Annotated in this window: 52 protein-coding genes and 1 other RNA gene (1 of these 53 only partly in view); 25 read left to right on the forward strand and 28 right to left on the reverse strand. The window is 62.6% G+C overall.

The annotated features are described in order from the left end of the window. Positions 1 to 53 precede the first annotated feature (53 nt). From LF599_RS01610 to LF599_RS01635, 6 genes are all read left to right on the forward strand, one after another. Positions 54 to 374, forward strand: a complete 321-nt coding sequence (locus LF599_RS01610; RefSeq protein ID WP_269940919.1) for a c-type cytochrome — start codon at positions 54 to 56, stop codon at positions 372 to 374. A 127-nt stretch (positions 375 to 501) separates the two neighbouring features. Then, positions 502 to 2697, forward strand: a complete 2196-nt coding sequence (locus tag LF599_RS01615) for a molybdopterin-containing oxidoreductase family protein (RefSeq protein WP_279522045.1) — start codon at positions 502 to 504, stop codon at positions 2695 to 2697. Continuing rightward, the gene (locus LF599_RS01620) at positions 2697 to 3437 is read left to right on the forward strand and encodes a 4Fe-4S dicluster domain-containing protein (RefSeq protein ID WP_279522046.1); all 741 of its coding nucleotides are present in this window, start codon (positions 2697 to 2699) and stop codon (positions 3435 to 3437) included. Before LF599_RS01615 ends, LF599_RS01620 begins: the two co-directional genes overlap by 1 nt. Beyond that, positions 3430 to 4161, forward strand: a complete 732-nt coding sequence (locus LF599_RS01625) for a formate dehydrogenase subunit gamma (RefSeq protein WP_279522047.1) — start codon at positions 3430 to 3432, stop codon at positions 4159 to 4161. The genes LF599_RS01620 and LF599_RS01625 overlap by 8 nt, the downstream gene beginning before the upstream one ends. A 65-nt stretch (positions 4162 to 4226) precedes the next feature. Beyond that, complete coding sequence (locus tag LF599_RS01630) at positions 4227 to 5315, forward strand: rhodanese-like domain-containing protein (RefSeq protein ID WP_279522048.1); 1089 nt, start codon at positions 4227 to 4229, stop codon at positions 5313 to 5315. Positions 5316 to 5380: 65 nt separating this feature from the next. Continuing rightward, a complete protein-coding gene (locus tag LF599_RS01635; RefSeq protein ID WP_279522049.1) occupies positions 5381 to 6385 on the forward strand; it encodes a rhodanese-like domain-containing protein in 1005 nt (334 codons plus the stop codon). Here the strand turns inward: LF599_RS01635 and LF599_RS01640 are convergent. Continuing rightward, positions 6382 to 6999 (reverse strand): TorD/DmsD family molecular chaperone, encoded by a 618-nt coding sequence (locus LF599_RS01640; protein WP_279522050.1) that lies wholly within the window; start codon positions 6997 to 6999, stop codon positions 6382 to 6384. The genes LF599_RS01635 and LF599_RS01640 overlap by 4 nt on opposite strands. A 101-nt stretch (positions 7000 to 7100) precedes the next feature. Here LF599_RS01640 and LF599_RS01645 point away from each other — a divergent pair, with 101 nt between their 5' ends. Next, positions 7101 to 7394 carry a metal-sensitive transcriptional regulator gene (locus LF599_RS01645; protein WP_269940924.1) on the forward strand — a complete coding sequence of 98 codons (294 nt, stop codon included), beginning with the start codon at positions 7101 to 7103 and terminating at the stop codon, positions 7392 to 7394. Positions 7395 to 7420: 26 nt separating this feature from the next. Then, positions 7421 to 7678 (forward strand): EF-hand domain-containing protein, encoded by a 258-nt coding sequence (locus tag LF599_RS01650; RefSeq protein WP_279522051.1) that lies wholly within the window; start codon positions 7421 to 7423, stop codon positions 7676 to 7678. A gap of 80 nt (positions 7679 to 7758) precedes the next feature. On the opposite strand, the gene era is transcribed toward LF599_RS01650, so the two are convergent. The 6 genes from era to LF599_RS01680 form a co-directional block, all read right to left on the reverse strand. Beyond that, a complete protein-coding gene (gene era, locus LF599_RS01655; protein ID WP_279522052.1) occupies positions 7759 to 8667 on the reverse strand; it encodes a GTPase Era in 909 nt (302 codons plus the stop codon). 9 nt (positions 8668 to 8676) lie between these two features. Next, positions 8677 to 9087, reverse strand: coding sequence for a DnaJ family domain-containing protein (locus LF599_RS01660; RefSeq protein WP_279522053.1), 411 nt, complete (start codon positions 9085 to 9087; stop codon positions 8677 to 8679). A 1175-nt stretch (positions 9088 to 10262) separates the two neighbouring features. Further along, the gene (locus LF599_RS01665; protein ID WP_279522054.1) at positions 10263 to 11645 is read right to left on the reverse strand and encodes a B12-binding domain-containing radical SAM protein; all 1383 of its coding nucleotides are present in this window, start codon (positions 11643 to 11645) and stop codon (positions 10263 to 10265) included. A 5-nt stretch (positions 11646 to 11650) separates the two neighbouring features. Then, a complete protein-coding gene (locus LF599_RS01670; RefSeq protein ID WP_279522055.1) occupies positions 11651 to 11827 on the reverse strand; it encodes a hypothetical protein in 177 nt (58 codons plus the stop codon). Between the two features lie 168 nt (positions 11828 to 11995). Next, the gene (locus LF599_RS01675; RefSeq protein ID WP_279522056.1) at positions 11996 to 12760 is read right to left on the reverse strand and encodes a polyphenol oxidase family protein; all 765 of its coding nucleotides are present in this window, start codon (positions 12758 to 12760) and stop codon (positions 11996 to 11998) included. Then, positions 12748 to 13329 carry a 5-formyltetrahydrofolate cyclo-ligase gene (locus LF599_RS01680; protein ID WP_279522057.1) on the reverse strand — a complete coding sequence of 194 codons (582 nt, stop codon included), beginning with the start codon at positions 13327 to 13329 and terminating at the stop codon, positions 12748 to 12750. The genes LF599_RS01675 and LF599_RS01680 overlap by 13 nt, the downstream gene beginning before the upstream one ends. A gap of 144 nt (positions 13330 to 13473) precedes the next feature. On the opposite strand from LF599_RS01680, the gene LF599_RS01685 reads away from it, so the two are divergent. Together LF599_RS01685 and LF599_RS01690 are read left to right on the forward strand one after the other, a co-directional pair. After that, on the forward strand, positions 13474 to 14853 hold the full coding sequence (locus tag LF599_RS01685) for a sigma-54-dependent transcriptional regulator (RefSeq protein ID WP_279522058.1): 1380 nt from the start codon (positions 13474 to 13476) through the stop codon (positions 14851 to 14853). Further along, positions 14854 to 16017 (forward strand): ATP-grasp domain-containing protein, encoded by a 1164-nt coding sequence (locus LF599_RS01690; RefSeq protein ID WP_279522059.1) that lies wholly within the window; start codon positions 14854 to 14856, stop codon positions 16015 to 16017. It abuts the gene before it with no gap. Between the two features lie 119 nt (positions 16018 to 16136). Here LF599_RS01690 and LF599_RS01695 read toward each other — a convergent pair whose 3' ends face one another. Then, on the reverse strand, positions 16137 to 16736 hold the full coding sequence (locus LF599_RS01695; protein ID WP_279522060.1) for an HD-GYP domain-containing protein: 600 nt from the start codon (positions 16734 to 16736) through the stop codon (positions 16137 to 16139). Positions 16737 to 16884: 148 nt separating this feature from the next. Between LF599_RS01695 and LF599_RS01700 the strand changes: the two genes are divergently transcribed. Then, on the forward strand, positions 16885 to 19737 hold the full coding sequence (locus LF599_RS01700; protein ID WP_450091455.1) for a DEAD/DEAH box helicase: 2853 nt from the start codon (positions 16885 to 16887) through the stop codon (positions 19735 to 19737). A gap of 114 nt (positions 19738 to 19851) precedes the next feature. Then, positions 19852 to 20622: a tetratricopeptide repeat protein gene (locus LF599_RS01705; protein ID WP_279522063.1), complete on the forward strand. Its 771-nt coding sequence runs from the start codon at positions 19852 to 19854 to the stop codon at positions 20620 to 20622. 295 nt (positions 20623 to 20917) lie between these two features. Here LF599_RS01705 and LF599_RS01710 read toward each other — a convergent pair whose 3' ends face one another. Further along, complete coding sequence (locus tag LF599_RS01710) at positions 20918 to 22705, reverse strand: N-acetylmuramoyl-L-alanine amidase (protein ID WP_279522064.1); 1788 nt, start codon at positions 22703 to 22705, stop codon at positions 20918 to 20920. 150 nt (positions 22706 to 22855) lie between these two features. Further along, positions 22856 to 23593, reverse strand: a complete 738-nt coding sequence (locus LF599_RS01715) for a metallophosphoesterase family protein (protein WP_279522065.1) — start codon at positions 23591 to 23593, stop codon at positions 22856 to 22858. Between the two features lie 82 nt (positions 23594 to 23675). Here LF599_RS01715 and LF599_RS01720 point away from each other — a divergent pair, with 82 nt between their 5' ends. Beyond that, entirely contained in the window at positions 23676 to 24155 is a 480-nt protein-coding gene (locus LF599_RS01720) for a chemotaxis protein CheD (RefSeq protein ID WP_279522066.1), read from the forward strand. Beyond that, positions 24152 to 25021, forward strand: a complete 870-nt coding sequence (locus LF599_RS01725; RefSeq protein ID WP_279522067.1) for an HDOD domain-containing protein — start codon at positions 24152 to 24154, stop codon at positions 25019 to 25021. Before LF599_RS01720 ends, LF599_RS01725 begins: the two co-directional genes overlap by 4 nt. 18 nt (positions 25022 to 25039) lie before the next feature. Here the strand turns inward: LF599_RS01725 and LF599_RS01730 are convergent, their stop codons facing one another. From LF599_RS01730 to LF599_RS01740, 3 genes are read right to left on the reverse strand one after another with little or no spacing between them, the layout of a single operon-like run. Next, complete coding sequence (locus LF599_RS01730) at positions 25040 to 25696, reverse strand: peptidylprolyl isomerase (RefSeq protein ID WP_279522068.1); 657 nt, start codon at positions 25694 to 25696, stop codon at positions 25040 to 25042. A 24-nt stretch (positions 25697 to 25720) separates the two neighbouring features. Beyond that, positions 25721 to 26530 carry a shikimate dehydrogenase gene (gene aroE, locus LF599_RS01735; RefSeq protein ID WP_279522069.1) on the reverse strand — a complete coding sequence of 270 codons (810 nt, stop codon included), beginning with the start codon at positions 26528 to 26530 and terminating at the stop codon, positions 25721 to 25723. A 4-nt stretch (positions 26531 to 26534) separates the two neighbouring features. Next, positions 26535 to 27461, reverse strand: a complete 927-nt coding sequence (locus LF599_RS01740; protein ID WP_279522070.1) for an ACP S-malonyltransferase — start codon at positions 27459 to 27461, stop codon at positions 26535 to 26537. Between the two features lie 490 nt (positions 27462 to 27951). On the opposite strand from LF599_RS01740, the gene LF599_RS01745 reads away from it, so the two are divergent. Together LF599_RS01745 and LF599_RS01750 are read left to right on the forward strand one after the other, a co-directional pair. Further along, on the forward strand, positions 27952 to 28377 hold the full coding sequence (locus tag LF599_RS01745) for an HIT family protein (protein ID WP_279522071.1): 426 nt from the start codon (positions 27952 to 27954) through the stop codon (positions 28375 to 28377). A 31-nt stretch (positions 28378 to 28408) separates the two neighbouring features. Next, positions 28409 to 28693 carry an integration host factor subunit alpha gene (locus LF599_RS01750; RefSeq protein WP_272699090.1) on the forward strand — a complete coding sequence of 95 codons (285 nt, stop codon included), beginning with the start codon at positions 28409 to 28411 and terminating at the stop codon, positions 28691 to 28693. Between the two features lie 63 nt (positions 28694 to 28756). Here LF599_RS01750 and LF599_RS01755 read toward each other — a convergent pair whose 3' ends face one another. Continuing rightward, positions 28757 to 29458, reverse strand: a complete 702-nt coding sequence (locus tag LF599_RS01755; RefSeq protein WP_279522072.1) for an SPOR domain-containing protein — start codon at positions 29456 to 29458, stop codon at positions 28757 to 28759. Positions 29459 to 29864: 406 nt separating this feature from the next. On the opposite strand from LF599_RS01755, the gene LF599_RS01760 reads away from it, so the two are divergent. From LF599_RS01760 to LF599_RS01770, 3 genes are all read left to right on the forward strand, one after another. Beyond that, a complete protein-coding gene (locus tag LF599_RS01760) occupies positions 29865 to 31238 on the forward strand; it encodes a protein kinase domain-containing protein (RefSeq protein ID WP_269940956.1) in 1374 nt (457 codons plus the stop codon). A gap of 429 nt (positions 31239 to 31667) precedes the next feature. After that, positions 31668 to 33653: an acetate--CoA ligase gene (gene acs, locus LF599_RS01765; RefSeq protein ID WP_279522073.1), complete on the forward strand. Its 1986-nt coding sequence runs from the start codon at positions 31668 to 31670 to the stop codon at positions 33651 to 33653. A gap of 248 nt (positions 33654 to 33901) precedes the next feature. Next, positions 33902 to 35413, forward strand: coding sequence for a catalase (locus LF599_RS01770; RefSeq protein ID WP_279522074.1), 1512 nt, complete (start codon positions 33902 to 33904; stop codon positions 35411 to 35413). A 337-nt stretch (positions 35414 to 35750) separates the two neighbouring features. On the opposite strand, the gene dapF is transcribed toward LF599_RS01770, so the two are convergent. Beyond that, a complete protein-coding gene (dapF, locus tag LF599_RS01775) occupies positions 35751 to 36602 on the reverse strand; it encodes a diaminopimelate epimerase (protein WP_279522075.1) in 852 nt (283 codons plus the stop codon). A gap of 156 nt (positions 36603 to 36758) precedes the next feature. Here dapF and LF599_RS01780 point away from each other — a divergent pair, with 156 nt between their 5' ends. From LF599_RS01780 to LF599_RS01805, 6 genes are all read left to right on the forward strand, one after another. After that, complete coding sequence (locus LF599_RS01780; protein ID WP_269940957.1) at positions 36759 to 37010, forward strand: hypothetical protein; 252 nt, start codon at positions 36759 to 36761, stop codon at positions 37008 to 37010. Positions 37011 to 37085: 75 nt separating this feature from the next. Then, a complete protein-coding gene (locus LF599_RS01785; protein ID WP_279522076.1) occupies positions 37086 to 37841 on the forward strand; it encodes an MBL fold metallo-hydrolase in 756 nt (251 codons plus the stop codon). A gap of 124 nt (positions 37842 to 37965) precedes the next feature. Beyond that, entirely contained in the window at positions 37966 to 39300 is a 1335-nt protein-coding gene (locus LF599_RS01790; protein WP_279522077.1) for a response regulator, read from the forward strand. A 151-nt stretch (positions 39301 to 39451) separates the two neighbouring features. Continuing rightward, complete coding sequence (locus LF599_RS01795) at positions 39452 to 40900, forward strand: tetratricopeptide repeat protein (RefSeq protein ID WP_279522078.1); 1449 nt, start codon at positions 39452 to 39454, stop codon at positions 40898 to 40900. Between the two features lie 172 nt (positions 40901 to 41072). After that, positions 41073 to 42716 (forward strand): arginine--tRNA ligase, encoded by a 1644-nt coding sequence (argS, locus tag LF599_RS01800; RefSeq protein ID WP_269940962.1) that lies wholly within the window; start codon positions 41073 to 41075, stop codon positions 42714 to 42716. A gap of 36 nt (positions 42717 to 42752) precedes the next feature. Next, positions 42753 to 43454, forward strand: a complete 702-nt coding sequence (locus tag LF599_RS01805) for an SPOR domain-containing protein (protein WP_279522079.1) — start codon at positions 42753 to 42755, stop codon at positions 43452 to 43454. Positions 43455 to 43553: 99 nt separating this feature from the next. On the opposite strand, the gene LF599_RS01810 is transcribed toward LF599_RS01805, so the two are convergent. From LF599_RS01810 to LF599_RS01870, 13 genes are all read right to left on the reverse strand, one after another. Next, positions 43554 to 44243: a queuosine precursor transporter gene (locus tag LF599_RS01810; protein ID WP_269940965.1), complete on the reverse strand. Its 690-nt coding sequence runs from the start codon at positions 44241 to 44243 to the stop codon at positions 43554 to 43556. Between the two features lie 267 nt (positions 44244 to 44510). Next, a complete protein-coding gene (gene tyrS / locus LF599_RS01815) occupies positions 44511 to 45791 on the reverse strand; it encodes a tyrosine--tRNA ligase (protein WP_269940966.1) in 1281 nt (426 codons plus the stop codon). Between the two features lie 39 nt (positions 45792 to 45830). Then, a complete protein-coding gene (locus LF599_RS01820) occupies positions 45831 to 46610 on the reverse strand; it encodes a TIGR00282 family metallophosphoesterase (RefSeq protein WP_279522080.1) in 780 nt (259 codons plus the stop codon). A 61-nt stretch (positions 46611 to 46671) separates the two neighbouring features. Continuing rightward, positions 46672 to 47562 (reverse strand): CheR family methyltransferase, encoded by an 891-nt coding sequence (locus LF599_RS01825; protein ID WP_269940967.1) that lies wholly within the window; start codon positions 47560 to 47562, stop codon positions 46672 to 46674. 148 nt (positions 47563 to 47710) lie between these two features. Continuing rightward, positions 47711 to 49267 (reverse strand): ribonuclease Y, encoded by a 1557-nt coding sequence (rny, locus tag LF599_RS01830; RefSeq protein WP_279522081.1) that lies wholly within the window; start codon positions 49265 to 49267, stop codon positions 47711 to 47713. Positions 49268 to 49458: 191 nt separating this feature from the next. Continuing rightward, a non-coding RNA gene (ssrS, locus tag LF599_RS01835) (6S RNA) lies at positions 49459 to 49642 on the reverse strand. A gap of 29 nt (positions 49643 to 49671) precedes the next feature. Beyond that, on the reverse strand, positions 49672 to 49941 hold the full coding sequence (gene zapA / locus LF599_RS01840; protein ID WP_269940968.1) for a cell division protein ZapA: 270 nt from the start codon (positions 49939 to 49941) through the stop codon (positions 49672 to 49674). A gap of 12 nt (positions 49942 to 49953) precedes the next feature. Next, entirely contained in the window at positions 49954 to 50130 is a 177-nt protein-coding gene (locus LF599_RS01845; protein WP_269940969.1) for a hypothetical protein, read from the reverse strand. 77 nt (positions 50131 to 50207) lie between these two features. After that, on the reverse strand, positions 50208 to 51584 hold the full coding sequence (glmU, locus tag LF599_RS01850) for a bifunctional UDP-N-acetylglucosamine diphosphorylase/glucosamine-1-phosphate N-acetyltransferase GlmU (RefSeq protein WP_279522082.1): 1377 nt from the start codon (positions 51582 to 51584) through the stop codon (positions 50208 to 50210). Positions 51585 to 51744: 160 nt separating this feature from the next. Then, positions 51745 to 53700: an OPT family oligopeptide transporter gene (locus LF599_RS01855; protein WP_279522083.1), complete on the reverse strand. Its 1956-nt coding sequence runs from the start codon at positions 53698 to 53700 to the stop codon at positions 51745 to 51747. 24 nt (positions 53701 to 53724) lie between these two features. Next, a complete protein-coding gene (locus tag LF599_RS01860; RefSeq protein WP_279522084.1) occupies positions 53725 to 54507 on the reverse strand; it encodes a substrate-binding periplasmic protein in 783 nt (260 codons plus the stop codon). 12 nt (positions 54508 to 54519) lie between these two features. After that, positions 54520 to 56532 (reverse strand): DUF6785 family protein, encoded by a 2013-nt coding sequence (locus LF599_RS01865; protein ID WP_279522085.1) that lies wholly within the window; start codon positions 56530 to 56532, stop codon positions 54520 to 54522. After that, a protein-coding gene (locus LF599_RS01870; protein WP_279522086.1) for an FtsX-like permease family protein crosses the window boundary here: on the reverse strand, positions 56529 to 57204 show its 3' end. 4199 nt of this gene lie beyond the right edge of the window; 676 of the gene's 4875 nt are visible here — the last part of the coding sequence; its start codon lies off the right edge, out of view; its stop codon occupies positions 56529 to 56531. Before LF599_RS01870 ends, LF599_RS01865 begins: the two co-directional genes overlap by 4 nt.

Here is a 57204-nt window from a genome sequence, read left to right on the forward strand (position 1 = left end):
AAGAGTGTGAAAACCGTTTGCCTGACGTGCAACAAGTCAACGTTGGAGGGAGTATGAAAAGCAAGTTCGTCCTGGCCGTGGCAACGGCCCTGATTACCGTATTCGCCGTGTCCATGGCCTTTGCAATGGGCGAAGGAAACGCCCGCAAGGGCAAGTTCCTGTACCGGAAAAACTGCCGTTCCTGTCACGGCTCGACCGCCAGCGACATCAGCCCGGCGGACAAGACCCAGGCGGAATGGAAGGCCCTGTTCTCCGATACGTCCAAGATCAAGTGCAGCCCGGACTGGACCGTTAACGAGAGCGACCTGAACGACATCTTCACCTACCTGCACGACTACGCCAAGGACTCCCCGTCCCCGGCCAAGTGCAGCTAGCGCAGAGCGGCGAGGGCCGCGCCGGAAGGTTTCGGCGCGGCCCTATTCAACCGTTTCCCTTCCGTCCTCGCTTCCTGGCCCGGGCGGATTTCTGTCCGACAACAGAGCGGACCTTTGGAGGTACTCAGTGTCCAATGCAAAGCAGACGATGTCCCGTCGCGATTTTTTCAGGGCTTCCGGCCTGGTCGCGGCAGGGGCTGTGGGCGGCCCGGCCCTGCTCGGCGGGCTGAAGAAGGCCCGCGCGGCATCGCCGGCCAAGCCCGCCTGGGATTCCAGGTTTTCGGTTTGTGACATATGCTTCAACAAGTGCGGCCTCATTGCCCGCGTTGAAGACGGGGTGGTCAAAAAACTCGACCCCAATCCAAAATTTCTCAAGTCCAGAGGAATGCTCTGTGCGCGCGGCAACGCGGGCATAGCCCAGGTCTACGACCCGGATCGTCTCAAGCACCCCCTGCTCAGGAAAGGAGCGCGGGGCGAAGGCAAGTGGCAGCGCATCCCCTGGGACGAGGCTCTGGACATGGCCGCCCAGAAGATGTCCGAAGTCCGTGAAAAATATACCCCATGCGGGCATCTCTTCACGGCCGGGACCGACCTGCACACCCAGTTCGTGAGCCGGTTCGCCGAGGTTTACGGCTCGTTCAACGTGACCTCGCACGAATCCCTGTGCCTGGTCTCTGGCAGCCGCGCCTTTCTCGACACCTTCGGCGAGGTCCCGTTCGCGGACGTGCTCAATTCCAAATACATAATGATGGTCGGGGCCAACCGTTTCGAGGCGCTGGTCACTCCGGACTCCATCGACCTGATGACCGCCATTCACGAGAACGGCTGCAAGCTGGTCACGCTCGATCCGCGCTACACCAAGACCGCGGCCCTGTCCCACGAGTGGTATCCGGTCAGGCCCGGAACCGACATGGCCTTCATGCTTGCCTTGGCCCACGTCATCATCAACGAGAATCTCTATGATCCGAAGTGGGTCGAGGAGAAGACCTTCGGCATCGAGCAGCTCACGGCACACGTTCAGCCGTATACCCCCGGCTTCGCCGCCGAGCAGTGCGGCATTCCCGCCGAGGACATCGCCCGCATGGCCCGCGAGCTGGCCGCGGCCGCTCCGGCTTCCATGGTCTATCCCGGCCGCCGTACCTCGGACTATGAGGATTCCACCCAGATTCGCCGCAGCTTCGCCATCGTCAACGGCCTGCTCGGCAATTGGGACAAGCCCGGCGGGCTTTTGGCCGCGCGCCAGGTGGGTCTGAAGGGCGTGCCCTATGACGCCCCGTGGTACGACGAGAACCAGGAGGACCGCATCGACGCGGGCAAGGTGCCCATGATGTTCGAGCACGAAGGTTCCTTCCTCGTCACCCGCGACTCGGTCCTGGCCGACGATCCGTATCCGATCCGGGGATGGTTCGTTTACAAGACCAACCCCATGGGCACGGCTCCCAACCGCAAGAAGACCATCGAGATGATGAACAAGATGCACTTCGTCACCGTGGTGGACATCGCCATGTCCGACACCGCCTGGATGGCCGACCTGGTCCTGCCCTCCCAGTCCTATCTGGAGCGCACGGACCCGTGTTCCGGCCTTCAGGGTTCCGTGGCCTGCGCCTGCGTGGTCAAGCGCGACCCGGTCATCGAGCCGCTGTACGAGTCCCGCCCCCTGTTCGACATCATGAAGGGCATCGCGGGCCGTATGGACCTGGGCGAGTTCTTCGACTTCACCATCGAGGAATACCGCGAGATGCAGACCCGCGAAATCCCCGAAGCGCTGGGCGTCATGGATCGCGACGGCGTGTATTACAACCCGTCCAAGGTGTACGGCATCTATGACGGGCGCATCTACAAGACGCTGTCCAAGAAGGTCGAGCTGTACAACCAGCGTTACGAGCAGATGGGGCTTGACCCGCTGCCCAACTACACCCCTCCGGCCGGGCCGCCCAAGAACCAGTTCCGCATGGTCATCGGCCGCAACGCCATGATTACCCAGACCTCCACGGCCAACAACGCGCTTCTGCACGAGTTCGTGCCCGGCAATACCCTGTGGCTCAATACCGAGTCGGCGGCCAACCTGGGCATCGCGGACGGCGATCTTGTCGAGGTCGCGAGCCCGGTGGGCAGGCAGGAACTGAAGGCCGAGGTCACGGACAAGATTCGCCCGGACACCGTGTTCATGCTCTCGGGCTACAACACCCTGTCCACCATGCAGAGCCTGTCCCACGGCAACGGCGCTTCCATCAACGAGCTGCTGGACGACGACTACGACGCCATCACCGGCAACGCGTCCATGCACACCACGTTTGTCACCGTAACAAGGAAGGTGGCGTAATGGCACAGCAATTCGCCATGGTTATCGATGCGGCCAAGTGCATCGACTGCAAGGGGTGCGTGGCCGCCTGCAAGGTGGCCAACGAGGTGCCCGAGGGCCAGTTCCGCAACTGGATCAAGCCCACCGACGTTCCGGTCCGCCCGGGGCCGTCGAACGGCACTGCCAAATTCCAGCCCGGGGCCTGTATGCACTGCGAGAACCCGACCTGCGTGGCCGCCTGTCCCACGGGCGCGACCTACAGGGACGAGGAGACCGGCATCGTCGTCATCGACGAGGCCCTGTGCATCGGCTGCGGCAACTGCATCCCGGCCTGTCCCTACGACGCCCGGTACCGCAACGCGGTCACCCGCAAGGCGGACAAATGCAATTATTGCCCCGAGCGGCGCGCCGCCGGGCTGCCGCCCGCGTGCGTGGATACCTGCCCGACCAAGGCGCGGGTGTTCGGCGACATCAATGATCCGCAGAGCGCGGCGGGCATCCTGTTCCGCAAGAACAAGGAGAGGCTGGCCAGGGTGGCGGCCAAGACCGACACCAAGCCCAACATGTATTACATCGGCGATCCCGGACCGGGCGCGTGGGGCCGCGAGGCCGTGGTGCCCGCCTCCATGGTGGCCATGAAGGAGTCGGCCCCGTTCATCAAGGGCATCGTGGCCCTGTCCGGCCTCGGCGTCCTGGCCATGCTCGGTCGCCAGCTCTTCGCGGGTTCCGGTTCCGATCACAAGGAGGACACCGATGCCTGATAAGACCTACAAGCGGCACGACCGCTCCGATATCTTCATTCATTGGTTCAACGCGGCCTGCTGGTTGCTGCTCCTGCTCACCGGAGTGGGGCTCATCCAGAATCCGGCCATCGATCCCTTCGGGTCCGGCTATCCCGCCTGGCTGCGTTCCGTGGTGGGCGGCGGGGCGAACCTGCTGACCATCCATGAGGGCATCGGCCTCGTCTGGGTGGCGGGCTTCGTTCTCTATCTGCTGGTCAACTTCCGGGGAGCGAAGTTCTTCCTGGCCGAGATATTCGCGGTCAGCCCGGCCCGCGACATGGCCTGGATGTTCAAGAAAATGATTCTCATGACCCTGGGGCCCAAGGCCTTGAAGATGGTCGGCGCGAACCCCGACCTGCCGGACCAGGGGTACTACAACATGGGCCAGAAGGCGTTCGCCCAGGCGTCCGTGGTGGGCGGCGTTGTCATCGCCGCGACCGGGATAATCATGTATCTGTCCGACCGGACCTTCGGGGCCGAGTCCACGGGCATGATCGGCTGGGCCGTGACCCTGCACTTCATCGCGGTGGGGCTGGTCTTTGCCGGGTTGTTGGTCCACGTCTACATGGCGGCGATCTCGCCCGACGAGCGGCCCGGGTTCAAGTCCATGTTCACCGGCGTGGTCCCCGGCGATTACGCCAAGCACCATCACCGGCTGTGGTGGGAAAAGGTCAGGACCGAGTCCGGCAAGGGCTCGGAGTAAAGAGATAGAGGACCCGTCCTGCATCGGGCGGGGAGGAAAACAATCCTTTAGGAAGGGAGTGTCTCATGTACAGGAAATTGATTGCCGCCGCCGTCCTGCTGGCGTTTGTCGCGGTGGCCGCCATGCCCGCCATGGCCCAGGAAAAGGCCAAGTTCAAGGAGTTCCACTCCATTGTGGATTACAAGTTCGTGGCCGAGTATGCCAAAATGCCCAAGCCCAAGGGGGTCATGATAATCGACTCCAGGCCGTACAAGCCCAAGTACGTCGAGGGCTACATCCCCACGGCCGTGTCCATTCCGGCCAGCCAGTTTGAAAAGATGACCGACAAGCTGCCCGAGGACAAGAGCACGCTCCTGATCTTCTATTGCGGCGGCTTCAGTTGCCCGCTGTCCCACAAGTCCGCCTTTGCGGCCGAGGCCATGGGCTACACCAACGTCAAGGTCTATGCGGCCGGATTCCCGGATTGGAAGAAGCACGCGCCGTATTATTCCATCGGCCTGGAGAATCTGAACGAACGCATCAGCGCGGGTGAAAATTACATGCTCGTGGATTCCCGTCCCTACAAGAAGTTCCTGGAAGGGGCCATCCCGTCCGCCATCGGCATTCCCGAAAGGAACTTCGCGGACAAGCGCGGCCTGCTGCCCACGGACAAGGAAAACTCCACGCTGATCTTCTACTGCGGCGGGTACGCCTGCGCCCTGTCCCACAAGTCCGCCGTCATGGCGCGCTACCTGGGCTACAAGCACGTGCTTGTGGCCGAAGCCGGTTATCCCGGCTGGAAGGAACTCTACGGCGGCGCGGACACCGCTGTGGTCGCGGGCGAGGCCGAAGGGGCCGTGGACACCGAATGGTTCCTCACGACCCTCAAGGAAAACCCGGATTCCATCCTGCTCATCGATGTGCGTGATCCCGAGGAGTATGCCGCTGGTCACTTCCCGAACGCCATCAATATGACGGTGGACATGGTCGAGAAAAAGGCCATGGAGATTCCCACGGACAAGCCCATCGTCTTTTCCTGCGCCACGGGCGCGCGTGCGGGCGAGGCATACTATCTGTTCAAGGATATCCGTCCCGACGTGGAGAAGGTCTTCTATCTTGAGGCCACCAGCGAGTTCGGTGACGGCAACAGTTATGAGGTCCATCCCAACAAGTAGGGGATGAGCCCTCGACGGCCGGGAGAATTCCCGGCGCGCCTTCAAACGAAAGGCGGGGAGCGCATATGCACGGAATAAGGAACTGTTTCGCATGGCTGCTCCTCGCCTTGTGCGTTTCGGCCCCGCCCGCACTGGCCGACGAGAACGAGGTCTGGTGGGCGTCGGCCGTGACCGAGGCGGATCGGGACGGCTACACCCTCATCGACGACGACGGACTCAGGAAGCTGATCGATGCGGGCGGCGACATGGTGCTGCTCGACGCCCGGGCGGACTACGAGTTCGAGGCCGGGCACATTCCCGGCGCGGTAAATCTGGAATTCGACCTGGGCGACGACCTTGAACTCTCACCTGAGAAGCGGCAGGCCCTGGCCGCCCTCATGGGGCAGGACAAGGATCGGATGCTGGTCATCTACTGCCGGTCGTTCAGGTGACTGCGCAGCTCCATTGCGGCGCGCTGGGCAGCGCGTCTCGGCTACTCCCGGATATACAGGTATCCGGCGGGATTTCACGGCTGGCGGGACAGGCATCCCGACATGGTGGTGGGCAAGCCCGAAAAGGTGCACGTCCTGGCCGTGGGCGAGGACTTCCCCACCTGCCGGGTGGCCGTCCTTAACGGCGACGATGACCGGGAATATCTCGGCCTGCCCGAAGGAGCCAGGTTCCTGCAACTTTCGGAACTCAAGGCGAGCTTCGTCCTCATCCAGCTTTACAACACCATGTGCAATGACTGCGTGGCGGAAACCAAGATGCTGACGCGGTTCTTCAAGAGGGTGGAGGCGGACCCGGAGCTGGCTGGACAGCTCAAGATCATCGGGCTGGGGGTCTACGACTCCAATCTGTCCGTGGTCCGGTTCCGCAGGCATTACGACGTGGCCTATCCTCTGTTCTCGGACAAGAGCGGCCAGATATTCGAGTGCCTGGGCCAGGCCGAGCTGCCATTGGCCTACCTGGTCCGGTCCAGAGGCGACGGAACCTGGCGCATCGAGTTGATAAAGCGGGGCTATTTCGAGCCGGACGAGCAGTTCATGGATGTGCTCCGGTCGGCGGTGAAGCGGCCGCCGAGGGATTAGGTCCGGGCCACGGCTTCGAGCAGGGCCACGACGATGTCGGCCGAGGCGAGAAAGGCCGGATCGGGATTGGCGTCGGCAAGGGCCTTGCGGAAGCGGCGCACCCACGGGAGCATGACCTCGCCGACGAACCGTGCCGCCTGTTCTTCCGAGGCGGTTTCGCCGGACCATTCTTCGGCGCAGAGGTGGAAGAGATATTCCAGCTCCAGGGTGAGATGGTCGGGCGGCTCGTTGGAGTCGAGGGAGATTTCGAGTCCGGCCCGGGCCAGGCGGTCGCGCATCGCCAGGGCGCTTTGGCCCATGGTGCGGGATTCGGTGTCCTGATGGCAGGACTCATATAGCGGGGCTGGAATGCCGCCCGGCCCGGCGATGAACAGGCGGACGTATTCCGTCTCAAGCTGCGGGAAGTCGCCGGAGCGGGCGCGGGAAGCCAGTGTCTCGGCCAGGGCTTCGACCGGCTCGGCAGGGAATTCGGGAATTTTCTGGACACGACCGAGGAGTTCGGGCAATGCATGGGTGGCCAGTTCGGCCCACACCTGTTCATCCGGCCCCCGAAACACGGTGACGCCAAGCTCCATCAGATTGAGCAGAAACAGCTTAGACATGGGTAGAGACATGGCGGCAATCCTCCGGAGATGCTGTGGATAATACCCTACGACAGTACGGTAAAGTTCATGCTGGGGCAATGGGAACATGGGTTGAGAAAAAGGAGAACGAGATGGGCGAACACATGACGGCCGAAGAGTTGGCCATCAAGAAAAACGTGCTGTCGCGCATGAAACGCATCGAAGGGCAGGTGCGCGGCATTCAGGGCATGATCGAGTCCGGCAAGGAGTGCCAGGATATCCTGGTCCAGGTTAGGGCCGTGCGTTCCGCCCTGCAATCGGCCAACAAGCTGATTCTCAAGCGCTATCTGCTCAAGTGCTATGCCGAGTCCGTGGAGAGCGGCCAGGATGCCAAGGAGGCCCTGGACAAGTTCATCTCCGTGGTCACCGGCTTCATTGAAGGCTGAAAAGCCGAACTACATGGAGTGACCTGATGAAGAAATTGTTTTTGGCTCTGGCCTTCGCTCTGCTGTTTTGCCAGCCCGTGGCGGCGAAGACCAACTACAACGTCTGCTTCCAGTCCCTGGACGTGGATGTGGACGGCCGCATGTCCAAAGGCGAATTCCTGGTGGCCTTTTCCGATGGCGACACCTCGGTTTTCGACCAGGCCGACAGCGACAAGAACGGCTCGGTGTCCCACGAGGAGTGGGAGGCCTACAAGGAAGGCCAGGGGTTCGAGAGCCACGAGTAGTCCGTTCCTTCCAAAACGGCGAAGGGGTGCTGTCCATGACGGACGGCACCCCTTCGTCGTTTTGAAACGGTCGCTCCGGGTTACTCGCCGAGGCCCATGGAGCGGAGAAAGCCCGGGTCCTCGGTCCATCCTTCGCGGACCTTGACCCACATCTCCAGGTGGACCTTGGAGCCGATAAGCTCGGCGATTTCCTGGCGGGCCTTGGTGCCGATATCTTTGAGATTCGCGCCCTGCTTGCCGATAATCATACCCTTGTGGCCCTTGCGCGAGGTGTAGATGACCGCGTTGATGAGGACCATGTCCTCACGCGAATCCTCGTCCCACAGCTCGATCTCCACGGCCGTGGAGTAGGGTAGTTCCTGCCTGAGTGAATAGAACAGCTTTTCCCGGATGATCTCCGAGGCCATGAACCGCAGGGGCACGGTGGAGATTTGATCCTCCGGGAACATCTGCGGCCCCTCGGGGGTGTGCGCCAGGATGCGCTCCAGCAGTTCGTCCGTTCCCTTGCCTCGCAGCGCGGAGACCGGCACGAACTCGGCTTCGGGCCACAGCTCGGAAAGCCGGGCCATGAACGGCAGCAACTGGTCCTTTTCCTTGATACGGTCGATCTTGTTCACCGCCACCAGCACAGGCCGTCCCGCCTCGCTTACCGGCTTGACCAGCGGAGCGATTTCCTTGTCGAGGAGTTGCGGCTTGGTGCAGTACAGGGCCGCGTCGAGGAGGACCACCACGGCGTCGGACGAGGCCAGGGCGTTCCAGGCCGATTCGAGCAGGAACCGGTTCATCTTGCCGCGCAGCCGGTGGATGCCCGGCGTGTCCAGGAAGATGAGCTGTGCCTCATCCGTGGTCAGGATGCCGCTGATGCGGTTGCGCGTTGTCTGCGGCTTGGGCGAGACAATGGCCACCTTCTGTCCCAGGTAGGAGTTCATCAGGGTGGACTTACCCGCGTTGGGCGGACCGATCAGGGCGATCATGCCGAATTTGTGCATATAGTACCTTTAGTTGTGTTTCTTTTCAGGCTTGCCGAACCGTTCCTCGGCGATGCGCACCTTTTCGACGATGCGGCGGTAGTAGTCGCTGGACGCGTCCAGAGTCACCGGACGGCGGCGACGTTCGTTCATTTGCATTATCATGATGTTCAGCTTTTGCACCTGCCGGTATCGTTCCTGCTCGTCCTCCATGTGTTCCAGCAGGTCGATGGCGCAGGTGATCTCCTTCTCTTCGAGAATCTCGGCGGGCAGGTGCCCGGAACTCTTGAGGATTCGATAGGCCATGCGCAGCTCGGGCGGCAGGTTCGCGGCCTCGTCCGGCTTGAGGGGGCGCCCCATGCCGTCCAGGTCGTCGAATTTGCCCTCGTTTTGGGCTTTGCGGATGTGCTCTTCGGCGATGATTGCCGTCACATTGAACATGGGGGGATATTTTCACACTCCGTGTGGCTAGTCAAAGGGGGGATTGCCTTTGGGGGCGATGGCCCCTTCCCTTTTTTTGGGGGGCTTTTTGCGGGACGGTGTGCCAACTCGGTAAGTTGTGCGCGCCCTTGGCGCGAGAGCCAGTGTGGAGGCTTTGCCTCCTCAGCTTCCGTGCCCTTCGCGGGCGGCGGATCTTTTTTGCTTGCCCAAAAAAGAACCAAAAAAGGGCCTTGCGCCAGCTTGGCCGCCCGCAGGATCTTCGGCAAGAATCCGATCCGCTCGGGTCGGCTCCACCCGATCAAAAGTATAGGGCCTTCTCTGGTGTACAGCTCCCCACTCCCGATAGCACTTTCTGGCTCGTAACAGGAGCCGCCGTCCCTTCGCGGTCGGCTTCTAGGCCGCTGATCCAGGGCTAGCGTTCGTAGTACTTTTGAAGGTGTGCGGTCGCCTTTGGGCGTTCGTTGGAGACCGAAGAGCCTGAAATAGGGCTTTCCGCGTTGGAAGACAGGACCTCGCTTGCGCGGAAGACATTCGAAAGCCGGGGCCTAGAGCCTGTCTGAAGCGGCGAAGCGTGGGCCGACTGCGTCTGCCGGAGGCAGACATCCTGTCGGGCAGCGAAAGCCGCTACAGGCTCTTGGCCACTGCTTTCGGGAGTGCGCAGGGCCAAAAAGCGCAGTTTTTGCTTCCTTTTTTCTGCGCCAGCAAAAAAGGAAGTCGCCGTAAAGGCGAAATAAAACGTAAGGATGACGTGCGCCGTCGAACGCGAAGCGCGGCACTATCTCCCGCGCTACATCATACTTGCCTTTGCGAGGTTTTTTGTTTCGTTTATGGAAGCTCCTTCGAGAACGAAGAACCTAAATGAGCCATCCCGCCTTGGAAGACAGAACCTCGCTTGCGCGGGAGACCATCCGAAAGCCGCTACAGGCTCTTGGCCACTGCTTTCGGGAGCACGCAGGGCCAAAAAAGCGCAGTTTTTGCTTCCTTTTTTCTGCGCCAGCAAAAAAGGAAGTCGCCGTAAAGGCGAAACAAAAAGTAAGGATAACCAACACCGTCGAACGCGAAGCGCGGCACCCCCAACCGAGCTACTTCCTCAAAAAAAGGGGAGAACGCCCCACCCCGCGTACCAAAAAGAACAGCCGAAACAATCCTGCGCCGGTTGGCGCAAAATCAAAAAGCTATTCTCCGTGCATCAACATTTTCCAACGTCGGGCGTCTTCCCAGTTGAAGCCGCCCGGCACGCAGGGCCAGATGGAATTGTTCTGAAAGAGCGGCTCGTCGGCCAGCGGATACGGACTGGCCTCGCAGGCCGCCTGAAACATGGGCGAGCCGGGGATGGGGGTGTAGTGCGCCAGATGCGGACGGAAACCGAAGGAACGGACGTGGCGCACGGCCTGTTCCACGTTGCCGAGATCCTGGCCGGGGAGGCCAAAGAGAATGTAGACCCCGATGTCGTCGAGATCGAAGCCCGCGTCCAGAAGGTTGCGCGCGCCCGCCTCCCATTGTTCTCGCGTCAGCTTGACGTCGTGGCGATGGTCGAAGTCCGTGGTTTCCAGGCCCAGGCGGACCGTGGTCAGCCCGGCCGCCTTGAGCCGCCCGCAGACCTCCGGCGTGAGATGGCGCACGTGCATGGCGTTGGGCGTGTGCAGTCGGATATCCAGGCCCGCACCGGCTATCTCGTCGAGAACCGGCCAGAGCCAGCGGTCGGGATTGACGAGCAGGGCGTCGTCGTAAAAGGCGAAGTCGCGCACGCCCCGGCCATGCTCGGAGCGCACGGTCTCCATGACCGCTTCGGGCGTGCCCTGGCGAAAACGGGGATACAGGGCGCGGCTGGCGCAATACTCGCAGGCGAAGGGACAGCCGCGCGAGCCGAGAATGATCGAAAAAGCAGGGTCGGCATACAAGTCCAGAGACAATGAAAGCCCTGCATTGCCGGATGGTTGGTTAATATCAAAATTAATCAGTTCGCAGAACTTTGCCCAATTTGCGGGGTCTTCCAGCGGACCTTGCTGGAGGTGTGCGTCGGCGTGCCGGGCGGCGTGCTCCCCACACAGGGTGGCGTAGGTGCCGCCGAGGAAGCGGGGGGTGTCGGGCCACAGCTCGGCGCAGATGTCGAGGATGTCCAGCGCGCCGGGATACCAGTAGGTCATGACGGTCGTGACCATGACGGCGTCGGGAGCGGGATCAAGCGCGGCCAACGCTTCGACGATCCGTTCGCGGGGCAGGCCGTAGCGGGAATAGCGGCGGTCCATGAAGGCCAGCGGCGCGGGCGGCGCGATCTCTTCCTTGTGATAGTGTCCGGTGCCGTACTTGCCGGATTTCGGCCATTTGAGGCCGAGTTCGGGAGCGGGTTCCCAGGTCGGGTCGAGACAGTCCAACAGGGCGACCGAGGCCCCGGCGTTGCGGAGCATGTCCAGGCAGGCGAGCAGGCCGGCGGGGCGCGACCAGACGTTGAAGGCCGCGAAATCGGTGATCCACGGGTTGATGCCGAGGACGCGCGGGCCGTCTGCCCGGTCCGGCAGGGCGGACCACGGGATGTTGGGGAAAATCGGGCGTGCCATGGCGGCTAGCGGTTCAGGAAGTTGGACAGGATGGACAGTCCGAGCATGACGATGACGATGATGAGCAGGATGTTGGTCAGCCGGTCGCGCCGGGCCGCCCGTTGCTGCTTGGACCTGGTGAACTGGCTGAGGATCAGGAAGATCAGGCCGAGGATGATTATCAGTTTGAGGAGCAGGCTCATGGGGAGGGTGTAGCGGATTTCCCGGGAAAAGTCTTGCCTGCATCGGACCTGTCGGACCGCCGACCGCAGTTGCCGCTCGGCAGGTTTTTTTCGGCGGGGAAGCCTGTTGCGCGAAGGTTTGGACTTATCCTTCGAATGCGGTCCGCCGTTGGAAGGTCTGCCCGTCGGCTATTTTTTGATCCAGATGATTCCGCACTGCCTGCCTGTCTCCCTGATCGGAGCCGCGCACGCCTTGCGGTAGGAAAAGAAGGTGTCGTCCATGGTCATGGTGCAGAGGTCGAGGCCGAATATCTGCTTTTCGGGAACGCCTGCGTCCATGAGTTGGTCGCGGGTGAGCCGCCAGAGGTCCATGGTTTTTGTTTTCGGGTTGAACCAGGGGCTGAACTTGTCGCCGAAGTCCGTGTCGAAATTGATGAATTCGGCTGCGTCCGGTCCAAGGGACGGACCGCGCACGGCAAAGACGTCCTTTGGCTTGAGGTCGTAGCGGTCGCAGAACCGGCGCACGCCCGAACCGGGAAAATCGAGCTTGTTGCCCCGCCAGCCCGCGTGCAGTCCGGCAACGAACCTGCCGGAGCGGTGGGCCAGGAGAATGGGTTGGCAGTCGGCGGTCTTGATGACCAGGCCGTGGCCGGGCTCGGTCGTGGCCATGCCGTCGCCGTCCAGGACCGGGCGTTCTTCCGGGGCGCGGGGAGCGGGGTCGAAATGGATGACGTCACCGTGCACCTGGTTGAGTTCGCACCAGCCGGTCAGTCCCATGCGTTCGTATACCGCCCGCCGGTTTTCGGTCACGGCCTCGGGATCGTCGTTCACGTCGAAGGAGATGTTGGCCGAGTCGTGGGGCGGCTCGGACACGCCGCCACGGCGGGAGGTGAAGGCGCAGGCCACCTGCGGAATATCCACGAATTGGAAGGGGAAAAAGGCTACGGCCGCCATAGCTTGCCCTCGGTGCAGACCACGTCCACCGGCTTGTCCCATGGCTCGGTCGGAATGCTATCGATGAGCTGGAATTCGTGCGCAACGCCGACCACCAGGGTGTCCCGCATGGCCTCCGTGGCCAGCAGCCGGTCGTAGTATCCGCCGCCGAAGCCGAGTCTGTTGCCTTGCCGGTCGAAGCTCACGCCCGGAATGAGCGCAATGTTCGGACGGCAGGTGTCCACAGCCGGGCACCGCAGAGCGTCGGGCTCCAGGATGGAGAAGGCACCCGGAACCAGCTCGTCTTCGCAGGCGGCGCAGGCCAGGTCCATTTCGCCGGGGGAATCCGGGCGGCAGCGGGGAAACAACACGCGGCAGCCGCGCTGCCACAGCTCGGCGGCCAGGGGCCGCAGGTCGATCTCGCCCCGGACCGGCCAGTAGAGCAGGGCCTCGGTGGCGTTTTTCCATTCGAAGAGCGTGCGGATGAGCGCGACGGCTCCTTCGCTCGCACGGGCGACCTCGTCGGCGGTCAGGGCGGCACGGCGTTTGATGAGCCGTTCGCGCAGTTCGGTTTTTTCCTTTTCCGGCATGGCGGGAAGCTACCATGGCCGCAAACGACAATCCAGCGGCAAAGGGTGAAATTCCGGCGACACGGCGATGCCCCTTGGTTTTCGGCCCGTCTTGGTCTATCTTCCCAATGCTTGATTATGTAATGACATCATCCCGGAGACCGAATGGCAGCAAATATACTCATACTCGACGACGAAAAGAACTATCTGCTCATCCTGGAGTCCATCCTGGAGGACGAGGGGTACGGCGTGACCACCCTGTCCGACCCGGAGATGGGGTTGGCCTACCTTGAGGACTCCGAAGTCGACGTGATTTTGACCGACATGAAGATGCCCGGCATGTCCGGGCGGGATGTGCTCGAACACTGCAAGAAGAACTACCCGCACATTCCGGTGCTGATAATGACCGCCTTCGGCTCCATCGAGGCCGCGGTCGAGGCCATGCGCATAGGGGCCTTCGACTACATCACCAAGCCGTTCGCCAACGAGGAGCTGCTCCTGTCCATCTCCAAGGCCGTACAGTATGCCTCCACCCAGCAGGAGAACATCCGCCTGAAAAAGGAGATCCGCGACAGGTATTCCAAGGATAACATCATCGCGCGCGGCAAGGGAATGCAGCAGGTGCTGGACATGGTCGACCGGGCCGCGCCTTCCAAATCCACGGTGCTCATCCTCGGCGAGTCCGGCACGGGCAAGGAGCTTGTCGCACGGGCGATCCACACCTCTTCGCCCCGGCGCGAGGCCCCGTTCGTCACGGTCAACTGCATGGCTCTCAATCCCGGGGTGCTCGAATCCGAGCTTTTCGGCCACGAGAAAGGGTCCTTCACCGGGGCCACGGCCATGCGCAAGGGCCGTTTCGAGCAGGCCAACAAGGGCACGCTCTTCCTCGACGAGATTGGGGAGCTGACCCCGGAGCTTCAGGTCAAGCTCCTGCGCGTCCTGCAGGAACACCAGATCGAGCGCGTGGGCGGCACCGAGACCCTGGACGTGGACATCCGCATCGTGGCCGCCACCAACAAGAATCTTCAGGAGTCGGTGGCCAAGGGCGAGTTCCGCGAGGACCTATTCTACCGCCTGAACGTGGTCTCCCTCTTCATGCCGCCCCTGCGCGAGCGGCGTGAGGACATCCCGCTCCTGGCCGCGCATTTCCTTGAGAAATACAGCAAGGAAAATCAGATGGATATTTCAGGGTTCACCTCGGCGGCCATGGACTACCTGACCGCCTACGAGTGGCCCGGCAACGTGCGCCAGCTTGAGAACGTGGTCGAGCGGTGCACGGTCCTGGCCCGCACCGATGTCATCGATGCCGACGACCTGCCGCCCGAGATCAAGGACGAGGAGGCCCAGTTCAAGTCCGCCGTGGACCTGCTGCCCACCAAGCTCAACCTGGCCGATACCATGGACAAGATCGAGGGAGCCCTGGTCAAGCGCGCCCTGGTTCGGACCGATTTCGTTCAGGTGAAGGCCGCCGAGATGCTCGGCCTTTCCAAGTCCAACCTTCAGTACAAATTGAAAAAATACGGCCTGACAGGCAAAGCGAAATAGATGTTCGTCATCGACTACCCCTACGTTTCCGATTATCTTCTCGACTCCCTTCGCGAACTCGATCTGCCCGTGCTGGATACGCCCCAGGCCCGGAGCCTGGCCAAGGACGCGCCTCTGGCCTACGTCGACGAGATCGAATTTTCCGCCCGCATGGCCCTGGGCGGCAAGGTCTGCACCAACTCGGAGAACGGGCTGGGGCACGTCCTGCGCTGCCGGTGCAATGAGGACCTGGCCCGGCAGATCGACATCTGCAAGGACAAGGCGCTTTTTCGCGAGACCGTGGCCGCGCTGCATCCGGACTACGTATTCCACCGTATTCCCTTCGACGGGCTGGCCGATTTCGACGCTTCCTCCATGCCCTGCCCCTTTGTCGTCAAACCCACGCGCGGGTTCTTTAGCCTGGGCGTGCACGTGGTCGATTCGCCCGAGGACTGGCCCGCGGCCGTCAAGGCCATCGAGGGCGAGCGTGCGGCCCTGAACGCCGAGTACCCCGAGGCGGTGGTCAGCGGAGGCGAGTTCATCGCGGAAGCGTCCATCGACGGCGAGGAGTACGCCATCGACGTCTACTTTGATGCCGAAGGCAATCCCGTGATTACCAACATCATGCACCACGCCTTTCTGTACGCCGACGACATTTCCGACCGCCTCTACTACACCTCGGCCCGGATCATCGAGACATGGCTGCTGCCCTTCACCGACTACCTTCGCGACGTGGGCCGGGAATGCGGCTTCCGCAACTTCGCCACCCATGTGGAAGTGCGCCTTACCGCCACCGGCGATATCCTGCCCATCGAAGCCAATCCCCTGCGTTTCGCGGGCTGGTGCGTGGCTGACATGACCGCCATGGCCTGGGGCTTCAATCCCTATGAAGCCTATTTCAAGGGGCTGCGCCCGGACTGGGACGCCATCCTCACGGCGGACCAGGGCCATGTCACCGTCATGGTCATCGGCGATCTGCCGTCCGGCATGGACCGCACCGCCATCCGGTCCATCGACTACGACGGATTTCGGTCGTTGTTTTCCAATATGCTGGAATTGCGGAAAATTGATTACATGCAGTATCCGGTCTTCGCCTTTGCCTACGCCTCCATGCCTGAAGGCGAGCTGGACGATCTCAAGACCGTTCTCGCTCAGGACTTCTCCCGCTTCGTCGAGATGAAGTAGGGCGCGTTTCAGATATTCGCTCCCGGATTCCCGAAAGTGAAGGAGCCGACACGAAATACCGTGTCGGTTCTTTTTTTATGCTTTGGGGGGGGGCGGAAGCCGTCGTCGGGTCCGGATTGCTAGAAAAGGTCGATACGTCCGTCGGTCTTGTCATACCAGGTCAGGAATCCGTCCACGCATTCAGGGCACAGGAGCCGGTTTCGCTCCTCCTCGATGATCTCCGCGGCCACCGGACGCGGCAGGGAATCGCGGTGGGGCCGTTCGGAAATCATGGCGCAGTACATGTCGGCCACGGCGATGAGCCGCGCCGGGACGGGGATGGCTTCACCCGCCAGGCCGTCGGGATAGCCCGAGCCGTCCCAACGCTCGTGGTGGGAGCGGCAGACCTCGGCAACGTCGGCCAATTGCGGGATGGCGGCGAGCAGGGTCGCGCCGAGGCGGGTGTGTTCCCGGATGTGCTCGAATTCCCGGGGCGTGAGTTTCGCGGTCTTGAGCAGGACCGAGTCCCTGGTGGCCACCAGACCGATGTTGTGCAGTCTGCCCATGAGCAGTAGCCGTTCCATGGTTTTCTTGGGTTTGCCCAGCGCCTTGGCCACGCCGTGGGCCACGCGGGCGACTTTTTCAGAGTGAAAAGCTGTGGATTTCGTCCGTGCCTCTGCGGCGCGGGCTATTTCGACGAGGCAGGCCAGGGTGCCGGGCGGGCATTGTTCGGGCGACATGGTTGCTCCGGGAAGCTGAACGGGTTTATGCGACCCGAGTATGCGGCCGTGCCGTTGCCGGGGCAATTATATTTCGCGGCTTGCCTCCCCCTCGCACCCGAAGTAGGATTCGGGTGTGGAAAGCCCAGTCTTCGAATACGTCTCGGCCATGCTTGATTCCGAGCGCATGGCCCACCAGATAGCCCATCATCGGATCGTCGAGGGGGCGGACGCCCGGTTCGGCGAGCCGCGCCGTCCGTGGCCAGCCGCCCTGCGAAACGCGCTCTCGCTGCTTGGCCTCGACAGGCTCTACGATCACCAGGCCGAGGCCGTGGACTATGTCCGGGCGGGCCGTCACGTGGTTGTCGCCACGCCCACGGCCAGCGGCAAGACCCTGACGTACAATCTTCCGGTGATGGAGCAATGCCTGGCCGACCCCGAGTCCAAGGCGCTGTATCTTTTCCCGCTCAAGGCGTTGGCCCAGGATCAGCTCAAGGGATTCAACGAGCTGGCCGCGCTGTTGCCCGAGGAGCGCAGGCCCACGGCGGCCATCTACGACGGCGATACCACGCCCCATTTCCGCAAGAAGATCAGGAACTCCCCGCCCAACGTCATCCTCTCCAACCCGGAGATGGTCCACCTGTCCATGCTTCCGCATCACGCGGGCTGGGCCGAGTTCCTGTCCGGGCTGACGCATATCGTGGTGGACGAGGTGCACACTTACCGAGGGGTCATGGGCGGCCACATGGCCATGGTTTTCCGCAGGCTCATGCGGTTGTGCCGCTATTACGGAGCCAGCCCGACGTTCGTGTTCTGCTCGGCGACCATCGGCAATCCGGCAGAGCTGTGCCGGATGCTCACCGGCCTCGACGTGCATCCCATACTCGAATCCGGGGCCGCGCGGGGCGGGCGGCACATGGTCTTCATCAACCCGGACGCCAGCCCGTCCAAGGCGGCCATCCAGCTCCTGCGGGCGGCTCTGGCGCGCGGCCTCAGAACCATCGTCTACTGCCAGTCGCGCAAGATGACCGAGCTGATTTCCATATGGGCCTCGGAGCACAGCGGGGAGTTCAGGGACCGCATTTCCGCCTACCGGGCCGGGTTCCTGCCCGAGGAACGGCGCGAGATCGAGTCGCGCATGGCCGACGGCGACCTGCTGGCCGTGATTTCCACCTCGGCACTGGAGCTGGGTATCGACATAGGCGGGCTGGATGTCTGCATCATGGTCGGTTACCCCGGCTCCATCATGGCCACTCTGCAACGGGGCGGGCGCGTGGGCCGTAGCCAACAGGACTCCGCCGTGGCGCTCATTGCCCAGGAGGACGCCCTGGACCAGTATTTCATGCGCAACCCGGAGGACTTCTTCGCCCGCCCGCCCGAGTCGGCCATGCTCAACCCGTTCAATCCGGTCATCATGGACCGCCACCTGGTCTGCGCCGCTGCCGAGCTGACCTTGCGCCGGGGCGAGGAGTTCCTGGCCGAGGAGCCCGTGGCCCGCAGGGTGGAGCAGATGGTGGACGCCGGAGAACTTTTCGAGGTCGAGCCGGATTTGCCCGGCCATCCCATGGAGATCGTCACCCCTCGCAAGCGGCCGCATCGGGATGTGGACCTGCGCGGTGCGGGCAGCCAACTGCATATCGAGGACAACTCCCTTCACCGGGAGAAGGCCCCGGTCATCGGGACCATCGACCAGCACCGCGCGTTCAGGGAGACCCATCCGGGTGCGGTCTACCTGCATCGTGGGCGGACTTTCGTGGTCGAGGATCTGGATCTCGGAACCTGCGCGGTGCACGCCGTGGCCCGGCGCGTGGGCTACTATACCAAGCCGCGCGGGTCCAAGGAGACCGAGATTCTGGAGGTCCTGGGCCAGAAGGCGAGCTTCGGCACGCGCGTCTATTTCGGCCGGGTCAAGGTCACCGAGATGATTACCGGGTACGAGAAACGGTCCGTGCGCGGCGGCAAGCTGCTCGGCATCGTGCCCCTGGACCTGCCGCCCCAGGTCTTCGAGACCGAGGCCATCTGGTTCGAAATCGGCCATGACATCCGGCGGCGGTGCGAAGAGGAATTTCTGCATTTCATGGGCGGCATCCACGCCTTCGAGCACGCGGCCATCGGGATGCTGCCGCTGTTGGTCATGACCGACCGCAACGATCTGGGCGGCATCTCCACGCCCATGCACCCCCAGGTGGACGGCCCGGCAGTGTTCATCTACGACGGGATGCCCGGCGGCGCGGGGTTGACCCGACAGGCGTTCGAACGGGCCGACGAGCTCATCGAAACCACCCTCAAGACCATCAGGGACTGCCCGTGCGAGCTGGGCTGCCCCTCCTGTGTGCATTCGCCCAAGTGCGGCTCGGGCAACCGGCCCATCGACAAACGGGCCGCCCTGTTCGTGCTGGAGGCCATCCGCTCGGGCGACCCCAAATCCATCACCCCGAAGGACATCGACGTGAACACGCTCCCCGGCATCGACACGAAGCGGCCCGCGCCGAAACGATTCGGCGTCATCGACATCGAGACCCGTTACTCCGCCGACGATGTGGGCGGCTGGAACCGCGCCGACCGCATGGGCGTTTCCATCGCCTGCGTATGGGATTCCGGCGAGGAGGCCATGTTCGACTACGAGCAGGACGACATGGACGGTCTGGTGGCCCACCTGCAACGGTTCGATCTGGTCATAGGCTTCAACCACGTCAAGTTCGACTATGCCGTGCTCGGCGGCCTGCATCCCTTCCGGTTCCGCTCGCTGCCCAGCCTCGATTTGCTGATCGAGGTCAAAAACCGCCTCGGCTACCGGGTCAAGCTGGACAACATCGCTTCGGCCACCCTGGGCGCGGGCAAGTCCGCCGACGGCCTCCAGGCGCTCAAGTGGTGGAAGGAGGGCAGGCTCGATCTGATTACCGAATATTGTCGCCAGGACGTGGCCGTTACCCGGGACGTATATCTTTTCGGCCGCGAGCGCGGCCACGTGTTCTTCACCAACAAGGCCGGGCAAAAGGTCAAGCTGCCCGTGCAGTGGTAACCCCTTCGTCCGGATACTTCCCGGCATCTCCTGCGTTGTTGCTTTGACATTGCGCGCCGAGGCGTATTAGATCGTTATAGGCGGTATCGTATCCTGTAAATGAGGTGTCGGCGCATGATATTACGGTCGCTTTCCTTTCTGTTGATCCTTTTCCTGCTCCTGGGTGGCATCTATTGCTCGGCCCTGCCCGAGGTGGGCCGCGACATCAAGGCCGCCGCGCGGTCGGGCGACACTTCGGCCCAGGTGGCCCTGGCGCGGATGTATTTCGAAGGGACTTTCGGCGGGCACGACCCGGTCATGTCCGCGCGCTGGCTGCTGGCCGCGGTGGACCAGGGCGACCCCGACGCCATGAACATCCTCGGCCGGTTCTACCTGTCCGGCGTGGGCGTGGAGCGCGACGAGGCCCGTGGGCTGGCCCTGCTCCGGGAAGCCGCCGACATGAACCAGCCCCAGGCTCAGGCGTATATGGCCTATGCCTACGGGGAAGGCCTGGGCGTGGAGCGCGACTCCGTTGAATTTTTGCGCTGGACCCGGCGGGCCGCCGAGAACGGCGACGCCCGAAGCCGGTACAACCTGGCCGTCCTGTACCTGACCGGCAGCCTGGTGTCTCAGGACGTTCCGGCCGGGCGCGCCCTGCTCGAACTTTCGGCGGACCAGGGGTTCACCGAGGCTCAGGTGGCCTTGGGCGAGCTGATGATTCGGAACGTGGACCAGCCGTCGGATTTGGTGGAGGCCTGCAAGTGGTTCGCCATCGCGCGGACAAAGGGCCATCCGCGAGCCGAGAAACGGCTTCACCAGATCGTCGGATTCATGACCCAGGCCGAGATGGACGAGGCCGGCCGTCGCGCCAATGCCTGGCTCCAGGCCAACGAGGCCGGGCGATAGCCTGACCGCCTCCTTTTTGCTTCCGCCGCGCCTGTCGGCGTTGGCCGATAACTCCATGCCTTTCACGTAAGGCGGCGTCCCGCTTGCGTTGCGTGGCTCAATTGGTCCGTTATCGAAAAGCGGCGATGCCCCGTCTGCGGTATTTCCCGTTCGCAGGAATTTCCAACAACGAGTCATGCACTGATGCCGCGCCGGGTGAGGCGCGGATTTTGTGTTGCGGATTGGAAAGCGCGTTGCAGCCGGGAACGTCGAGTCGCCAAGTATTCTTCGAACGCGGGAACGCGTCGGGGAACGCCTAGTTCATGGCGTAGCGTTCGATCTGGCTCTTGTAGGCGAGGATGCCGTCGACGATGCCGTTGGCGAGGTGCCCGAGGTATTTGTTCGAGCGCAGACGGTTGGCCTCGGTCTTGTTGGTGATGTAGCCGATCTCCACGAGGATCGAGGGCATCTTCGCGCCCATGAGCACGTAGAACGGCGCTTCGCGTGTGCCCTTGTTGTTGAGGGAATATGCCTTGCGCACGCGCTTGATGGTTTTGGTCTGCACGTCTTGGGCCAGATCTCGCGATTCCTTGATCTTGGAATTGACCATCAGGTCGGTGAGGATGAACTGCAAATCCGAAATGGCGCGCGGGTCAACGGCGTTTTCGCGGGCCGCGATGCGCACGGCCGCGTCGGATTTGGCCAGGTTCAGGCTGTAGGTTTCAAGTCCGTTGACCTTGCGGCTGCGGTTGGCGTTGCAATGGATGGACAGGAACAGGTCGGCCTTCTGGGCGTTGGCCATGGCTGTGCGTTTCTCCAGCGGAATGAAGACGTCCTTTGTCCTGGTATAGACGACGTTGAAGCCCTTGGCCTGGAGCTTGCCGCCGAGCAGCTTGGCGAACTTCAGGTTGATGTCCTTTTCGCGCAGCCCGTTGGCGGTGGCGCCAGGGTCTTTCCCGCCGTGTCCCGGGTCGATCATGATGGTCCGGACCGTCAGCCCGAGCTGTTCGAGGAGGCTGCCCGCCATCTTTTTGCTGCCCTTGGGCGGGCGGTATTGCGAATTCGCCGTGGTCTTGTGTCCCGTGGCGGCCTTGGCCGTGGCGACGGCGGGCGTCCGCCCATCGGGGGCGTACACGTCGATGACGATGCGGTAGGGGTTCTGCAGGGGGAAGACCTTGTACTCCTGCATATTCAGGAAATCGAGAACCACGCGGGTGGTGTCCTTGGAATACTGGCCCGTGCGGATGGAGCGCAGGATGCCGTCGGACACGGTGGTGTCGGCGGTCACGTCGCGTCCCAGGCGGGAGTCCTCAAGGTCGATGTACAGCCGGTGGGGGCGGTTCACCGCCGGGTTGGGGCCGAGTACCTGGTAGCGGTACTTGACCTGGGCGTCCAGCTCCAGGACGACGCGGGTGTATTCATCGCTGGAAGTGTAGCGGACCACGTCCAGGTGCGCCGTGCCGGAAGAGGACTTGGCGGCGGCAGGACTGTGCCGTCTGGCAGGGGCGGCCTTGGCCGTGGAGGTATGCTTTTTCGAGGCGGATTTGCCCGAAACCTGGGCTATGGCCCAGTCGTATTTGCCCAAATCCCTGAGGGCGGCCTTGGCTTTCGACCTCATGTCGCCCTTTGGGTAGTCGACGATGATGGTCGCCAGATCAAGCCGGGCCTGGGTTTTCATGTTGAGCCGTTTGGCGTGGATTTCGGCCCGCCGGAAAAGGCAGTCATCGGCCCAGTTGTGGCTGGGATAGCGGGCCAGGACGCGGTCGTAGTAGTCCACGGATTTGCGGAAGTCGGATTTCAGTCCGCTGTGTTTGCCCAGCTCTTCCCTGGTCCTGCCGAGATAGTACAGGGCCTTGGGCGCATAGGAGCCGTTGGGCGAAGCCTTGAGGCAATTGGAGAATATCTTCTCCACCTTTTGCCAGTAGGAGCGGTACTTGGCTTTGCGCGAGTTCTTGACGAGGGCATGGAATTCGGAATGTCCGGCGACGAAGTAGGATTTGGCCGATGCCGCCGTGGCGGGACGAGCGCACAGAAGGAGAGTCGCAAAGGCGCAGAGCGTCAATGCGGTCAGCAGGCGTATGTTCGCTGCGTGAATTTGCTTCATGCGTATCGGACCGTGGCTTGGGTCTGGCCCGCCCGGCATCGCCTTCCCGCAGGCGCATGTCCGGCAGGTTCATCAAATAGGCATTTTCCAGAAAAATCTAAAAAAAGTCCAGAGGAAAAGGGCGATGGCCCCGGAAGCGTCGTCACGAGGTCACGCCAGCCCGGTTGAAAGCCATTCGGCCCAGTCCTCGCGGCCGTTGTCGCGGGCCGTTTCAGCGGCGGATTGCCAATCATAATCAACGGTTGAAAATTCGGCTTCCCAGCCGTGCCCCGTACGCCGGACCACGGCGTAGCGGGCTTTGGGCGATCCGGCCACCATGGCGTGGGGCGGGTCGTCGTCGCGGTAGGCGGGAAGTCCGACGCTGCCCGGATTGACCACGGTGATCCCTTCGGCCATGGCCCGTCCTGGGTGATGGCTGTGTCCGGCCAGGACCAGAGTGCATCCGTCTGCCTCGGGCAGGAGGTCGGCCAGGATGCTGTCCGGGTCGCGCGGGGCGGGCAGGCCGGAGGACACGTCTTCGAGCAGGTAGGCCGCGTCGTTTCTCGGAGTGCCGTGGCAAAGCAGGATGTCCGGTTCGAGGCGCAGTGTCTTGGGCAGGGCGGCGAGCCATGCCAGCCCGTCCGGGCCGATCTGGTCGCGCACACCGGCCGCTGCGGGCTGGGGCGCGTTGTCGAGCAGGATGCGGTCCTGGTTGCCGAGTACGGCGGGCATGTCGAGCCGACGCAGGATCGCCCAGGTCCCGGCGGGGTCAAGCGGCCCGTAGAAAGTGTCGCCAAGGTTGACAAATCGCGTCAGCCCGCGTTGCCCGGCGTGGTTCAGGACGGCCGCGAGCGCGGCGGCGTTGCCGTGGATGTCGGCCAGGACGGCCAGGGGAGTGGAATCGCGCATTGTCGGACTATCGGGGAAAAACCGCCCGAAGGCAAGACCTTGGCCTTTACTCCCGCAGACGCCCAATATAAGAGGCGTGACAATGAGCAACCCTCTGGTCGTCGGCATATCCGACATGAAGCTTTCCACCCGCCCGGAAGACGTCATCGCCACCTATTCGCTGGGCTCCTGTCTCGGGGTGACCGTCTATGATCCCCGGGCGCGTATCGGCGGCATGGTCCACTGCCTGCTGCCCAGCGCGGCCTCGGCCCGGGAGAGGGCCAGGCGCAATCCGTTCATGTTCGTGAACACGGGCGTGGCCATGACGGTCCGCAGGCTCGTGGATCTCGGAGCGGACAAGCGGCGGCTGGTCTTCAAGGCGGCGGGCGGGGCGAACATGCGCGACGACCGCCTGTTCGAAACGGGCGTGCGGAATTTTCAGGCGCTCATGCGGCTGCTGGAGCGCAACGGCAGGCGGCTGGCGGCCAGGGATGTCGGCGGAACCATTCCCCGGACGCTCTTCCTGTACCTGGACACGGGACGTGTGATAGTACGTTCATTGGGAAAGGAGAGCGAGCTGTGAACAGACGGGACGCGATCTTGGCGGCCTGCGGGAGCGTCGTAGCCATGCCGACCTGCGTGCGCGGGGCCGGGGTCTTGATGAACGCGCCGGATGCGGACTTCGCCGGGCTGGCCCGGATCATCGAGCACGATCCCGGTCTCACCGCCAACCTGCTCAAGGTGGTCAACGCTTCCGTTCCGCCCTCGGGAGTCCCCGTGCTGACCGCGCGGGCCGCTTTTGAAACACTCGATTCGGTTGAGAGTTTGCGTTTTTTCGTTTCCACGGGCGTGGCTCCCCATTACGTGCGCGCCATCGAGGGGTATGACCAGGCCCCGGAGATGTTCCTTCAGCACTCGGTCACCGTCGGCGTGGCCTCCCGGGAATTGGCTCGGGCGCTCGGGATCGACGCGCCGGACCACGTCTATACCGCCGGGCTGCTGTCCGGTGTGGGCAAGTTGCTGCTTGGGGCTTATGTGCAGGTGGACCTGCGCGAAATCCTGCGCCTGGTTTTTGACGGCGGAATGGCCTTTGACGCGGCGGAACAGGCCGTGCTCGGCATCTCCCACGCGGAACTGGGCAGTATCGTGCTGGATCGCTGGGGGGTGCCCGGTCCAGTGACCCGGGTGGTCCGCCATCATCTCCGACCGGATGGGTATGCCGGTCGGGATGTGGTCCTGGACCTGGTCCATGTGGGCAACGTGCTGGCCAAGATGATCGGCGTCGGGCTCGGCGCGGACGGACTCAATTACGAGGTCTCGACCGGCGCGGTCGGGCGGCTGGGCGTTACGTCGGCGGTCCTGGACAGGGTCGCGGCGGACGTGGTGGTCGCGCTGGACGGTCTGCGGGACCTGTTCCTAGCCTGTGCGGACGGCGGTTGCCGGGAGTGATCCGGCAACCGCTGTTTTCTATCTGGCCACGTATGCTTTCTTGATGAACACCGGAGAGACCGGGACGTCTTCCATGCGGCCCGACCTGGCGGTCTTGACCGCGTTGATCTTCTCGACCACGTCCATGCCCCGGATGACCTTGCCGAAGGCGCAGTATCCCGCGCTGACCGACTGCGAATAGCTGTTCGCGCCGGTTTTGGAGGCGGACTGGCGGAAGTCGAAGGCCGGGTTGTCCTGCACGTTGAAGAAGAACTCGCTGGTGGCGGAGTCCGGCGCGGCGGTGCGGGCCATGGCGATGGTTCCCCTCACGTTGGTGAGGCCGGTCGACGCCTCGTTGGGGATGGGGGGCAGGAGCGGGGCCTTGTGCCGGATGGGGAAGGTGAAGCCGCCGCCCTGGACGATGTTCATGGCCTTGTCGTTCTCGCCGCCGGATTTGCGCTGGCGGATGACACGGTGGAAGATGGTTTCGTTGTAGAACCCGGCGTCCACGTATTTGAGGAAGTTGGCCACGGTCTTGGGTGCGTCCTTGGGATACAGCATGACCATGATCCGGCCCATGGAGGTCTCCATGACGACCACGGGGTTGGGACCGGCCTGGGCGGGATGGGCCAGGGCGGCCAGGATCAGGGAACAGGCCAGGAGCAGCGGAGCCAGCAGGCGAAGTGTGCTTTTCATGCGTGTTGTCCTCTTTGCGGAATTTTATTGTCTGAGGGCCGAGAGGAGCAGTTGCCGCGCCTCGGCCTCGTCCATTTCCCGTCCGGTCCACAGCCGGAATTGGGCCAGTCCCTGGTGCAGGAACATCTCCAGCCCGGAAATGGTCCTGCGCCCGGCGGCCCTGGCTTCGGCCAGGAAGCGGGTTTCAAGCGGGTTGTATACGATATCGAAGGCCACGGCGTTTTCGGTCAGGCGGGCGGCGTCGAATGGGGTCTGTCCCTCAAGGGACCCGGCCATGCCCAGCGGCGTGGCGTTGCAGACAAGATCCCACGGGGAGTCCATGCGCGCGGACCATTCCACGCATTCCACGCCGAAATCGGCAGCCAGCGCATCTGCTTTGGAGCGGGTCCGGTTGGACACGGCCACGCGCGGGATGCCGAGTTCGAGGAATCCGGCCACGGCCGCCCTGGCCGCGCCGCCCGCGCCGAGCACGACGGCCGAGCGCGGCAGCGGATCGAGGGTGCGCAGGGAGGCGACGACGCCGATCACGTCGGTGTTTTCGCCGCACAGCCTGTCCTTGTCCCAATACACGGTGTTGACCGCGCCGACGGCTTCAGCCCGGTCCGATATTTCGTCGAGGAAGGCCATGACAGCGCGTTTGTGCGGGATGGTCACGGACAGTCCGTGGATGGGAACGGTACGCACGCGTTGCATGAACGCGGGCAGGTCCTTGGGCTCCAGCGGCCAGGCTTCGTAGTACGCGTCAATGCCGAGCCGCTCGAAGCCGTGGTTGTGCAGGGCCGGGGACATGGTGTGGCCCAGGGGCCAGCCTATGATGCCGTAGGAGCGGGGCACGGTTCTAGAGTTCTCCGGCCTGGGCGAGGCTGCCGACGTTCAGCCCGGACCACTTCTCCTCTTCGGAGCCGAGGTTGGCCTTGAGCATCTTGAAGAGCACGCCTTTGGGGCCTACCTCGATGAATTCGCGCACGCCGTGGGCCCACATGGCCTGCATGGTCTGAATCCAGAGGACCGAGGAGGTCATCTGGCTCTGCATGGTGGTCTTGATCCCCGCCGGCTCGGGCTGGGGCAGCGCCGTGGCGTTGTGGAACACCGGGAAGGCGGGGGCCTTCCAGGTCAGCGTCTCCAGGAATGCGGCGAACTCGTCGGCGGCCTCCTGAATGAGCGGCGAGTGGAACGCGCCGGAAACGGCCAGGCGGATGGCCCGGCCCTTGGCAGCCTTGACCAGCGCCTCGGCTGCGTCGAGGGCTTCGGCCTCGCCGGACACGACGAACTGCGCCGGGGTGTTGTAGTTGGCGATGCGCAGTTCCTTGCCGGACTGTTCTGCGGCCGCGGCGACAATCTCCTCGACCTTGTCCTGGGGAAGCTTGACCACGGCGGCCATGCCGTGGCCCGCGCCGCCGGATTCGGCCATGAGGCGTCCGCGCAGGGTGACGGCCCGGACGCAGTCCTCCACGTCGAGGGCTCCGGCCGCGCCGAGGGAAGCGAATTCGCCGAGGGAATGTCCGGCGGTGGCCGCCGGGGAAAGCTTGTCCTTCGCGGCCAGCCACAGGGTCAGGTTGACCACGGTCAGGGCGGGCTGGAGGGCGCGGGTGTCGGCCATGTCGGCCGGTTCGCCGTCCCAGTAGATTTCACGCAGGGCCAGGCCCGACTCGCGCTCGGCCAGCTTCCAGAGGTCCAGGGCGGCGGAATCCGCCTCGGCCACGTCGCGGCCCATGCCTTTTTCCTGGGATCCCTGTCCGGGAAAGAGAATGCCGGTCTTGGTCATGTATGTCTCCTTGAAATGCGCGTGCCGCAGGCCGCGGTTCGCGCGGTGGTGTCGATTTTCCGTGCAACCGGATACCGTGCGGCGGAAGTCCGCGTCAAGCGTGTGCAATGGACGGCCGGGCGCGTCGGATGGCCCGGTCCGCCCGGCGCGGCGGAAGGCCGGATTCCATTTGACGGTGCCAAGCATTTTCCGGCGGTCCCGTTGCCCGTTCTCAACTGGCCGTCCAATGGCTTGAAATCATTTCATAATTGAATAATTCAGTAATTTCAATTTCCCGCGATTCGTCAACTGTCCGATTTTTCAGACAATATCTAGACTTCCCGTCAACCCTTGCCGGACGGGGTTTTTCGGGAATTCAAACGAACTGACTTGATTTAACTGAACATCTCTTGTATGAATGCCAGTAACGGTCAAAAACTATCATCGAATGACCGCGAATCCCATGCGGCTGAAACCTTTGGGATTCAACTCCGATGGAGGAAGAAAACGAATGGCGATTGCGGATTCCGAGTGTGTTTTTTGCAAGATCGTGGCCGGGGAGATTCCCTGCGCCAAGGTCTTTGAATCGGACACGGTCCTGGCATTCCTGGATATCGCGCCCGTGCATCCCGGCCACGCCCTGGTGCTGCCCAAGGACCATTACCCGACGCTCATGGACATCCCGCCCGAGCTGGGCAACGACCTGTTCAAGGCCTTGTCGGCCGTGGGCGGCGCCGTGATGAAGGCGACCGGCGCGGACGGACTCAACCTCATGCAGAACAATTTCGAGGCGGCCGGGCAACTGGTCGACCATGCGCATTTTCATCTCATTCCCCGGTTTGGCGACGACGGCCTCAGATTGTGGGCCCAGTCGTCCTACGACACTCCGGATGACATGCAGAAACTCGCGGGCACCATCGCGGGATTGCTGAAGTAAGTTATTGATAACCCCTTTTTGGAGGCAATCGATGAGCACTCTCACCAAAGCCGGAATCGTGGATTACATCTACGAACGCACCGACAAGAACCGCGCCGAGATCAAGGACCTGGTGGAAACCATTCTTGAAATCATGAAGACGGCCATCAAGAAGGACCATGCCCTTCTGGTTTCCGGTTTCGGCAAGTTCGAAGCCTACGACAAACGTGCGCGCAAGGGCCGCAACCCGCAGACGACCCAGACCATTACCCTGCCGCCGCGCAAGGTGGTCGTCTTCCGGCTCTCCCGCAAGTTCCGCGCCGAACTGAATCCCTAGGCCGTAGCGACAAAAAAAGGGCCGAGCGGGGACGCCCGGCCCTGAAGTCCGGCTCAAACCGGACTACGGCTTCTTCAGCACGAACCCCTTGGGATAGTCCGCCTTCAGGATTTCCAGGGCGCTCCCGGCCGATGCTTCGTCCGGGAACGAACCCGCCTGCACGCGGTATAGTCCCTCGTTGGTTTTGACTATTACAGAGCCCTTGTAGCCGTCTTCTATGAGACGCGCCAGGGCTCTGTTTGCGTTTTCGACGTCCGAGAACGCTCCCACCTGCACGAAATACGGGCCGGTCGCGGTTTGGGCAGCCTCGGCGTCTGGTGCGACCGGCTGGCTGCCGATGCCGACGACTTCGTCTTCAGGGTCGGCCCAGGGATTGGTTCGGTCAGGTTCCGGAGCGGGGGAGGCGGCGCGTTCGGTCGCGGGCGCGGCCTGCTTGCTCGCGGCGGCCTCGGCCTCGCGCTTGAGTTGGTCCGCGTCGGGAAGTGCTTCCTCGGCCAGGTCGGCCTCGCCCACGGAGGGTGTTTTGGCTCCCGCCTGTTTGGCGGCGTCCACCTCGTAGACTTCCTCCATCGGGCCGTCCATGGGCTTTTCTTCGCCCACCATGTGAGTCTCTTCGATAACGGGCTGCGCAGGCGCGGGCGTCGTTACGGTCCGTTGGGCGGGCTGCCGCGCCGACGGCGCGGATTCGATGTGCTTGCGGAAGCAACCGCCCAGCACGAGTGCGGCGGCAGTCAGCGCCGCAAGGGCCAGTATGGTTTTTTTCATGGGTCGCTCTCCCTGTTCGATCTATTTAGGCTGTATCTCTAGAGTATGTCTAAAGTATACGTCAAGGGACGCGTTGACAAGTCGGTCCGGAATTGAGCGGGCCAGAGGGGTTTCGCGCTCCCCCGTCAAGATGTTTTTTTATGCTTATCGTTTGATTTTTCCCGACATTCCTTTCCAAAAACCGTTTTTCCTGAAAACAGGGTGTAGGGTTGCCGGGAAGCCCGGGGATCGGCCTCGGGCGCCATCCCGGTTCAGGGGCGGGGGCTGCGGCTCCCGCCCCGTCTCGTTTCGGCCACGGAAGCGTCCCCGCGATCCTTAGGCGATATTCTCCGATTACGAGCGGTTGTCAAATCAAGCCCGAACGGCGGGATGGACGCGGGCCGCGCCCATGGGCTAACGTGCCCCCATGCGAATAGGACGATACGAAATACGCGGCCTGCTCGGCCGGGGCGGCATGGGTGCGGTGTACAAGGCGGCCATGCCCGTGACCGGGCGGATAGTGGCCCTCAAGGTCCTCAAGCCCGCCGAGATCATGGAGGATCTCGTGGGAGAGGACGCCCTGCGGGAGATGTTCTACAAGGAGGCCTCGGCCATGGCTTCCATCAGCCATCCCAACGTGGCCGCCATTCTCGACGTGTGTGGCGGGAGCGGGAGCGCGGACAGCGTCTCCGTGCTTCCGCATTTCACCATGGAATATTATTGCGGCAACCTCGGCGCGCTCATGGGCGAGACCTACGAGGTGGAGCGGGAGTCCCGGCGGCTCGGCGTGGAGACCTCGCTGGCCATCGCGCGCGGCATGATAGGCGGTCTGGATCGGCTGCATTATGAGGGCATCATCCACCGCGACGTCAAACCGTTTAACGTCATGCTCGCCGAGGACCAGGGCGGACCCGGCACGGTCAAGCTCATCGACTTCGGCCTGTCCAAGCTGCGCGGCGAACGGACTGTGCGTCACAAGGGCATGGTCGTGGGCTCGCCATACTACGCCGCCCCGGAACAGGAAGCGGACCCGGAATCGGCCGACGAGCGGTCGGACCTCTACTCCGTGGGCGTGACCCTGTACCGGATGCTTACCGGACGATTGCCGGAATCCAGGGAGGCACGGCCCATCTGCGACGTGCACGCGGACCTGGATTGCCGGTGGGATGATTTCTTCGCCACGGTCCTGGCACGCGCTCCCGAGGCGCGTTTCCCGGACGGCCTGTCCATGCTCGAAGCCCTGGACGAGCTTGAAGCCCGTTGGCGCGAGCAGCGGGATGCCGTTTGCGCGGCCCCGGACCTCCTTGACGATCCAGAGGACTGCGGGGCGGTCCCGCGCCCCCGGTCCGAGCCGGTCAAGGTCGGCCTCAAGGAAGGGCGCAACGCCTTTGGTCTGGATGAATTATGGCGGCCCGAACAGTACGCCCACGGGGAATTCTCCGATCAGGGCGACGGCACCGTGATCGAGCGGTCCTCCGGGTTGACCTGGGAGCTTGACGGTTCCCGTTATCCCCTCACCTGGGAGCGCGCGGCGGCCCATGTGGCCCGCTTGAACCGCAACGCGTTCGCAGGCCGCGCCGACTGGCGGCTGCCGACCGTGGCTGAGCTTGCCACGCTTTTCACCGGCCGCACCGAACCCGGCGAGTTCTGTCTCCAGCCCGCCTTCGACCCGCGCAAGGCCCGCCTTTGGTCTGCCGACCGCAAGGCCTTCACCGCCGCCTGGTATGTGGACGCCGAACTCGGTTTCGTCTGGTGGCAGGACCTGACCTGCCGCTTCTTTGCCCGCGCCGTGGCCGGGTAGATATTGCCTCCCGCAGCCGGGAAGGGAACCTTTCGAGAAAGTTTCCCTTTCTGGCTCCCCTTCAAAAATTTTATGCGTCTTCTTTAGGCGCGTGTCGTTCGAAAGCGTTTCCTTTTCCCGGGAGCGGGTTGGGTTGCGGCATGTTGGCTGGAGGGATTTCTTCGCAGCGTAGCCTTTTACGGCGAAAGCTTCTCTGGGAAAAAGCGCGGGCGCGCTGCCGTCAACCGCCGTTTTCCGCGCCTCGCCGTTCCGTTTGCCGTTCACCGGGCGGTTTCTGACCGTTCACCTAAAAATGGGAGCGGTTGTCATTCCCTTCATATAGATGATAACGTGTCAACGGCGGACTAGCGCCATGATACGACATTTCAGTGGGTTGTGGCCCGTTCTCGGCGGGCGAGGCGAAGAAACGTACAGATCAGGAGCATGTTGATGACCGAAGAAGAAAGGAAGATCGAAAGTCTGCAAAAGGAAGGACAGATATTTCAGCCCAACGCCTCCATGCAGGACCAGGCCTGGGTCCCGAACATGGACGCCTACGCAGCGGCCAATCAGCGGGCGCTTGACGACCCCGAGGCATATTGGGGCGAGCGGGCCAAAGACCTGATCGACTGGTTCTCCGATTTCGACTCCGTTCTGGAAGCGGATTACGACAAGCCGGAGTTCAAGTGGTTCTCGGGCGGCAAGACCAACGTTTCCTACAACTGCCTGGACCGTCATCTGACCGGCGGCCGCCGCAACAAGGCCGCACTCATCTGGCAGGGCGAGCCCGAGGAGGACGTTCGGGTCTACACCTATCAGATGCTCCACACCGAGGTCTGCCGCTTCGCCAACGTGCTCAAGAAGAAGGGCGTCAAGCGGGGTGACCGCGTCTCCCTCTACATGCCCATGATTCCCGAGTTGGCCATCGCCATGCTGGCCTGCACTCGGCTGGGCGCGCCGCACTCCATCGTCTTCGCGGGATTTTCGTCCATCGCCCTCCAGTCGCGCATCGAGGACGCCCAGGCCAAGGTGCTGGTCACGGCGGACGCGGTCCTGCGCGCCGGAAAGACCATTCCGCTCAAGCCCAACGCCGACGAGGCGCTCAAGGACTGCCCCTCGGTGGAGCAGTGCATCGTGGTCAAGCGGGGCGGCAACGAGGTCACCATGGTCGAGGGGCGCGACTCCTGGTGGCATGACGAGATCACGGCCGAGGACATCACCTCGGATTGCGCCTTTGAGGAAATGGACGCCGAGGACCCGTTGTTCATCCTGTATACCTCCGGCTCCACGGGCAAGCCCAAGGGCGTGCTGCACTCCACCGGCGGCTACCTGACCTACGCGGCGCATTCCACCCAGTACGTGTTCGACGTCAAGGACGATGACGTGTACTGGTGCACGGCCGACGTGGGCTGGATCACCGGCCATTCCTATATCGTGTACGGACCGCTGGCCCTGGGAGCCACTTCCGTCATGTTCGAGGGCGTGCCGAGCTATCCCCGGCCGGACCGCTACTGGAAGATCGTGGACAAATTCAAGGTCAGCATCTTCTACACCGCCCCCACGGTCATCCGCGCCCTCATGCGCGAGGGCGAGCAGTGGACCAGGAATTATGATCTCTCCTCCCTGCGGCTGCTGGGTTCGGTGGGCGAGCCCATCAACCCCGAGGCGTGGCTTTGGTACCACAACAACGTGGGCGGCGGAAAACTGCCCATCGTGGATACCTGGTGGCAGACCGAGACCGGCGGTATCATGATCTCGGCCATGCCCTACGCCACTCCACTGAAGCCCGGTTCCGCGACCCTGCCGCTGCCCGGCATCTCGGCCAAGATCGTGCGCCGCGACGGCAGCCCGGCCGGACCCAACGAGGGCGGCCATCTGGTCGTGGACAAGCCATGGCCCGGCATGTTGCGCAACGTCTGGGGCGACCCCGACCGCTACAAGTCCACCTATTTCGCCGGGTTCCCCGGAGCTTACGAGGCTGGAGACGGCGCGCGCGTGGACGAGGACGGCTACTTCTGGATCATGGGACGGCTCGACGACGTCATCAACGTGTCCGGCCACCGCATGGGTACCGCCGAGATCGAATCCGCGCTGGTTGCCCATCCCGACGTGTCCGAGGCCGCCGTCGTCGGTATGCCCCACGACATCAAGGGCGAGACCATCTACGCCTACGTGACCCTGCGTTCCGGCGTGGAGCCCACGGACGACATGATTAAGGAGCTCAAGGTCTGGGTGCGCAAGGAGATCGGCCCCATTGCCACCCCCGAGTTCATTCAGTTCGCCGACGGTCTGCCCAAGACCCGTTCCGGCAAGATCATGCGCCGCGTCCTGCGCAAGATCGTCGAAGGCTCCAACGATTTCGGCGACACTTCCACCCTCGCCGATCCGGGCGTGGTCACCGATCTGGTCGAAGGCAACAAGGACCTGGTCGGCTAACCGGCAGTTTCTTCAACGAGTCAATCATGGCCCCCGAACTTCCGGGGGTCTTTTTTTATGGGCATCTTTGTCGAAGCTGTGCTAATATGTCCTTGATCCATAATGGGTTGAGAATTAAAATATAAATTTTTTGAGAAGATGTGGATAAAATGCTATCGATAATCATTCCTATCTGGTATGGTTTCGAAAAATTATTGGAAGCCAAGGGGGAAACTCCCCCATAAACATCGTCTGATAAGGAGAAAGCCATGTCGAAAGACTCGAAGAAATTGACGAGCGCCTTTGGTTGCCCCGTGGGCAACGATCTGAATACGGTGACCGCGGGTCCCCGTGGACCGGCCATGATGCAGGATGTGCACCTTCTTGAGAAGTTGGCCCATTTCGATCGGGAACGCATTCCCGAACGGGTGGTGCACGCCAAGGGGGCGGGGGCCTACGGCTATTTCGAGGTCACGGCCGACGTAACCATGTACACCAAGGCCGCCTTCCTGTCCGAGGTGGGCAAGAAAACCGATGTCTTCGCCAGGTTCTCCACCGTGGGCGGCGAAAAGGGCAGCGCGGATTCCGAGCGCGACCCGCGCGGATTCGCCCTCAAGTTCTACACCGAGGATGGCAACTACGACATGACCGGCAACAACACCCCGGTCTTCTTTATCCGCGATCCCCTCAAGTTTCCCGATTTCATCCACACCCAGAAGCGTGATCCGTCCACCAACCTCAAGGACCCGACCATGGCCTGGGACTTCTGGTCGCTGACGCCCGAGTCCATGCATCAGGTGACCATTCTCTTTTCCGATCGCGGCACCCCGGCCACCTATCGGAACATGAACGGTTACTCCAGCCATACCTACAAGTGGTACAACGACAAGGGTGAATACTTCTGGGTCCAATACCACTTCAAGACCGACCAGGGCATCAGGAACCTCACCGGCCCCGAGGCCGACGAGATGCGCGGCAAGGACCCGGATCACGCTACCCGCGACCTGTTCAACGCCATCGAGGCGGGCGACTATCCGTCCTGGACGCTTGAAATGCAGATTTTGACCCCGGAACAGGCCGAGGACTTCGGCTGGGACATTTTCGACATCACCAAGGTCTGGCCGCACAAGGAAGTCCCGCCCATCACCGTGGGCAAGCTCGTTCTCAACCGCAACCCGGAAAATTACTTCGCCGAAGTGGAGCAGGCCGCCTTCAACCCGAGCAACCTCGTGCCCGGCATCGGCGTATCGCCGGACAAGATGCTTCAGGGACGGCTTTTCTCCTACCATGACACCCATCTGCACCGGCTCGGACCCAACTACCATCTCATCCCGGTCAACCAGGCCAAGAACGCGCCCGAGAACAACTACCAGCGCGACGGCGCGATGCGCGTGGACAACAACGGAGGCGGCGGCCCCAACTACTGGCCGAACAGCTTCCATGGGCCGTCCCCGGACAACGTCTCGGTCGAGCCGGACATTCCCCTGGACGGTGTCGGCCAGCGTCATGAGTACACCCATCCCAACAACGACTTCGTACAGCCAGGGACCCTGTACTCCGTGGTCATGAGCGACCAGGATCGGACCAACCTCGTCAACAACATCCTCGGGTCCATGCAGGATGTGCCCCAGCCCATCCAGCTTCGGCAGTGCGCCCTCTTCTACCTCACTCATGAGGAGTACGGCTCCCGCGTGGCCGAAGGCCTCGGCCTCGACCTGGCCGAAGTCAAGCGGCTCGCCGCCATGACCCAGGAAGAACGCGTGGCCGCCACGCAGATTTAGCGAAAGGAAGGGGATGCCTCCGGCGGCCCCTTCGGGGAGACCAGGGAACCCTTTGAGAAAAGGGTTCCCTGGACCCTCCCAAACTTTTTGTGTCGCCTTCGGCGAAAGGTGGCTGTGTAATTAAGGTTACAGGCTATGCACCACAATTTTGTCTAGTCCCGTCCCCGCGAAGCGGCCCAAAAAGTTTAGGAAAAAGAGGGGATGGGGGTCCGGGGGAAGGGGAGGAAAAAGCCCTTTTCAAAGGGTTTTTCCTCCCTTTCCCCCGGCCGCCGGAGGCGCATAAGAAAAGGGACGTTCCTGACGGAACGTCCCTTTTCTTATGCCTGTTGGCAGCAACCTACAGGGAGAGGCCGAGTGGGTTGAGGTAGAGTTGGCCTTGGAAGGTGAGCTCGGCTGCGCCCTGGAGATAGACGGTGTCGTTTTCGAGGAACACGGTGAGGACCTCGTTGCCGGAGGTGGTCAGGTCGGCCTTTTCGTCGGTAAGTTCGAGTTTGTGCGCCAGGAGTTGGGTAGCGGCCGCGCCGGTGCCGCAGGCATAGGTCTCGGCTTCCACGCCGCGTTCATAGGTGCGCAGGAGGATGGTGGCGTCATCGACGACCTGGGCGAAGTTGACGTTGGTTCCGGCGGGCGCGAAGCGTTCGTGGTAGCGGATCTTTGGGCCGAGGTCCATGATGTCGACGGAAGCGACGTCATCCACAAAGGCCACGGTGTGCGGCACGCCGGTATCGGAGAAGTGGACGGTGAGCGGAGCGCCGTCGACCTCGATATCGATGCCGGTTTCGGTCTTGAGCGGCGGGGTGAGCTGGACCTTGACGCGGCCCTGGTCCGGTCCGTCGAGGATGACCTTGGCCTTGATGGGCCCGGCGTCGGTGCCGAAGGCGTGTTCGGCGGGCGCGAGGCCGATGGCGTGGGCGAGCTTGCCCGCGCAGCGCGAGGCGTTTCCGCACATCTCGGCCCGGGAGCCGTCGGAGTTGTAGAAGTGCCAGCGATAGGCGAGCAACGGATCGTCGGCGTTTTCGAGGAAGAAAAGTCCATCGGCGCAGACCCCGAAGGCGCGGGCGCAGACGGCTTTGGCCCAGTCGGACATGGCGTCCACGGGAACGCCGATTTCGCGGTTGTCGATGACGACGAAGTCGTTGCCGCAGCCCTGCATTTTGTAGAAGGGCACGGAGTCGGTGAATATGTTCATGGGGAATCCTCGCATTTTTCGGAAAAGCTATACGGGCCGGGGTGTATGGTCCAATTCTTTTTGCGTATGGATGTCGGGCGGCCGGGCCGGGCGGTTCCTTGCATTTCGGGGACGGGAACGGTATCGCTTGGGCAGCTTGACCAGGAGATTGCGATCATGTCCAAACCGTGCGTAGGTTGCGGGTGGTGCTGCCTTCAGGACCCCTGCATGGAATCCCATAGAAGATACGGCTACATGCGCCGCTGCCCCGATCTGTTCTGGGACGAGGCCGCGGGGCGGTATATGTGCGGGCTGATGCTCGATCCGGAGACCTCGGAGCAGGTCAGGCGGTCGCAGCACGCGGGGCAGGGCTGCTACGCCCCGTTGAACTCCTGGCGTGAGGATGTTCGTAATCGTGATAACGATTGATCGTTTTCCCCTTTTCCTTTCGCCTCGTTTGTGTAAAAATATGTTTTTTTACGGGAATTTCAGAAAACGGAGCGAATGATGCGCGTGACTTTTGTCGGGGTGGGCGAAGCCTTTGACGAACGCCTGCCGAACACCTCCCTGCTGGTGGAGTCGGGCGGTTCGTCCATACTGCTGGACTGCGGCTTCAACGCCTCGTGCAAGCTGTGGGAATATGCCGCCAACCCCATTGATCTGGACGCGGTGTTCGTATCGCATTTTCACGCTGACCATTATTTCGGGCTTCCGGCCCTGATCGCCCGCTCCATCGAGGAGGGGCGCACCAAGCGGTTGACGATCCTTGGCCCGAGCGGCATCGAGTCCCGGGTCAGCCGACTCATGGACCTGGCCTATTCCAACGCCCTGTCCCGGGCCGGGTTCGAGATTTTCTTCATCGAGTGCGTGCCCGGCGAGGACTTCAAGCACAGCGGATTCCGTTTCCGCTTCGCCCTCAACGACCACTCCATGCCGTGCCTGGCCATCAGGTTGGATGCCGGGGGCAAGTCCCTGTATTATTCCGGCGACGGCAAACCCACGGACGACACCGTGGACCTGGCCGGGAACTGCGACCTTGTGGTTCATGAGGCCTTTACCCTGGACGAGATCACCACGGGCCACGGCGACGTGGGCACCGCGCTGGAAATGGCGAGCCGGTCAGGGGCCAAGGCGTGCGCATTGGTGCATATGCGGCGGACCATCCGGCATACGATGATGGACATGATCCGCATGGCCATAGGGACCAAGCCGGACGTCAACGCCTTCGTACCGGAGCCGGGCGACGTGTACGAATATTGATTCCCCTGGGGACGCTAGAAATATCATTTCCTTTTGTCCCGGCTCGTGCCATCCTCTGCGTCCGCGCACCGGCGGCAAAGGGGCGCGTCGACATCATTCGCACTAGCCGCGACCAGGGGAGAGCATGGCCGGGAAATACGACTCCATCGTCTACGACTATTTCGAGAAGACCAACGGTTCCATCATTCTCATCAGTGAGGACGTCCTTTTCAAGCGGATGCTGTCCTCGACCATTTTCAAGATCATAGGCACGAAGCGCGATTGCCTTTTCGCCACCGAGACCGTCCACGCGGGGCTGAAGAAGGTCCAGTCCATGCACAAGGCCGGGCACGAGTTCATCGTCTTCATCGAGCGGATGCTCGGCGGCGGCACCAGCACGGACACCATCCTGACGCTCAAGCGGCTGCTCCCCGATCTCAAGATCATCGTCCTGGTGGGTGAGACCAAGCGCGAGAACATCGCTTTCTTCTACGAGATCGGCGTGAGCAACGTCATCTCCAAGCCCGCCTCCATGAACAACATCATCGAGAAGCTGGCCTTCACCGTGAAGCCCCAGGGCAAGCTCAGCGAGTACATGCATCTCGGCAAGCAGCGTCTGGCCTCGGGCAAATTCATGGAGGCCATGCAGATCGCCCGCAAGGTTCTGGAACTGAAGCCGGGGAGCCCGGCCGGGCTCATGCTCCAGGGCGACGTGCACATGGCTCTGAATGAGCGGGACAAGGCGCTGGAAAGCTACCATCAGGCCCACGACAGCTCCAAGATATACCTGGAGCCCATCAAGAAGCTGGTGGAGGCGTATCGGGGCGTGGACGAGAACGAGATGCTCAAGTACATGAAGAAGCTCGACCGCCTGAGTCCGCTGAACGCCCAGCGCAAGACCGAAATAGGCAAGGTCCATGCGAAACGGCGGGAAATGGCCGAGGCCGCCGCCTATTTCGACCAGGCTATCGAAACCGTCACCAGGGAGGCCATGGGAATGATCGGTTCCGTGGCCGAAAGCATTGCCGAGGCCGTGTCCGATGATCCGGGCATGTCCGAGAAGTATTTGAGCAAGGTTCTGGAGGCCAAGGGCGGACGGTTGGACAAGGATGACATCTCCCTGTTCAACAAGCTCGGCATCGCCCTGCGCGGCCAGGGCAAGTGGCGCGAGGCCATCGAGAATTACGGCGCGGCCCTGCGCATTTCCCCGGAGGACGAGGGCCTGCATTACAACATGGGCATGGCCTTCTACGACGGCGGAGACAAGCGCCGGGCAGGGAAATGCTTCCTCAAGGCCCTGGAATACAACCCCGATTTTTACAAGGACAGCGAGAGGGTTTCCATGAACCTCGGCACCCTGTTCGCCGACCTGCGGGAATACGAACTGGCCATTCCCTGCCTGGAAAACGTTCTCAGGCTCAATCCGGACAACGTCATGGCCGCGCGCAGGCTCGCCGCGCTGCGGGACGCCGTGGGCTGATCCGTCTTGCGGGATCGTCCCCGGGGGCCGGGCGGATGCGTCCTCGCACTCCCTTCTTTTTTCACCGGGTTGACCGTTTTCCCCCACTTCACGTAGTGTCCGGATGAGGAGCGGATAGCCGCTTCTTCACCGGCAGCCGGAAGGGGCACCCATGCAGCAGGAAACCGCCGACAGCACGGTTCGCAAGTTCATCGAGAAGGACGGTGGGGTCATCGTCTACGTTTCGGACGACTACGGTTTCACGCGCGCCCTGCGCAACATGGTTTCGAGGGTCATCGGCCTGCGCGGCGAAGTGCTGCTTCCCTACGCCTCTCTGGACGCGGCCCTGAAAAAGTGCGTGGAGCTGAGCGACCAGGACATCCCGTTCGTGGTCTTTATCGAGCGGATGATCGACAACCACCCGTCCACCGATTTCATTATCCGGCTTTCGCGTGAATGCCCCGAGGCGCGCATGATCGTCCTCACCTGGGAGGCGACCAAGGAGACCGTGGCGTATTTCTTCGAGCTTGGCGTGAGCCGGGTGCTGGTCAAGCCCGCCTCGGCCAACAAGGTCGTTGAGGAATTGGCCTCGGCCATCTCTCCGCCCATGGCCCTGAGCCAGCAGGTGGATCACTGCCGCAAGCTTCTCGACGCCCGCAACTACGAGGCCGCGCTGGCCGCCTCGGACCGTATCCTCATGCTCAAGCCGGACTCGGCGCACGGACTGGCCATGCGGGGCGATGCCCTTATGGGCGTGGGCCAGGTGGACGAGGCCGTGCAGACCTATATGGCCGCTCATGAGGCCAACCCCATATTCATGGCCCCGCTCATCAAGCTGGCCGAGGCGTTCCGCAGCATGGATGACGAGCGCGCCCTGGCCTATCTCAAGGAACTCGACACCCTCTCTCCCCTCAATCCCGAGCGCAAGATCGACATCGCCGAGCAGCATTTGCGCCAAGGGGAGCATGAGCAGGCCGAACGCTATCTGGATCAGAGCGTGCAGGCCGCCGAGCGCGAGACCCGTTCCATGGTCGGTGACCTGACCGAGCGGATCGTGGATGCCGTGTCCGCCACGGCCCCGGACCTGGCCGTCAAATACCTGAAACGCGTCATCGACACCAAGCGCGTGCTGGGCCGCGACGACCTTGTGCATTTTAACCGCCTGGGCATAATCCTGCGCGGGGAAGGACGTTGGGCCGAGGGCGTGGAGGTTTACCGGAAGGCTCTCTCCATTGCCCCGGAGGACCCGGTTATCCTCTACAACATGGGGCTGGCCCATTGGGAAGGGAACGAGCGCATGACCGCCCTGGACTGCTTCGAGAAGGCCCTGCTCATCGACCCGTATTTCTACTCGGGCAGCGTGGGGGCGGCCCTGAATATAGGCTCCCTGTATCTCGACCTGCGGTACCCGGATGACGCGGCCCCCTTCTTCGAGCATGTCCTGGACCTGGACCCGGAGAACGAGCTTGCCCGCGCCAAGCTCGACATGGCCCGGAATCTGGCCCGTCTCCAGCCGGAGGCGTCGCGCCGCCGCCGGGAAGAGGCGCGTCCCCCGGAGCCTCCTCCCGAGCCGCCAAGGAAGAAAAGAAAGCGCAGGCCGTTTACCAATCTGGAGCTGTGACGGCCCCGCCGTCATCCCATGTTCAAAAGGCATTTCCGCGAGTTCGGAGCGCCGGTCCGAGGGGCCGGAGGCCTTGGACGTGCCGGGCTGGGCACTTCCTCCGGACTTGGATTGACCGGGGTTTCGTGCTAGAGGCTTCGCCACAAGGTTTGTTTAAGGAGTATACTCGAAGATGAGAGCGAAGATACATTTGGAAGGTGCGCTGAAGAAGGCGTTGGACGGATTCGGCTGGTCATGGCCGGACAAGGCGGTCATCGAGCCGCCCAAGGACAGCGGCTTCGGCGACATGTCGGCCAACGTGGCCATGATGCTGGCCCGGGAGGCCAAGAAGGCCCCGCGCGCCATTGCAGAGGACCTCAAGGGCGCGCTTGAGAGCGATCCGTTCATCGAGAAGGTCGAGATCGCCGGACCCGGATTCCTGAATTTCACCTTGACCCCGGCTTTCTGGCAGGAAACCGTGGGCGAGATTCTCGGGCAGGGCGGGAACTACGGCTCCTCGACCCTGGGCAACGGCACGAAGGTGCAGGTGGAGTACGTTTCCGCCAACCCCACCGGACCGTTGCACATCGGCCACGGACGCGGCGCCGCTCTGGGCGATTCCCTGACCCGCATCCTTGAGAAAGCCGGATACGACGTCGAGGCCGAGTACTATATCAACGACGCCGGCCGCCAGATGCTTATCTTGGGCGGTTCCATTCTGTACCGCGCCCGCCAGTTGGGCGGCCTCAACCCGGCCGAGCCCGAAGACTACTACAAGGGCGAGTATATCACCGACATCGCACGCGACCTGATGAACGAACGTCCCGACCTTCTGGATCTGCCCGAGGCGGAAGCCCTGGAGACCTGCAAGGTGTACGGCAAGGACGTGATCCTTGAAGGCATCAAGCAGGACCTCGCCGCCTTTGGCGTGCGCCACGACGTGTGGTTCTCCGAGAAGTCCCTGGTCGAGGATGGCAAGGTGGACGAGACCTTCGCCGATCTGACCGCTTCCGGCATGGGCTACGAGGCGGACGGTGCGTACTGGTTCAAGTCCACCGAGCTGGGCGACGACAAGGACCGCGTGCTGCGCAAGACCAACGGCGACACCACCTATTTCGCTTCGGACATCGCCTACCACGACAACAAGTTCAAGCGCGGCTTCGATCTGGTCGTGGACATCTGGGGCGCCGATCACCACGGCTACGTCCCGCGCATGATGGCCGCCTGCGAGGCGCTCGGCAAGCCGGGCGGGCTCTATGTCATCCTGGTCAATCTGGTCAACCTCCTTCGGGACGGCCAGCCCATCGCCATGTCCACCCGCGCGGGCCAGTTCGAGACCCTCAAGGACGTGGTGGACGAGGTCGGCTCCGACGCGGCTCGGTTCATGTTCCTGTCGCGCAAGTCCGACTCCAAGCTCGATTTCGACCTGGAGCTGGTCAAGCAGAAGTCCATGGACAACCCGGTCTACTACGTGCAGTACGCTCATGCCCGCATCTGCTCGCTGAACCGCAAGGCCGCCGAGGCGGGTGTGGAAACCGCCGTCGTCTCCCCGGCCTCCCTGGCCCTGCTCAATACAGAGTATGATCTTGAGATGCTTCGGATGCTGGACCAGTACCCGGACTATGTGGAGTCTGCCGCACGGACCCAGAGCCCGCATCTGATCGCCACATATTTGCAGGACCTTGCTTCAAAACTTCATAGGTACTATACCAATTGCCATGTGCTCAGCGCCGAGCCCGAAGTGGCTTCGGCACGGCTCATGCTGCTCGGTTGCGTGGCCGGTGTGGTCGCCGACGGACTGGCCCTGCTGGGCGTCAACGCTCCGGAATCCATGTAAGGGCCATTGGGCCGAAAGCGAATACGGACGACTGCCATGGCTGAAAAAATGGAACCCAAATACAAGGTCAAAGTGCCCAGGCTCAACGCGGCCAAGAAGAAGTTCGACTTCTCCCTGTCCCTGCCCGGCATGATAAGCGCCGTGGGCGCGGGCGTGCTGGCTCTGACCTTCTTTTTTATCATGGGCATCCTCATTGGGCGCGGCTACCGGCCAGAGGCCGACGTGCCGCCCCTGCAGGACATCATGCCCAGCGCCGAGCACGGCCGGTTGGCCGAGGAGGCTTCGCCGCCCAAGGTCCTGACTCTTGAGGAGCTGGACTATCAGGATCGGCTCAAGGCCTCCCCCCAGCAGATGTTGGATACTCCGGTCGAGGAACCGAAGACTGCGCCCAAGCCCAAGCCTAAGCCTGAACCCAAGCCCGAGGTTAAGCCCGAGGCGGCACCCGCCAAGGCGGAGACTGCCGCGCCTGTCCCGGTCCAGCCGGGCGAGCCGGTCTTTGATTACGTGTATCAGGTGGCTTCATTCCGCAAGGCGGAAATGGCCCGTAGCCTGAGCGCCAAGCTCTCCGCCGCGGGGCTGAACTCCCGGGTCGAGTCCGGCGAGGCCAAGGGGTCCACCTGGCTCCGTGTCCAGGTGGTGCATCGGGGCACTCCGGCCTCCACTTCACAGATGAAGACTGTGCTCGCGAAATACGGCATCGACAAGCCGTTGCTCAAGAAGAAGTCCGCCGTCCAGTAAGGACGAAAGAACGTATCGAGCCGCCCGCATTTGCGGCAATGTCAAAAAAAAAGGCCGGACCCTGAATTCCCAGGGGCCGGCCTTTTCTTGTGAAGTCGTTTAGGCGTTTTGCGGGGTGTGCTCCTTCCGGAACAGGTGCTTCGCCAGGTAGATGAACGGGGTGTCCAGAGCTGCCACCACGACCTTGATGATGTAGGTGGAGATCAGGATTTCCATGAATACGTTCATGGGGAAAACGCCCCAGAAGGCGATGACGCAGAAAATCGCCGAGTCCAGGAGTTGGCTCAGCATGGTCGAGGCGTTGTTGCGCAGCCACAGGTATTTTTCGCCGGTGCGCTCCCGGATGGCGTGGAACGCCCAGACGTCGTGCAGTTGGGAGACCAGGTAGGCGGCCATGGAGGCCAGGGCCACGCGCGGCAGGAAGCCGAACAGGGCTTCAAGGTGCGGCTGGGCGAAGTCATCCGCCGCTGGCTGGAAGTAGAGCGCGATCTGCATGTATCCGACCATCATCACCAGGGTGACGAAGCCGAGGAGCACGCCTTTGCGCGCCTCCTTCTTGCCGTAAAATTCGCTGAGCAGGTCCGTGGATAGAAATACGCTGGCATAGAGCACGTTGCCGAGCGTGGTGGTCAACCCGAATAGCTGCACGGTCTTCAGCACCTGAATATTGCAAAGGAGCAGGTTGAAGACCATCAGTCCGAACAACCCCACCCGGCCGAAGAGCCGGTACACCACCAGGACCATGCACAGGTCCACCAACGCAAACAGTATCCACAATGTCTCATTCATGGCCGTGGATGTGCCTCTATTTCCGCGTCAGGTCAAGTTTTGCGTATCCGGCCTGCCGATCCTGTCCCCGGGCCGCCATACGCCTTGTTTCGCCATGTCGCCGGGTTCTCCGGTTCGGCGTCGTCAGGGAAAAGTTCAGAAGGGGGAGCGGGATGGACGTCGTGAAGGGGGGGCGGGAAAGCCTGTTTTCCGCGTCTGCGGACCGTCCGAAAAAAAGGGGCCGGTATAACCCGGCCCCTTATTATTTGTTTGATATGCGGCGTGAGCCTAGCACTTGGTGACCAGGCCGTAGTTCTTCTTGCCCTTGCGGATGATGAGCAACTCGCCGCCGATGAACAGCGGGTCGGCGATTTCATCGCCGTCCTCGACCCGTTCGCCGTTGATGTAGATGCCGCCGCCGAGGATGTCCTTCCGGGCCTGGCCCTTGGACTTGACGAGGCCGAGGTCCACGAGCATCTGGGGCAGGTCGGGGACGTCCTCGGATGCGTAGCGCACGGCGGGCGCGGATTCGAAGGCGGCGCGCAGGGTGCCGGGATCGATGGTCTTGATGTCGCCCTTGCCGAACAACGCCTCGGTGGCGGCCAGAACCCGTTCCAACTCGTGCTTGCCGTGGATCATGGTGGTGACCTCTTCGGCCAGGCGTTTCTGGGCGGCGCGCAGGTGCGGGGCCTCCTGGGTCTGCTTGTCAAGCTCGGCGATTTCCTCGGGAGTCAGGAAGGTGAAGAGCTTGAGGAACTTGATGACGTCCGCGTCGTCGGTGTTGATGAAGAACTGGTAGAAGGCGTAGGGCGACGTCAGGTCCGCGTTCAGGTAGACCGCGTTGCCTTCGGACTTGCCGAACTTCTTGCCGGAAGCCGTGGTGATGAGCGGGAAGGTCAGGGCGAAGGCCTCGGCCTGCTCGCCGTCGGCGGCGTAGCGGCGGCGGATGAACTCGCAGCCGGAAGTGATGTTGCCCCACTGGTCGCCGCCGCCGATCTGGAGACGGCAGTTGTAATTCTTGTACAGGTGGTAGTAGTCGTAGGACTGAAGGATCATGTAGGAAAACTCGGTGTAGGAAATGCCGGTCTCCTCGCGGTCGATGCGGCCTTTGACCGACTCCTTCTGGAGCATCCAGTTGATCGTGAAGTGCTTGCCCACGTCACGCAGCAGATCGATGCAGCTCATGTCCTTGGTCCAGTCGTAGTTGTTGACGATATTCGGACGTTCGCCGGTGTTGCGCTCGACGAAGCGGCGCACCTGGTGCTTGATGAGTTCCAGCCGTTCGTCCAGCTTGTCGGCGTCGGACAGCTCGCGTTCCTTGTCCTTGCCGGAGGGATCGCCGATGCGGCCGGTGGCTCCGCCCATGAGGTAGAGGGGATTGTGGCCCGCCTTTTTCATGCGAACCAGGCAGAGCAGAGGGACGAGGTTGCCCACGTGCAGGCTTTCGGCGGTGGGATCGAAGCCGCAATACATGGTGGCACCCGGCTTGGACAGATACTCGCGCACCTTGTCTTCGTCAGAAACCTGATTGATCAGCCCCCGCCATTTCAACTCGTCGTAGATGTTCACTTTCTTCCTCATTTATATAGGGTTGACAATGTGATTCGGTTATCCGTTCCGTTGGAACGCGATCATGGATACCGCCTTGCCGGTGGTATCATCTATGTCAAAAATCGCGCCTTGTAAAACCCCGGGACCTGTTGCCGCCTCAAGTTGCCTGGGCAGGCCGGTGAGATAGCGGTCGAGGATGATTTCGGGCTTCATGCCGAGGCAGGAGTTGGCGGCTCCGCACATGCCCAGATCGGTCAGGTAGCCGGTGCCGCCGGCCAGGACCTTGGCGTCGTTTGTCTGGACGTGGGTATGGGTTCCGACCACGGTCGAGACCTTGCCTTCGAGGAAATAACCCATGGCGATCTTCTCACCCGTGGCCTCGGCGTGGAAATCCACGATCTGCACGGGGATGTCGGCCGGAAGGGCGTCGAGAACGGTCTCAGCGGCCGCGAACGGGCAGTCGATGGGCGGCATGAAGGTCCGGCCGATGAGGTTGATGACGGCCACCGGCGGGAAGCCTTCCTTGCGGAAGACGCGCACGCCACTGCCGGGCAGGTGGTCCGGGTAGTTGTGGGGGCGGAGGATGCGTCCGTCCTCATCGAGCATGGCGTAGAGGTCTTTGTACTTCCAGATGTGGTTGCCGCCGGTGATGCCGTCCAGGCCCGCCTTGAGCAGCTTCGTGGCGTGTTTTGCCTTGAGGCCGTAGCCGCCGCTGGCGTTTTCACCGTTGGCGAAGGCCAGGTCGATGGACTCCTCATCCTTGATGCGGGCCAGGTTTTGCATGACGGCCTTGCGGCCCGGAAGGCCTACAATGTCGCCGAGAAAGAGAATGCGCATGACGCTCCTTGGGGTGATGCGATGGGGTTGCCGCCTGCGAGCAGCGAGGCGTGGGCGGCGGTCACAGCCGCCGGAAGACAGTGGGGGCGACCTGCCTGAGGGGCAGGTTCATGCCGGACAGGCTTTCGGAGTGGCCGATGAATAGATAGCCGCCGGTCTGAAGAGCGCTGCAGAACTTGTTGAAGAGCACTTCCTGGGTGGGCCGGTCGAAGTAGATGACCACGTTGCGGCAGAAGATGATGTCCTGCCGGTCGCGCAGCCGGAAATCCTCCATGAAGTTGAGCCGCTGGAAAGAGACCTTGTTGCGCAGGTTGGCGTCCATCTTCACCCGGAGCCGGTCCTTGGACTTGAGCATGTACTTTTTCTTGTACTGCATGGGGACGTCGGCGACCTTGTCCATGGGGTAGACGGCCCGCTTCGCCTCCGCAAGAATTTTCCCGGAGATGTCCGTGGCCAGGATGGCGAAGTCGAACCCGGGGCGTTGTTCCGCCCATTCGTGGAGCACCATGCCCAGGGTGTACGGCTCCTCGCCGCTGGAGCAGCCCGCAGACCAGACGCGCAGGGCTCCGCGCTTCCCGACGTTCCGTCTCCACAGCTCCGGCAGGACGATGCGGGTCATGATCTCCCAGTGCTTGGGCTCCCGGAAGAAGTGGGTCGTGTTGGTCGTGACCGCGTCGATGAGGTGCGTGCGCTCCTGCTCGCGGCCCTCCGGCGAGAACACGTAGTCGCAGTATTCCTTGTAGCCGGACAAGCCCAGGGCGCGCAGCCGTTTCTGGAACCTGGATTGGAGCAGGACCTTCTTGGTGGGCGGCATCTTGATGCCGAGTTCGGTCTGGATAAGCTCGCTGAACCGCGAGAACTCCGTGTCGCCCATCTCCGAACGCACGAGGTTCATGGACTTGTCCATGGCCTTCCTGAGTCTTTCGGGGACGGGTTCCGAGTTGTTGTTCATGGCTGTCTGCGCTCCCTTCGCTACCGGGTGGGGTCACGCAATCATAGGGGATCATCATGCTGGTGATCTATGATTTTTTTCGGAGGGATTGTGGAGGGAAAGAAAAACGCACCCGGAGGACGTCCTCCGGGTGCGTCGCCAAAAGCGTTTACTTGGCGTAGCCCACGGCCCGCTTCTCGCGGATGACCGTGACCCGGATCTGGCCGGGATACGTCATGTTGTTCTCGATCTTCTCCGCGATGTCCTTGCAGAGCACATAGGTGTTCTCGTCGCCGACCTTTTCGGAATCGACCATGACGCGGATTTCGCGGCCCGCCTGGATGGCGTAGGCCTTCTGCACGCCGTCGAACCCGGTGGCCAGCCCTTCGAGTTCTTCGAGGCGCTTGACGTAGTTCTCAAGCAGCTCCTTGCGCGCGCCGGGACGGGCGCCGGACAGGGAGTCGGCGGCCTGGACCAGGTTCGCCAGGATGGTCATGGGCGGCGTGTCCTCGTGGTGGGCGGCGATGGAGTGGATGATCTCCTTGGACTCGCCGTGCTTTTTGGCCAGGTCCGCGCCGATGATGGCGTGGGGGCCTTCTACCTCGTGGTCAACGGCCTTGCCGATGTCGTGCAGCAGCCCGGCGCGTTTGGCCTCCTTCTCGTTGAGGCCAAGCTCGGCGGCCATGACGCCGCACAGGAAGGCGACCTCCATGGAGTGCTGGAGCACGTTCTGGGAGAAGCTGGTGCGATAGTGCAGCCTGCCCAGCAGGTTGATGAGCTCGGGATGGATGCCGTGGACGCCCACGTCGAAGGTGGCCTGCTCGCCGATCTCCTTGAGCTTGGTGTCCATTTCGCCTTCCACCTTGCGGACGATCTCCTCGATGCGGGCGGGGTGGATGCGGCCGTCGTGAATGAGTCGTTCGAGCGCCTGCTTGGCCACTTCGCGCTTCAGGGGACTGAAGGCGGACAGGACCACGGTTTCGGGCGTGTCGTCGATAATCAGGTCCACGCCGGTGGCCGCTTCCAGCGCGCGGATGTTGCGCCCCTCGCGGCCGATGATGCGGCCCTTCATGTCCTCGGAGGGCAGGGTGACGGCGGTGACGGTCTGCTCGCCCGCGTAGTCTCCCGCATAACGCTGCAAGGCCAGGGAGAGTATCTCCTTGGCCTTCTTGGAGGCGTTTTCCTTGGCCTCCATTTCGATATTGCGAATCATTTTGGCGGATTCGTGACGAGTGCGGGATTCGATTTCCTTGAGCAGGCTTTCGCGGGCCTCCTCAACGGTCAGGCCGGAAATCTCCTGAAGCTTGCGCTCGTGCTCGTCCGATTTCTGGACCAGGTCCTCCTCGACTTCGCTCAGGTGCTTTTCCTGTTTGATGAGCTGCTTTTCCAGCTCAACCACCTGGGCCTCCTTGTCGGCGACCTTTTCCCGCTTGGCGTCAAGCCGCTCCTCTTTGGAGTGGAGACGCTTTTCCTCGTTCTTGAGCTGGCTTTCGCGGTCCTTGAATTCCCGCTCCAGCTCTTTCTTCTGGTTGAATATTTCGTCCTGGGCCTGGAGTCGCGATTCCTTTTTGAGGGCTTCACTTTCCTTGCGGGCTTCCTCGACGATGCGTTCCGCAAGTCCTTTTGAATCGGAAATCTTTTTGTCGGTAATGTATTTGAAGAGTATGGACCCGGTCCCGAGGCCGACGATCAATCCACCGCCGACCATGGCGATTTCGGCTAACATGTGGTTGCTCCTTAATTATGTTGACAGGCTATTCGTCTGGCGGCCTGTTTCCGCCGAACCCGACTTGAAGAGCGCGCACGCGAAAACGCACTCTGCTTCGGAAGAGAAGAGAGGAGCGGGGTTTCGGATATGGCTGTAGGTTTTTATATCACCGTCCGAGAACGCCGGTCAGTGCCGGTCGGGCGGAGTTTTAAATCCCCGGGAAGCCGTGTTGCCTGTATGTTTTGAACCTGGCATGTCCAGGTGGGCATGACTCGCGTGCCTTCAGGCTTCCCGGCCGGACCGGGCCTGCTCACCAGCACACTGGAGTCGTCGCCCTTTTTCAGAGCATTGGCTCAATAACACTCCGGGCAATCACGCACGCCCCAGGGTAATTCCTTGTTGCCGACCTCGGGTCCGCCCAGCTATCGGTTCGGATCCGTTGAGGTCTTTTCCAAAATCTCTCCGATCTTCCCTTCCAGCCGCCTCAGTTTGTCTTCGGCGACCAGATAATCGTCCGCAAGGCTCAGGAGCAGATAGGTGAGCAGCTTTTCCTTGCTGATGTCACCGGCTCCGGCGACAAGCTCCTTGTGCTTGTTCTCGATGAACGCCTGTGCGGCCTCGATGCGGCCATTGTCCGCATCCGTCTTGAAGGATATCTCGAGTCCCATCAGGGTCAGCGTGTAGCGAGGCATCGTAACCCACTATCATTCAAGCTCGTTTTGAACTTTTTCGAGCAGCGCGTCGATACGGGATTCGATGTCGTTACGCAGACGCCTTTCGGCCTCGGCCTCCTCCTTCAAGAGCTGATTTTCTTCTTTCAGTTCCGCAATTTTATTCAATAAGACATTGAAACGCTCTTCAAGCTTGGCAACTAATTCCATATCTTCTATCTATGCTTTTTTCTGGTCCAAGGCAAGATTTCTTTCCACAGTTATTTTGAGGGTTTTCCACTGCATCGCTAGTTTTTCTTCAGGCACCGTTTCAGGTTGACCTGCTTGCCTCTGGCGATGCCGGCCTGATTGTCCGGCACGTTCTTGGTGATGGTGGAACCCGCTCCGATCAGGGCGTTTTCGCCCACGGTCACCGGCGCGACAAGGGCCGTATTGGAACCGATGAAGGCTCCCGCGCCGATCTTGGTCGTGAATTTGTTTTTGCCGTCGTAGTTGCAGGTGATGGTCCCCGCGCCGATGTTGGCGCCGGGGCCGACCTCGGCGTCGCCCAGGTAGGTCAGGTGGCTGGCCTTGGACCCTTCGCCCAGGACGGCCTTCTTCATTTCCACGAAGTTGCCGGTGCGCGCGTCCTTTTTCAGCACCGCGCCCGGCCGCAGCCGGGAGTAGGGGCCAACGGTCGCGCCCTCGCCCACTTCGGCTTTCTCGATGTGGTTGAATTCGCGGATCACGCAGCCCGGGGCGAAGACGGCGTCGGTGATGTGGTTGTAGGAGCCGAGGCGCGCGCCCGCCGCGACCTTGGAGGCCCCGTAGATTTCGCAGTGGCCGAATATTTCGGCTCCTGGCTCCACTTCGACCCTCGGACCGACGATCACGGTGCCGGGGTTGTGGATAAGTACGCCCTTGTCGATGAGTTCGTCCACGATGCGACTGCGCAGGGTGCTTTCGGCGACAATCAGCTCGCGCGGGGAGTTGATGCCCATGAGGGAAATGTCGTTGCCCGCCTGGACGCCGTCCACGGCCAGCCCCTTGTCCACGGCCAGGGCGATCAGGTCGGTGATGTAGTATTCGCCGGATTTGTTCTTGTTTTCGAGCAGGTCGAGCAGGGGACCGATGGTCTCGATCTTGAGCAGGTAGATGCCCGCGTTGACCTCGCCGGTGACCGGGCCGTGCAGGGAGAAATCGTAATCCTTGGCCTCGACCACGGCCGTGATTCGCCGTTCGGCGTCTCGGACGACCCTGCCGAAGGAGGCGGTGTCGCGGGGGGTGATGGTCATGAAGGCCAGATCGCAGCATCCCTGGGCGGCCATGAGCCGGTCCAGCGCTTCCACCGTGACCAGCGGGGTGTCGCCGTTGATGACCAGGCAGTGGGTCGCCCCGGAGTCCTTCACGGCTTCCCATGCCACCTGCAGGGCGTGGCCGGTGCCGAGCTGTTCCGTCTGGGTGACGAACCGGCTCGCCATGTCCGGGAAGGCTTTGGCCACGTTGTCGGCGTCGTGGCCGACCACGGTCAGGATGTTTTCCTTCACGATGGGCGCAAGGGCCTCGTACACGTAGAAGAGCATGGGCTCGTTAAGCAGGGTTTGCAGGACCTTGGCCTTGGGCGAGCGCATCCGCGTTCCCTTGCCAGCGGCCAGCACCAGGGCGGTCGTCTTGTTTTCGGGCATTCCGTTCTCCGTATGGGGTTCCTTGTACCGTTACGCCGGGCATAAATTACCCGCTCGCACGGGAAAGAACAAGGCCCGTTTGCAAAATGCGGGCGGGTTTGCGGATGTTGTCGGCGTCGGGACGGCGTATTCGGAGCGGCCGGACGGCCGGGGGACGTTTTTAGTACGCCAGCCGTCCGAGCGACTTCATGATGAGGGTGCAGCCCATGGCGAACATGCCGGTCAATCCCATGCCGCAGGAAAAGCCCGCCAGGAGGACCGGGGCGTAGTGCCGCCAGCGCGCGCCGTATTTTTTCAGGAAGTAGAAGCGGCCCAGCAGCGCGCCGACCACCTCCAGGATCATGCCGTGGGGTGTGGATTGGCCCAGGCCGCGGACCACGCCGTAGACCAGGAGCACGGGCAGGCCAAGGACGTTGAGCACCGAGTAGAGGATCAGGCCGAGCCCCAGTCCCGACAGCACCACCGGGCCGGACAGCGCCTCGAAGAAAAGGGAGTTGCCGTCAAGTGTGGAGGTTTGCAGGAGCAGGGTGTTCAGGGCCTGAAGGTGCCACAGCTCCTGCGCGAACGGGTATTCCGGCGAAGGGATGGGAGCGAGTTGCCAGAGGAACTGCGAGAAGAGCAGGGAGGAAACCATGACGATGGGAAAAACCAGGATTTCGGCCTTGATGATCCCGCGCAGGCTGGTTCCGGTCAGCTCGATCTGGCGGAACTGGACCGTGGCCTCTCCGTAGTTGTGAAAGGGGATGGGCGCGTACCAGATCTCAAGCCCATGGTAGCCGAAGAACTTGGCTCCGGCGATGAACGAGAATTCGCGGACCATGGGCAGGGCGATGAACTGTCCGGCCACGCCCTCCATCCGCGCGGAGATGTAGGATATCACCGGGGTGTACACGAAGCCGTAGAGGACGAAGAATATCCAGGGGAAGCTCGGCACCAGCCAGAGGCAGAAGGCGATGTAGCACAGGGTGGAGAAGACGTAGATGCCTATGGACACCCAGAAGTTGATGTCGCCGCGCCCCTCGGGCGGGTTGAACAGGGCCGAGAAGTCCAGGCCGCCGCTTGCGCTGCGGAAGGATTTGACGACGTAGTAGACGCCCACCGCGCCGATGGCCAGGCCCAGTCCTATGCCGAAGCTCATGTAGAAGTCGAAGTTGTTGGCGAAGACCGTCTCCACCGTGGCCATGCCCGGATGCCAGCGGTGCAGGATGCCGTGGGCGTAGAGGATCGGGTTGGCCACAATGGTCACGACGAGCCCGAGCAGTCCGCCGATGACCGCCCAGAAGGGCAGGACCATGCCGATGAAGACCAGGCCCAGGTCGAATTGCAAGCCCGTGGCCACGGCGGGCAGGACGTCCTCGGTGTGCCGGGTCAGCTCGATCCACGGAATGGGGATGAGCCGGATGGGCTCGGTGAAGAGCAGTCCGGACAGGGCGGGCAGGAGCACGTAGAAGAAGCCGAAGGCAAGCCCGATGACCCCGCCGATGGAGAAGACCCGCCACTTCCAGCCGGTCTTCTTGTCCTCGGTGGATTCGGCCAGGGCCATGGTGCCCAGCGCGCCCACCGGGGCCATGGGGAAGGGCAGTTTCTCCACGTCCGAGGTGATGCGGTACAGGGAATAGCCCAGGCCGAAGTGGTCGATGCGCTGGACCAGTTGCGCGCCGATGAGCAGCAGGATGGGCACGAGCCAGTCGCGGTGCATGAAGGTTCGCTCCAGGTAGGAGCCGGAGCCCACGGCGGGCGCTACCCAGTGGGGGATGAACTCGGTCAGGCCGAGCATCCGCGCCGCATCGGACTGGACCAGGTATTGGTTCCAGAGAAGCCCCTGGAACGGCGAAGCCAGCGCCGCGCCCGCCATGTAGTAGAGCAGGAATATTTCCTGTTCCTTCAGGTGGGTGTAGGAACGTTTGGCGATCTCGGCGAAGAGAATGATGGTCACCCAGCGGGCGGCCGGGCCGATGCCCTGGCCGATGACCAGTTGCAGGTACATGGAGCCGGGCATCATCAGGAAGCCGATGAAGACGGCTCCCACCACGGTCTTCCAGTCGAACCCCTCCTCGAATTTCTCGGGCGGTTTGAGCAGGTCCCGGTATTCTTTCAGTTCCTTGTCGTCGTACATATGTTTCGCTCCTGCGGCCCGGGGCTACTTGTATCGGTCGAGGACGGCCTTGAGGCTGCCGTCCGCCTTCATTTCCCTGAGACGGAGGTTGAATTGTTCGATGACGGGTTCCCATCCCCGGTCCTTCGGAAACACGAAACGGATAGGGGCGGTGCCGATCGGAGTCGGGTCCATGCGAAACTGCCGGGGGTCGATGTCTTCCCGGTTGTGGAACATCCACCGTATTTCCGTAAGGTTGACAATGGCGGCGTCCGCCCTGCCCCGCCGAAGGAGCTCCAGCATGACGTCGGGGGAGGTGGCGTCGAGCCGGGTGATGCCGCCCGGCCCGAAGTGCGGTTCCAGGGCCGGGTAGACGAACCCCTTGATACACGCCACGGTCGCGCCGTGAAGGGTCTCGGGGCCGATGTATTGCAGCGAGCTTCCCGCGCGGTAGAGGAGCACGTCGTCGTTGGGCATGAACGGGGCGGTCCAGAGGAACTTGTCCGGCTCGTCTTTCCATTCCCTGGCCGAGGCGTACACGTTCACCCCGCCGTGTTCGAGCATGTCCCAGCCCCGCTTGTCGGGCAGCCGCCTGAAGGAAAGGGCGTACCCCAGCGGTCCGGTCACGGCCTTCAGCACGTCCGGCAGGATGCCCCTGTCCGGCAGATCCGGGCTGCCGATATAGTAGGGCGGCACATCCGCGTGCGCGATGAACATGACGATGCTGTCCTTGGCCGGGGAAGCCGCGAGGGCGCGTGGCGCTAGGCCCGTACCGGCCGCGAGCAGCAGGAGGAGGGGGAGCGGCAATATCTTCAGGAACGGATTCATGGGCATCCTCGGTTACATGGGAAAGACGCTGTACGCCTGGTTGGAGAACATGCCGATGACGGCGTAGACGCCGCCCATGAGGAAATCGCCCAGGATCAGGCCGATAAACAGGAATCGGACCTTGTTGTAGAGCCGTGTGCCGCCGTAGTGCAGGACCAGGTGATTGCACAGCCAGCCCAGGAAAAATGGATACCACAGGATCTTCATGCCTGCGGAATAGGCCGCCAGGTAGCCGAGGGGGTGCAGGGGCCACCAGGGCAGCTTGTAGTAGCAGTAGATCAGCACGAACATGGTCAGGGCGCCGAAGCCCGCGTAGGTGATGAGCCACTGGTTGGGGCCGGCGGGCTGGTCAACCAGCCGCTGGGCGTTTTCGTAGTTGGCCAGCACCGTTTGGGTGGCCCAGTCCAGGCGCAGTTCGCGCAGGCCGTAGCGGTGGCCGAGATAGAGCATGGTCGCGAAGGCCGCGGCCAGGGCCAGGACCAGGGAGACGCCGATGGCCGCGAGGAGCAGGCGGCGTCGGGCCGGGGCGGCCGATTCGCGTATCTTGGCCCCGTGGAACAGCGTCGGGGCCACGGATTCCCGCACGTCCAGGAAGAGGACTTTCTGCATGACAGCGGTGGCGGCAACGCCTGCCGAGCCGAAGACGCCCGTGCCGAACAGGCCGATGATCCCGTCGGACGGTGCGGCCGTCAGGGTGAAGTAGGGCAGGCCGCCCTGGCAGACGAGGCGGCTGACCACGAGCATGACCAGCAGGAACGCCAGGGGCAGGAGAACCGCGCCGGTCCAGGGCAGTCCGAACCAGCGGCACCAGGCGACGAGGAAGGCCACGCCGAGAATGAGGCCCACGAGCGGCCACGCGGGCGGTCCCCATTCGTGCGGGGGCGTCTCGAAGCCGGGGTCGTGCAGGGGCTCGCCGCTTTTGCAGACCCGCCGGAGGAGACAGGTGGCCGTCTCTTTCAGGTGGTGGCGGGAGAGCCAGAGCAGGAAGAGGAAAAACACGGCGTAGGAGCCGATGGTCTGCGCGCCTTCGGGACGGGCCAGGTCCGGGCCGAGGGTGGTCCCGAGCGCGGCCTCGGGCAACTGCCAGCCGAGCACGTAGAGCAGACCGAAGAGGAGCCCGGCCGCCAGATGGAAGAACCACATGGAGAAGGATATCTGCCGGGTGGTCAGGAAGGCGAATCCCACGAAGGCCGGGATGAAATAGAGCTTCAGCTTGTAGAACCCGGAGAAGAGGCCGAATTTCGGGAAATAGGTCCCGGCCAGGATCAGGGTCGGCAGTTCCGGCACTGACGGGTAGTAGAAGTGCAGGCCGTTGAGCAGGTGCAGCGACCCGGCCAGGACCAGGCCGATGAGCAGGAACCGGTTGGTCCACCAGGACGAGAGCTGCCGCTGGTCCAGGGCTTCACCCATGAGCTGGGGCACGCGCAGCAGGGGGAAGTTGACCCGTTCGTTGACCACCCACTGGCGGCCGAACAGGGCGGTCAGGCAGATCATGACGAGGTACGCGCCCAGGATGAACAGGGACCAGACGAGGAGCGGAGGCAGCCAGACGCCCCACGGGATGGCGGAAAGGACCTCTAGCACGGACATGTCCCGGCCGCCCTTGAGCCCCTGGAAGAGCTGGCGCACGGCCTCGGCGGAGTGGGGAAACCAGGAGTCGGGCAGGAGCGGCCCGAGGACTTCGGTCCAGCGGTAGGCGTCCCTGGCGTACCGTCCGGGCGCGGTGATGTCGACGAGGAAGGTCTCGGACAGCCCGGCGTAGCCGATGGCCGTGAACAGAGTCATCATCAGCCAGACCGTCAGGAGTTCCACTCCGGAAAAATAGGGCGGCCTGCGCGTCAGCCGGGCGGCCGCGGCGTCGATGACGAACATCCAGGCCAGGATGAAGAAGGGGGCCAGGGGGAAGTGTCCGCCGCCCAGCGGGACCCCGCCGAGCACCGCGTTGTTGTAGGGGGTGTAGACGCACAGGATCAGTCCGAGGACGAGCCCGGTCGCCAGCGCGCGCAGCCTCAGTCGTCCGTTCATGCCCCGGCCTCCTCTGCCTGTTCCCGCTCTAACCGCCGCCGCTCGGCGTTCAGGTCGTCGGCGTAGTGGACTACCGCGTCGTCGTCCAGGGACCGCCAGGCCAGCAGTTGCTTGCGCAGGTCGTTGATGAAATTGCGGTTGAGATTTTCCCAGGCCGTGAGTTCTCCGGCCTCGCGGTCGATGAGGACCTTTATCTGGCGGAAGCCGCCGTATATCTCGGACGGGCAGAAGATCAGCTTCACCTTCTGCCGCACGCCGAAGTCGAAGGGGGCCAGCCAGACGCGCAGGTCCATGGAGAAGCACTGGTCATCCGAGAGGGGGATGCCCTGTTCCGGAGCGGCTTGGTCGTCCAGATCGAGAAAATTGCAGCGCATGTCGTCTGTGCAGAACGTGCCGTGGGAGACGTCGTGGTGGGCCAGGTAGTACTGGCGCAGGAAGCCGCCCGCCGAGGACATCTCGGACATCTTGATGAGGAAGGGCAGGATGACGGTCAGTCTGTCGCCCTCGGCCTCGGGCATGGTCCAGGACTTGTTCACGTCCGGGATGGCGATGTTGGCCGCCACGCGGGCGGGATAGATGGCCGAGATCAGGACCACGCCGATGACCAGGATCATGGCGGCCACGCCCGCCGTGGAGGAATAGTTGGCGGTCATGCCCGCCCACAGCGGGGTC

The sequence above is a fragment of the Pseudodesulfovibrio thermohalotolerans genome (assembly GCF_021353295.2).
GTDB classification, from domain to species: domain Bacteria; phylum Desulfobacterota; class Desulfovibrionia; order Desulfovibrionales; family Desulfovibrionaceae; genus Pseudodesulfovibrio; species Pseudodesulfovibrio thermohalotolerans.

Coding starts and splice junctions, on each gene's coding strand:
- LF599_RS01610 (WP_269940919.1), top strand. CDS start 54: ATGAAAAGCAAGTTCGTCCTGGCCGTGGCAACGGCCCTGATTACCGTA.
- LF599_RS01620 (WP_279522046.1), top strand. CDS start 2,697: ATGGCACAGCAATTCGCCATGGTTATCGATGCGGCCAAGTGCATCGAC.
- LF599_RS01625 (WP_279522047.1), top strand. CDS start 3,430: ATGCCTGATAAGACCTACAAGCGGCACGACCGCTCCGATATCTTCATT.
- LF599_RS01630 (WP_279522048.1), top strand. CDS start 4,227: ATGTACAGGAAATTGATTGCCGCCGCCGTCCTGCTGGCGTTTGTCGCG.
- LF599_RS01640 (WP_279522050.1), bottom strand. CDS start 6,999: ATGTCTCTACCCATGTCTAAGCTGTTTCTGCTCAATCTGATGGAGCTT.
- LF599_RS01645 (WP_269940924.1), top strand. CDS start 7,101: ATGGGCGAACACATGACGGCCGAAGAGTTGGCCATCAAGAAAAACGTG.
- LF599_RS01650 (WP_279522051.1), top strand. CDS start 7,421: ATGAAGAAATTGTTTTTGGCTCTGGCCTTCGCTCTGCTGTTTTGCCAG.
- era (WP_279522052.1), bottom strand. CDS start 8,667: ATGCACAAATTCGGCATGATCGCCCTGATCGGTCCGCCCAACGCGGGT.
- LF599_RS01660 (WP_279522053.1), bottom strand. CDS start 9,087: ATGTTCAATGTGACGGCAATCATCGCCGAAGAGCACATCCGCAAAGCC.
- LF599_RS01665 (WP_279522054.1), bottom strand. CDS start 11,645: ATGGCACGCCCGATTTTCCCCAACATCCCGTGGTCCGCCCTGCCGGAC.
- LF599_RS01670 (WP_279522055.1), bottom strand. CDS start 11,827: ATGAGCCTGCTCCTCAAACTGATAATCATCCTCGGCCTGATCTTCCTG.
- LF599_RS01675 (WP_279522056.1), bottom strand. CDS start 12,760: ATGGCGGCCGTAGCCTTTTTCCCCTTCCAATTCGTGGATATTCCGCAG.
- LF599_RS01680 (WP_279522057.1), bottom strand. CDS start 13,329: ATGCCGGAAAAGGAAAAAACCGAACTGCGCGAACGGCTCATCAAACGC.
- LF599_RS01685 (WP_279522058.1), top strand. CDS start 13,474: ATGGCAGCAAATATACTCATACTCGACGACGAAAAGAACTATCTGCTC.
- LF599_RS01690 (WP_279522059.1), top strand. CDS start 14,854: ATGTTCGTCATCGACTACCCCTACGTTTCCGATTATCTTCTCGACTCC.
- LF599_RS01695 (WP_279522060.1), bottom strand. CDS start 16,736: ATGTCGCCCGAACAATGCCCGCCCGGCACCCTGGCCTGCCTCGTCGAA.
- LF599_RS01700 (WP_450091455.1), top strand. CDS start 16,885: ATGCTTGATTCCGAGCGCATGGCCCACCAGATAGCCCATCATCGGATC.
- LF599_RS01705 (WP_279522063.1), top strand. CDS start 19,852: ATGATATTACGGTCGCTTTCCTTTCTGTTGATCCTTTTCCTGCTCCTG.
- LF599_RS01710 (WP_279522064.1), bottom strand. CDS start 22,705: ATGAAGCAAATTCACGCAGCGAACATACGCCTGCTGACCGCATTGACG.
- LF599_RS01715 (WP_279522065.1), bottom strand. CDS start 23,593: ATGCGCGATTCCACTCCCCTGGCCGTCCTGGCCGACATCCACGGCAAC.
- LF599_RS01720 (WP_279522066.1), top strand. CDS start 23,676: ATGAGCAACCCTCTGGTCGTCGGCATATCCGACATGAAGCTTTCCACC.
- LF599_RS01730 (WP_279522068.1), bottom strand. CDS start 25,696: ATGAAAAGCACACTTCGCCTGCTGGCTCCGCTGCTCCTGGCCTGTTCC.
- LF599_RS01740 (WP_279522070.1), bottom strand. CDS start 27,461: ATGACCAAGACCGGCATTCTCTTTCCCGGACAGGGATCCCAGGAAAAA.
- LF599_RS01745 (WP_279522071.1), top strand. CDS start 27,952: ATGGCGATTGCGGATTCCGAGTGTGTTTTTTGCAAGATCGTGGCCGGG.
- LF599_RS01750 (WP_272699090.1), top strand. CDS start 28,409: ATGAGCACTCTCACCAAAGCCGGAATCGTGGATTACATCTACGAACGC.
- LF599_RS01755 (WP_279522072.1), bottom strand. CDS start 29,458: ATGAAAAAAACCATACTGGCCCTTGCGGCGCTGACTGCCGCCGCACTC.
- LF599_RS01760 (WP_269940956.1), top strand. CDS start 29,865: ATGCGAATAGGACGATACGAAATACGCGGCCTGCTCGGCCGGGGCGGC.
- acs (WP_279522073.1), top strand. CDS start 31,668: ATGACCGAAGAAGAAAGGAAGATCGAAAGTCTGCAAAAGGAAGGACAG.
- LF599_RS01770 (WP_279522074.1), top strand. CDS start 33,902: ATGTCGAAAGACTCGAAGAAATTGACGAGCGCCTTTGGTTGCCCCGTG.
- dapF (WP_279522075.1), bottom strand. CDS start 36,602: ATGAACATATTCACCGACTCCGTGCCCTTCTACAAAATGCAGGGCTGC.
- LF599_RS01780 (WP_269940957.1), top strand. CDS start 36,759: ATGTCCAAACCGTGCGTAGGTTGCGGGTGGTGCTGCCTTCAGGACCCC.
- LF599_RS01785 (WP_279522076.1), top strand. CDS start 37,086: ATGATGCGCGTGACTTTTGTCGGGGTGGGCGAAGCCTTTGACGAACGC.
- LF599_RS01790 (WP_279522077.1), top strand. CDS start 37,966: ATGGCCGGGAAATACGACTCCATCGTCTACGACTATTTCGAGAAGACC.
- LF599_RS01795 (WP_279522078.1), top strand. CDS start 39,452: ATGCAGCAGGAAACCGCCGACAGCACGGTTCGCAAGTTCATCGAGAAG.
- argS (WP_269940962.1), top strand. CDS start 41,073: ATGAGAGCGAAGATACATTTGGAAGGTGCGCTGAAGAAGGCGTTGGAC.
- LF599_RS01805 (WP_279522079.1), top strand. CDS start 42,753: ATGGCTGAAAAAATGGAACCCAAATACAAGGTCAAAGTGCCCAGGCTC.
- LF599_RS01810 (WP_269940965.1), bottom strand. CDS start 44,243: ATGAATGAGACATTGTGGATACTGTTTGCGTTGGTGGACCTGTGCATG.
- LF599_RS01820 (WP_279522080.1), bottom strand. CDS start 46,610: ATGCGCATTCTCTTTCTCGGCGACATTGTAGGCCTTCCGGGCCGCAAG.
- LF599_RS01825 (WP_269940967.1), bottom strand. CDS start 47,562: ATGAACAACAACTCGGAACCCGTCCCCGAAAGACTCAGGAAGGCCATG.
- rny (WP_279522081.1), bottom strand. CDS start 49,267: ATGTTAGCCGAAATCGCCATGGTCGGCGGTGGATTGATCGTCGGCCTC.
- zapA (WP_269940968.1), bottom strand. CDS start 49,941: ATGCCTCGCTACACGCTGACCCTGATGGGACTCGAGATATCCTTCAAG.
- LF599_RS01845 (WP_269940969.1), bottom strand. CDS start 50,130: ATGGAATTAGTTGCCAAGCTTGAAGAGCGTTTCAATGTCTTATTGAAT.
- glmU (WP_279522082.1), bottom strand. CDS start 51,584: ATGCCCGAAAACAAGACGACCGCCCTGGTGCTGGCCGCTGGCAAGGGA.
- LF599_RS01855 (WP_279522083.1), bottom strand. CDS start 53,700: ATGTACGACGACAAGGAACTGAAAGAATACCGGGACCTGCTCAAACCG.
- LF599_RS01860 (WP_279522084.1), bottom strand. CDS start 54,507: ATGAATCCGTTCCTGAAGATATTGCCGCTCCCCCTCCTCCTGCTGCTC.
- LF599_RS01865 (WP_279522085.1), bottom strand. CDS start 56,532: ATGAACGGACGACTGAGGCTGCGCGCGCTGGCGACCGGGCTCGTCCTC.